Raw genomic sequence first — 57,671 nt, forward strand, 5'->3', positions numbered from 1 at the left:
ATCCCCTGAATGAATGGGAAGAGGTCGAGCGCAAGCTCAAGACCCTCTCCAGCATCAATCCGCAAGAGCGCCGTTTGCAGCGACTGCTGTTGGGACATGCAACCGAATGCGAGCTGGATGGCAATGGCCGTCTGCTGCTCAGTCAGCCACTGCGCAACCATGCGGGGCTGGACAAGAAAATCATGCTGGTGGGCCAGCTCAACAAGTTTGAGTTGTGGGATGAAGCCCGCTGGCAACAACAGGTCAATGACGACATCTTGGGTCTGCCCGGGGACGATTGGGCAAGCTCACCACGACTACAGGATTTCTCTTTATAAATGACCCAAGCCGCTGAACACATCACAGTGCTGCTGCACGAAGCCGTTGAAGGTCTGGCCATCAAGCCGGACGGTGTCTACGTCGACGGTACTTTTGGCCGTGGTGGTCATTCTCGTCTGATCCTGCAGCACCTTGGCCCCAATGGCCGCCTGATCGCCATCGACCGCGATCCCCAGGCGATCGCCGAAGCGGCCAAGATCCAGGATCCCCGTTTCGAAATCGTGCATGGTCCCTTCTCCGGCATCGCTTCCTATCTGGATGAGCGCGGTTTACTGGGCAAGGTGGATGGCTTCCTGCTGGATCTGGGGGTCTCTTCACCCCAACTGGATGATGCCGAGCGCGGCTTCAGCTTTATGAAAGATGGTCCGCTCGATATGCGGATGGATCCCACTTCCGGCCAGAGCGCCGCCGAGTGGCTGGCCAAGGCCGATGTGGATGACATCGCCTGGGTGCTGAAGACCTTCGGTGAGGAGCGTTTTGCCAAGAAGATCGCCCGCGCCATTGTGCACGACCGCGTGACCGAGCCTTATGTGCGTACCCGTCAACTGGCGGAGATGATTGCCCGGGTCAATCCGAGCAAGGAGAAGGGCAAGCATGCGGCAACCCGCAGCTTCCAGGCCATTCGCATCTATATCAACAGCGAGCTGGACGAGATCGAAACCGCGCTCAACGGTGCGCTGGAAGTGTTGGCACCGCATGGCCGTCTGTCGGTGATCAGCTTCCATTCGCTGGAAGACAGATTGGTGAAGCATTTCATCCGCAAGCACGAGAAGGGGCCGGAAGTGCCTTACGGCATTCCGCTGACCGAAGCCCAGCTCGCTGGCGGTCGCAAATTGAAGTCGGTCGGCAAGGCGCTCAAGCCTTCTGATCATGAAGTATCTGAAAACAGTCGGTCACGTAGCTCGGTGCTGCGCGTTGCCGAGCGGCTGGCGGAGTAAGCGATGAGCGAAGTGCGTGTTCATCTGGCCAAGGAGATTGTTGCCGATCTCTGGCGGCACAAGCTGCAGATTTTTCTGTCGGTCGCCGTGCTGGTGACCGCGTTTGCCGTGATCCTGGTGACCAACATGACCCGCGGTCTGACGGCCCAGCAGAACGATCTGATGGCAGAAGAGGATCGCCTCAATATCGAATGGCGCCACCTGCTGCTGGAGCAGGGCACCCTGGCTGAACATTCCCGGGTGGCGAGTCTGGCGATGGACAAGTTGCAGATGGGTCGTCCGCTGGTGACCACCGAGAAGGTAATTACCCAACCATGAAACGCAAGGCTACAGCCAAAGCTGCCAAAGCGACTGTCAAAGCGCCATCGATCTATCCGTGGCGCTTTCGCACGCTTGCGGTGTTTATCGGCATCGCGTTTGTGGGTCTGATCCTGCGTCTGGCCTGGATCCAGGTGATCAATCCGGATCGTCTGCGTCAGGAGGGGGACATGCGCTCCCTGCGAACCACCTCCACCCAGGCGGTGCGCGGTATGATCACCGATCGCAACGGCGAGCAGCTGGCGGTCTCGGTGCCGGTCGAAGCGGTCTGGGCCGATCCCAAGACCGTCCACGAATCCGGCGCCATCAATAATGAGCGAGCCTGGCTGGCGCTCTCCGCTGTGCTCAAGCTCGATATCAATACCCTCAAGCATCGCATCGCCAACCCCAGCAAGCGCTTCGTCTATCTTCAGCGTCAGGTGACCCCTGCCGTGGCGGAATATATCAAGGGGCTCAAGCTGGGTGGCATTTACCTGCGTCCCGAAGCGCGCCGCTTCTATCCGACCGGCGAGATCAGTGCCCATCTGGTGGGGGTGACCAACATCGATGGCAGCGGTATTGAAGGGATTGAGCGCAGCTACAACGAGTGGCTGACAGCCACACCCGGCGAGATGCGGGTGCGCAAGGATCGTCAGGGGCGGGTCATCGAGCGGCTTGGCCTCGTTAAAGAGGGCAAGAACGCCAACGATCTGCAGCTCAGTATCGATCAGCGGGTGCAGGCACTGGCCTACCGTGCGCTCAAGCGGGCAACCGACGAGAACAAGGCGACCTCCGGCTCCATGGTGATGCTGGATATCAAGACCGGTGAAGTGCTGGCGATGGTCAACACCCCCTCCTACAACCCGAACAACCGCGGCCAGTACCAGAGCTTCCGGGTGCGCAACCGGGTGGTGACCGATACCTACGAGCCGGGTTCTACCATCAAACCATTGATTTTGCTCAGTGCCTTGCAAGCTGGTGTGACCAGCTGGAAAGACACCATCCAGGGCGGGCCGCTCTTTATCGGGGCCAAGCAGATCAAGGACGTCAGTATCCACAAGGCGACCAACCTCTACGACATCCTGCGCTACTCCTCCAACATCGGTATGTCGCGCATCGCGCTGCGGATGCCGGCGCAGGAGATGATCAACACCCTCAGCATGTTCGGTTTCGGCATGGATACCGGCAGCGGGCTGATGGGTGAGAGCAGCGGCATGCTGCCCCAGCGCCGTCGCTGGTCCGATATCGAACGGGCGACCCTCTCGTTCGGTTATGGCCTGCGGGTCACTCCGCTGCAGCTGGCTTCCGCCTACGCCACCCTGGCCAACAAGGGCAAACGGGTGCCGCTCTCCATCGTCAAGGTGACTACGCCGCCCAAGGGTGAGCAGGTGATCGACCACAACAACGCCTCTGCCATGTTGCAGGCGCTGGAGTACGTGGTCGACAACGCCATTCCAAAAGCCAAGATCCCGGGCTATCGGGTCGGCGGCAAGAGTGGTACCGCCAAGGTCGCCGTCGCCGGTGGCTACGGCAAGGATTACATGGCTTGGTTTGCCGGTTTCGCGCCCGCCAGTGATCCCCGTTTCGTTATGGTGGTGGTGATCAACGAGCCAAAAGGCAGCGCCTATTATGGCGGCGCCGTGGCGACCCCACCGTTTGCAGAGGCCATGGGCGGGGTGCTGCAGCTCTTCAATATTCGTCCCGATGCGGTGCCGCCAGCGGTACCCACCAAACTTGCCCGTACGGAGGCTTCTCTTGTCCCGCGCACTTGATGCATTACTGCGCCCCTTCGGCATCCAGGCGCCGGCGCTCACCCTGACCGATATCCAGCTGGATAGTCGGCGGGTCGGCCCCGGCTCGCTCTTCGTGGCCATTCGTGGTCATCAGGTGGATGGCAGACGGTTTATCGAACAGGCGGTGGCTCAGGGAGCGACCGCTGTTGTGTTTGAGGAGGATGGTGAATTTATCGCGCCAGCGGTTTCCGTTCCCTGTATCGGGATGCGGGATCTGCCCGTTCACCTCTCTGCGCTCTCCGGCTATTTCTACGACCAGCCAGCAAAAAAACTGGCTCTGGTCGGGATCACCGGCACCAACGGCAAGAGCACTACCGCGTTGCTGGTCGCCAACTGGCGCACCCTGCTGGGTGGCAAAGCGGGCGTGATGGGCACCATCGGCAACGGCCTGTTTGGCAATCTGATCGAAGCGGAAAACACCACCGGTAGCGCCGTGCAGGTGCAAGCCAATCTGGCTGCGCTGCAAGTTCAGGGCGCGGATCTGGTGGCGATGGAGGTCTCCAGCCATGGTCTGGTGCAGCACCGTGTCGCCGCGCTGCCGTTTGCCGCCGCTGTCTTCACCAACCTGAGCCGGGATCACCTCGACTATCACGGCACCATGGAAGCCTATGGCGCGGCCAAGGAGCAGCTGTTGCAGCTGGTCGATGAGTCGAATGCGGTGATCAACCGTGATGACGAGTTGGGTGCCAAGTGGCTAGAAAAATACCCGGCAGCGGTGGCCTTCAGTGTGGATGGCCCGATTGAACACCATTCTGGCCGTCAGCTAACGGCGCAGCAGCTCGATTTTCACCAGCAAGGTTTTCGCGCGCAGATTAACTCCAGCTGGGGGAATGGTGTATTATCCGCCCCCTTGCTTGGGCGCTTCAACGTCAGCAATGTGCTGGCAGCGATGGGCGTGATGCTGGTGCTCGGTTACGACTTCCACGAGCTGTTGGCGACAGCGCCTCAATTGCAGCCGGTGACCGGTCGCATGGAGTGTTTCGGCGGTGGTGATACGCCGCTGGCGGTGGTCGATTACGCCCACACCCCGGATGCGCTGGAGAAGGCATTGCAGGCTCTGCGGGTGCACTGCACCGGCCAGCTCTGGTGCCTGATTGGCTGTGGTGGCGACCGCGATCGCGGCAAGCGCCCCATGATGGCAGCGATGGCCGAGCAGTATGCGGATCGCGTGATCCTGACCGACGACAATCCCCGTACCGAGGAGCCGGCCCGGATCATGGCCGACATGGTGGCGGGCCTTCGCGATCCTGCTGCGGTGCAGGTGGAGCACGACCGGGTCAAGGCGATTGCGCTGGCCATCGGTCAGGCGAGCAAACAGGACATCATCCTGGTGGCCGGTAAGGGTCACGAGGATTATCAGATCATTGGAACCGACAAGCGGCACTACAGCGACCGGGAAACCGTCGCGGCCGCCTTGCACACATTATTGGAGTCATTCAAATGATGACCCTCAGGCTTGCCGATCTGGCGCAGGTACTCGATGCCCGTCTGATTGGTGACGATGGCGAGATCACCGTCGTCAGTACCGACACCCGCACTTTGGGCGCGGGTGCCCTGTTCGTTGCCCTGCGCGGCGAGCGCTTCGATGCCCACGATTTTTGCGAGCAGGCCGTTCAGGCAGGGGCCTCTGCCCTGCTGGTAGAGCGTGAACTGCCGCTGGCTATCCCCCAGCTGGTGGTGGCCGACAGCCTCAAGGGGCTGGGCCGACTCGGCAAGCTGGTGCGCGAGCGCATCAACCCGAAAGTGCTGGCCATTACCGGCAGCTGCGGCAAGACCACGGTAAAGGAGATGGCGACCGCCATCCTGCGCCACGAAGGGGAGGTGCTGGCCACCGCTGGCAACTTCAACAACGAGGTGGGCGTGCCGCTCACCCTGCTGCGCCTCGAACCGCAGCACAAGTTTGCGGTGATGGAGCTCGGTGCCAACCATCCGGGCGAAATCGCCTGGACTACTTCACTGGCCAAACCCGATGCCGCCATCATCAACAACGTGGCGGCGGCCCATCTGGAGGGCTTCGGCTCGCTGGAAGGGGTGTTCCACGCCAAGAGCGAAATTTTTGAGGGGTTGAGCGAGGGTGGCACCGCCATCGTCAATGCCGACAACGAATTCTGGCCGAAGTGGCGGGAGCGCGGCATTCAGTGCGCTTTCTCCATCGAAGATCAGAGCCAGCCGTTCCACGCGCGCGACATGGTGCTTAACGAGCAAGGCTGCGCCGAGTTCGAGATGGTGACCCCGCAGGGCGAACTGAGCCTGACTCTGGCGATCCCGGGTCGCCACAACGTGGCCAACGCGCTGGCTGCCGCCGCGGGCTGTCTGGCCCTTGGTGCATCCCTCGCCTGTGTCAAGGCGGGGCTGGAGCAGATGGCACCGGTCAAGGGGCGTTTCTGCGTGCAGCGCTGGGGCGGTCTGACCCTGGTGGATGATACCTACAATGCCAGCGTGGAATCCGTGCTGGCGGGCATCGATACCCTGACCGCCATGGGCGGCTTCAAGGTACTGGTGTTCGGTGATATGCGGGAACTGGGTGAGGAGTCTGCCGAGCAACACGCCCGGGTTGGCCGTCATGCCCGCGAGCGCGGCCTGGATGCCGTGCTGACAGTGGGGGAACAGAGTCGTCACACCGCAGATGCCGCGGCGGGCCGACATTTCGATAACAAGGCATCGTTGTTTGAAGTGCTTGCGCAAATGATAAATACACATCAGGAAATTTCGATTCTGGTCAAGGGCGCCCGTGGCTCCCGTATGGAAGATATCGTCGAGATGGTCAAAGGCCATCAGGAGTCAGCCACATGCTAGTCTGGCTGGCTGAACTGCTCACCCCGCACTTCACCTTCTTCAACGTCTTCTCCTACCTGACGTTTCGCGCCATCCTGTCGATCATCACCGGACTGGGGGTTGCGCTCTGGATGGGGCCGCGCCTCATTCGCCGCCTGCAGATCCTGAAATTCGGTCAGGTGATCCGCAACGACGGTCCCGAGTCCCACCTCAGCAAGCGGGGTACCCCGACCATGGGTGGCCTGATGATCATTGCGGCGATTTTCACGTCTGTGCTGCTCTGGTGCCGCCTCGACAACCCCTATGTCTGGCTGGTGCTGTTCGTACTGGGTGCCTACGGCGCCATCGGCTTTGCCGACGACTACCTGAAGGTGGTGCGCAAGAATACCGACGGCCTGATCGCGCGCTGGAAGTACTTCTGGCAATCCGCGGTAGCGCTGGCGGTGGCGGTATTCCTCTATGCGACCGCGACCCATGAGGGTCAGACCCAGCTGGTGGTGCCTTTCCTCAAGGATGTGATGCCGCAGCTTGGCCTGATGTTTATCGTGCTGACCTACTTTGTCATCGTCGGTACCTCCAACGCGGTCAACCTGACCGACGGTCTCGACGGTCTGGCCATCATGCCGACTGTGATGGTGGCGGGGGGCTTTGCCCTGATCGCCTGGGCCACCGGTAACGTCAACTTTGCCAACTACCTGCATATTCCCTACGTGCCCTATACCTCCGAGCTGGTGATCGTCTGTACTGCCATCGTCGGGGCGGGTCTGGGTTTCCTCTGGTTCAACACCTATCCGGCGCAGGTCTTCATGGGGGACGTCGGTTCCCTGGCGCTGGGCGGCGCGCTCGGCACCATCGCCGTGCTGGTTCGTCAGGAGTTCCTGCTGGTGATCATGGGCGGCGTCTTCGTGATGGAGACCGTCTCGGTGATCCTGCAGGTGGGTTCATACAAGCTGCGCGGCGTGCGGATCTTCCGCATGGCGCCGATCCATCACCACTACGAGAAAAAGGGCTGGCCGGAGCCGCGCGTTATCGTGCGCTTCTGGATCATCACCCTCGTGCTGGTGCTGCTGGGTCTTGCCACCCTGAAGGTGAGGTAAGACCATGGTCATCATCATCGGATTGGGCAAAACCGGACTCTCCTGTGTCGATTACTTCCTCGGCCGTGGCGTCACGCCACTGGTGATGGATACCCGCGCCAACCCGCCCGGCAAGGATCAACTGCCGCCGGAAGTGGAGTTGATCCATGGGCTCGACGAGGCGCTGCTCAAGCAGGCGCACATGATCGTCGCGAGCCCGGGTATCGCGCTGGCGACCCCCGAACTGAAAGCCGCCGCCGAGCGTGGCGTGCAGATCATCGGGGATATCGAGCTGTTTGTCCGCGAGACCCAGACCCCGGTCATCGCCATCACCGGCTCCAACGGCAAGAGCACCGTCACTACCCTGGTGGGCGAGATGATTGCCGAGGCGGGCCTCAAGGTCGGTGTGGGTGGCAATATAGGCATCCCGGCGCTGGAGCTGCTCAAGCAGCCGATGGATCTCTGCGTGCTGGAGCTCTCCAGCTTCCAGCTCGAGACCACCTACAGCCTGCGTGCTGCCGCGTCCGTGGTGTTAAACCTCAGTGAGGATCATATGGATCGCTATCAGGGCATGGCCGACTATCGCGCCGCCAAGATGGAGATCCATCAGCACTCCAAACACATTCTGGTCAATCGCGACGATGCCCAGACCCTGCCGGATGTGGGTCAGGTGTGGCAGAGCTTCGGTCTCGACTGCAATGGCTATGGCCGTTGCCTGCTGGATGGCCGCTACTGGCTGACCCTGCACGGCGAACCGCTGCTGGCGGTGGACGAGATGAAGATCGTCGGCGCCCACAATCAGGCCAATGCGCTGGCCGCCATGGCGCTGTGCGATGCAGTTGGCATTCCCCGTGCAGCCCAGCTCACCGTGCTGCGCCGCTTCGAGGGCTTGCCCCATCGTGCCCGCTTCGTGCGCGAGGTGAACGGGGTGCGCTGGATCAACGACTCCAAGGCCACCAACGTGGGAGCCACGCTGGCTGCCGTTGCCGGTGTGCGCGAGTCGGTCAAGGGGCGCCTGTTGCTGCTGGCCGGTGGTCAGGGCAAGGGGCAGGATTTTGGCCCGATCCAGGCGCTGCTGGGCAACCAGATCGATCACATGTACTGCTTCGGTCAGGATGCCGAGGTGCTGTTGGCACTGGGCGAGCAGACCGAACGGGTGGCCGACTTGGCCGCTGCGGTCGCCAAGGCGGCAGCCGATGCCCGGCCCGGTGACTGGGTGCTGCTGGCGCCAGCCTGTGCCAGCCTCGATCAGTTCAAGTCGTTCGAGGTGCGTGGCGATCGTTTCACCGAGATGGTGCTGGCGCTATGAACGCCCTTCGCGCGGCAGCAGGTCTGTTCCAGCGCTGGTTGTTACCGGCGCGTCCTGCCGGTCTCTACGATCGGCAGCTGGTACTGCTGGCGCTCTCCCTGATGGCGGTCGGGGTGGTCATCGTGGCCTCGGCGTCGATCCCCGAGGGGATTGCGCTGGGGGATGACCCCTTCATGTTCGTGAAGCGTCACGCCCTGTTTCTGGTGATGGCGCTCGGTATCTCCTGGTTTGTGTTGCAGGTGCCGATGGCGCGCTGGCAACAGCACAACGGCCCCATGTTGCTGCTGGCGATCTTGATGCTGGTGCTGGTGCTGCTGGTGGGGCGCAACGTTAACGGTGCGGTGCGCTGGTTGCCGCTCGGCCCCTTCAACCTGCAGCCTGCCGAGTTTGGCAAGCTGGCGCTGTTTGTCTATCTGGCCGGCTATCTGGTGCGGCGCCAGAGCGAAGTACGTGAAGCCTGGATCGGCTTCTTGAAACCGCTGGCGGTGTTCGGGGTGCTGGCGGTCTTGCTGCTGTTGCAGCCGGACCTGGGTTCCACCGTGGTGATGTTTGTTACCTCGTTTGGCATGCTGTTTCTGGCCGGTGCCCGACTGGGACAGTTTTTGACCCTGATCGGCGCGGGCCTCGGCTCGGTGGTGATGCTGATCATCGTCGAGCCCTACCGGATGCGGCGGGTGACCTCCTTTATGGATCCCTGGGCCGATCCGTTCGGCAGCGGCTACCAGTTGACCCAGTCGCTGATGGCGTTTGGCCGTGGCAGCTGGTTTGGCGAAGGGCTTGGCAACTCCATCCAGAAGATGGAGTACCTGCCGGAAGCGCACACCGACTTCGTGTTTGCGATCCTCGGTGAAGAGCTGGGGTACGTCGGGGTGCTGGGCGCCCTGTTCCTGATTTTTGCGCTGGCGATCAAGGCGCTCAAGCTGGGGCATCGCGCGCTGGTGGCAGAGCGGCTCTATGACGGCTATCTGGCCATCGGCATCGGCATCTGGTTCAGCTTCCAGACCTTCGTCAACGTTGGCGCGGCCAGCGGCATGATGCCGACCAAGGGCTTGACCCTGCCGCTGGTCAGTTACGGTGGTTCCAGTCTCATCATCATGGCGGTGGCGGTGAGCATGTTGATTCGAATCGATTTTGAGTTGCGTCAGGCGACAGCCCAGGCGCGCGTGCGGGAGGTTTAGTGAGCAAGACTCTGTTGGTGATGGCAGGTGGTACCGGTGGGCATGTGTTCCCCGGTCTGGCCGTGGCCGATCGCCTGAAGGCCCAGGGCTGGACTGTCCACTGGCTCGGCACTGCCGACCGGATGGAGGCGGAGCTGGTGCCCGCCCACGGTTATCCCATCTCCTTCATCGATATTCAGGGGGTGCGTGGCAACGGCATCAAGCGACTGCTGGTGGCGCCCTATCGCATCGTCAAATCGATTCTGCAGGCGCGTCAGGTGCTCAAGACCGTTCGCCCTGACGTGGTGCTCGGCATGGGCGGTTTTGCCTCTGGCCCGGGTGGCGTGGCGGCCTGGTTCTCCGGCATCCCGTTGTTGCTCCATGAGCAAAATGCCGCTGCAGGCATGACCAACAAGCTGCTGGCCCGTATCGCCAGGCGGGTGCTGATGGCATTTCCGGGCGCCTTCGCGCCGAGCCGTCGTACCGCCGTGGTCGGTAATCCGGTGCGTCCTGAAGTGGTCGCCCTGCCGGATCCGCAACTGCGCAGTGGAGCCGAGCCGCTGCATCTGCTGATCGTCGGTGGCAGTCTGGGGGCCCGGGTGCTCAACGAGCAGGTGCCTGCTGCGGTGGCGGCTGCCGGTGTGCCCATTGAAGTGCGTCACCAGTGTGGCAAGGGCAATGCAGAGACTGTGTCTGCTGCCTATGCCCAGCACGGCATCAATGCCGAGGTGAGCGAATTTATCAAGGATATGGCCAGTGCCTACGCCTGGGCCGACCTGGTGGTCTGCCGTGCCGGTGCCCTGACCGTTTCCGAAGTGGCTGCCGCCGGTGTGGCTGCCATTTTCGTGCCGCTGCCCCATGCGGTGGATGATCACCAGACCCGTAACGCCCTGACCCTGGTCGACGGTGGTGCGGCCGAGTTTCTGCCCCAGTCCGAGCTGAATACTGCATCACTGGCGGCGCGGCTGACCTGGCTGGCTGGTCGCAGGGAGACCCTGTTTAACATGGCGAAAGCGGCTCGTCGCGTCGCCATTACCGATGCGGCCGAGCGGGTTGCCGATGAGTGCAAACAGCTCGCAACCGGGCAGAGTGGTAAAGATTGATGAGCAAGGTTGCAGCGGTGACACCGTGCAGCCTTGTACCTGTATGTATTGATGCCGCCGTGCAGCAGCGCTTTGACGGCACATGGCCTGCGGCAGACTAAAGAGACGATTATGACCAAGGTTGAACTGGCAAAACTGCGTACTGTGATCCCCGAAATGCGCCGCGTGCGTCGCATCCACTTTATCGGCATCGGTGGTGCCGGTATGGGCGGGATCGCCGAAGTGCTTGCCAACGAAGGGTATCAGGTAACGGGTTCTGATCTGGCTCGCAACGCCGTGACCGAACGGTTGGCCGGACTGGGCGCTCACATCTTCGTCGGTCACAGTGCCGAACACGTCGAGGGTGCCAGCGTGGTGGTGGTCTCTACCGCCATCAAGCAGGACAACCCTGAGCTGCTGGCCGCCCGCGAATTGCGGATCCCGGTGGTGCGCCGCGCCGAGATGCTGGCCGAGCTGATGCGTTTCCGTCACGGTATCGCCATCGCCGGTACCCACGGCAAGACCACCACCACCAGTCTGGTGGCGAGCATCTATGCCGAAGCTGACCGCGACCCGACCTTTGTCATCGGTGGCCTGCTTAACAGCGCCGGCACCAATGCCCGCCTGGGCAGCAGCCGCTATCTGATTGCCGAGGCGGACGAGAGCGACGCCTCTTTCCTGCATCTGCAGCCGATGGTCTCTATCGTGACCAACATCGAAGCGGATCACATGGATACCTACGGCGGTGACTTCTCCAAGCTGAAGGCCACCTTCATCGAGTTTCTGCACAATCTGCCCTTCTACGGACTGGCGGTGGTCTGCATCGATGATCCGGTGATCCGTGGCATGTTGCCCGAGATTGCCCGCCCGACCCTGACCTACGGTCTCTCTGACGATGCTGATGTGCAGGTGCTGGATTTTGTCCAGACCACCAACCACAGCTGTTTCCGGGTTCGCCGCAAAGAGGCGGGTGAACTGCAGGTCACCCTCAATTTGCCGGGGATTCACAACGCAATGAATGCCGCAGCGGCGATAGCTGTCGCGACTGAGGACGGTGTCAGCGATGAGGCCATCATCCGTGCGCTGGCCAAATTTGAGGGGGTCGGCCGTCGCTTCCAGCAGTATGGCGAGTTTGAGACCGGCCGCGGCAAGGCGATGCTGGTGGACGATTACGGTCACCACCCGAGTGAAGTGAAGGTCACCATCAACGCCGCCCGTGCCGGTTGGCCCGAGAAGCGTCTGGTGATGGTGTTCCAGCCGCACCGTTATACCCGCACCCGCGACCTCTACGAGGACTTCGCCGATGTGCTCTCCAAGGTAGACGTGCTGGTGATGCTGGAGGTTTATGCTGCCGGTGAGGAACCGATCCCGGGCGCAGATGGACGAGCACTGTGCCGCTCCATTCGCTCGCGCGGCAACCTTGAACCCATCTTCGTCGCCACGCCAGATGACGTGCCAGCCGTGCTGGCCGACCTGATTGGCGAGGGGGATTTGGTGCTGACTCAAGGCGCCGGGAACGTCGGGGCGCTTGCCCGTCGTCTCGGAGATATGAAATTGAGCATAGATAGCATGAAATCTGGCGCCTGAGGGCCCAATGAGTATTTTGACCGCCAAGCCGGGGCCTATATAATGGCGAACCGGTCTGTCAAAAGGCCGGATTAGCGCGTTACACGGGGAACGATCGGGTGGAGGCAAGGGCACAGGGGCGCACCAAGGGTGGCTTCATCGCAGGCGTAGTGTTTTTCCTGCTGGTGATATGGGGCTGCTACCGGACGGCGCTGGACGTTAAAGGTTGGCTGACAGATGCCAACCGGTTGCCCATGAGCGAGCTGTTGCTGCAGGGGCAACACCAGTATTTGCAAACCGAAGAGCTGCGGATGGCCGTGCTGGATGGCGCCGAGCTGCGCAACTTCTTCGAATTGGACGTCAACGAATTGCAGGCACGGCTCAATGCCCTGCCATGGGTAGCTCAGGTCTCGGTACGAAAGAAGTGGCCGAACAAGATCAAGATCTACCTCACGGAACAAGATGTGGCGGCGCGCTGGAATGGCAACCGCTTCGTCAACACCAGGGGCACGGTATTCAGTGCCCCGGATCGGGTCAAGACGCCGCTGTTGCAGCTGTCAGGGCCGGATGACCAGGCCGCCCGGGTGTTGAAAGAGAGTCGGCAGTACGAGTCGCAACTGGCTGCCAAGGGATACAAGTTGCTGGGGGTGAATCTGACCCCACGCCATGCCTGGGAACTGACCCTGGATGGCAATATCAAGCTGTTCCTGGGACGCAATGACATTGCGCTCCGGTTGCAGCGGTTTATCGATGCCTTCCCGGTCATCGAACCCCGTGCGCAAGTTGCCTACGTGGATCTTCGATACGACACCGGAATGGCAGTTGGCTGGAAGAAGAGCGAAGAGAAAGTGCATGACCAACACCGCAGATAGGAATTTGATTGTCGGACTGGATATCGGCACAACCAAGGTGGCGGTTCTGGTCGGGGAAGTATTGCCGGACGGTGAACTCAACGTCATCGGTATGGGCAGTCACGCTTCCCGCGGAATGGAGAAGGGCGGGGTCAATGACCTCGACTCCGTGGTCAAGTCACTGCGCCGCGCGGTGGAAGAGGCCGAGATGATGGCCGACTGCCAGATCAGCTCGGTTTATCTGGGTTTGTCCGGCAAGCATATTGACTGCCGCAATGAGACCGGTATGGTGCCCATCTCCGATGAAGAGGTGACCCAGGAGGATGTGGACAACGTGATCCACACCGCCAAGTCGGTTCGCCTCTCCGACGAGTTGCGGGTGCTGCATGTGCTGCCTCAGGAGTTTGCCATCGATTATCAGGAAGGGATCAAGAATCCGGTTGGCCTCTCCGGTGTGCGGATGGCGGCCAAGGTTCACCTGATCACCTGCCACAACGACATGGCCCGCAACATTGAGAAATGTGTGGAGAAGGTCGGCTTGCGGGTGGATCAACTGATCTTCTCCGCGCTGGCCTCCAGCTATGCCGTGTTGACCGAAGACGAGAAAGAGCTGGGTGTCTGCGTAGTGGACATCGGTGGCGGTACCATGGACATGTCGCTGTTTACCGGCGGTGCCCTGCGCCACACCAAGGTGATCCCGTACGCTGGCAGCACGGTGACCAGCGATATCGCCTACGCCTTCGGCACGCCGCCGCTCGACGCAGAAGCGATCAAGGTGCGCTACGGTTGCGCCCTCGGCCGTCTGGTCAGTAAGGAAGACAATATTGAAGTACCCAGTGTCGGCGGTCGTCCGGCGCGCAGCCTGCAACGGCAGACACTGGCTGAAGTGATTGAGCCCCGTTACACCGAGTTGCTCTCCATGGTGAATGATGAGCTGGTGCGGGTACAGAGCGAGTTGAAAGCGCAGGGGGTCAAGCATCAGCTGGCAGCCGGTGTGGTCTTGACCGGCGGCGCTGCCCAGATTGAAGGCATTGTGGAGTGTGCAGAGCAGATCTTCCAGAGCCAGGTCCGGGTGGGAGAGCCCATGAACATACGTGGTTTGAGTGATTACGTGCAGGCACCGGTGTACTCGACTGCGGTCGGGTTGCTGCAATATGGCCGCACCCATCAAGCCACAGGTAGCAACAAAGAATATGCCGCCAAGGCAAGCGTCGGTGGCCTGGTCAAACGGGTTAGCAACTGGCTGCGTGGCGAGTTCTAAGAATTTTGCTGAGTCAGGCAAATAAAGCGGAGAGACAACATGTTTGAATTTATGGATAGCCACACTGACGAAGCCGTCATTAAAGTGATCGGTGTAGGTGGCGGCGGCGGTAACGCTGTCGAGCACATGGTTCGTCAAAATATTGAGGGTGTTGAGTTCATTACCGTCAACACCGACGCCCAGGCACTGCGTAACTCCAGCGCCAACACTACCCTGCAGATCGGCGGTGGCATCACCAAGGGTCTGGGTGCCGGAGCCAATCCGGAAGTGGGTCGTGATGCGGCCATGGAAGATCGCGAAGCGCTGCGTGAGCTGCTGACCGGTTCCGACATGGTGTTCATCGCTGCCGGTATGGGCGGTGGTACCGGTACCGGTGCTGCGCCGATCGTGGCCGAAGTGGCGCGCGAGATGGGCATCCTGACCGTTGCCGTGGTCACCAAGCCGTTCTCCTTTGAAGGGAAGAAGCGGATGGGCTTCGCCGCGCACGGTATCGAAGAGCTCTCCAAAAACGTCGACTCCCTGATCACCATCCCCAACGACAAGTTGCTGAAGGTGCTGGGTCGCGGTATCTCCCTGCTGGACGCCTTCAAGGCGGCCAACGATGTACTGCTTGGCGCGGTACAGGGCATTGCCGAGCTGATCACCCGTCCGGGCTTGATCAACGTCGACTTCGCGGACGTGCGTACCGTGATGCGTGAAATGGGGACCGCCATGATGGGTACCGGTTCCGCCTCCGGTGATGACCGTGCCGAAGAAGCGGCCGAGAAAGCCATCTCCAGCCCGCTGCTGGAAGACGTGGATCTGGCCGGTGCCCGTGGCATCCTGGTCAACATCACAGCCGGTATGGACATGACCATCGAAGAGTTCGAAACCGTGGGTAACGCGGTCAAGGCCTTTGCTTCCGAGAACGCTACCGTTGTTGTGGGTACCGTAATCGACCCGGAAATGCACGACGAACTGCGTGTGACCGTGGTTGCGACCGGTATCGGTGCCGAGCGCAAGCCGGACATCACTCTGGTCAAGAGCAGCCAGGTGCAAGAGCGCCCGGTACGTCAGCCGCTGGTCAGCGACATGATGCAAGGCCGTGTGATGGACGAAGCCCCGGCCAAGGTGGTCAACGCCGAGCCGCAAGCTCGTCGCGAACCGGATTACCTGGATATTCCGGCGTTCCTGCGCAAGCAAGCTGACTAAGCCTCTTATGGCTCTTGTTTGTTTGTTGTTCAAGGAATGTGCTAAGATGGCCTGCCAACGACCATCTGGTCCGGATTTTAAGCTGTTTAGGGTACACCCATGATTAGACAAAGAACCTTGAAAACGAGTGTACAGGCGACTGGTGTCGGCCTGCATTCGGGCCGGAAAGTCACCATGACGTTCCGTCCGGCGCCTGTGAACACAGGGATCGTTTACTTGCGTACCGACCTGAATCCTGTGGTGGAGCTGCCAGCCAATGCCGATCAGGTGCGCGATACCGTGCTCTGTACCGCTCTGGTTAACGAAGCCGGCGTGCGGGTCTCTACCATTGAGCACCTCTCTGCCGCGCTGGCCGGGATGGGGATCGACAACCTCTATGTCGAGGTTGACGCGCCCGAGATCCCGGTGATGGACGGCAGTGCGCATCCCTTTATCTACCTGCTGCAGGAAGTCGGGATCCGTGAGCAGAATGCTGCGAAGCAGTTTGTGCGGATCAAGAAGAGCATCCGGGTTGAAGACGGTGACAAGTGGGCGGAATTCCACCCCTATCGCAACGGCTTCAAGATGGATCTCGAAATCGATTTCCAGCATCCGGTCTTTGAAGGGCGCAATCAGCGTTGTGTACTGGACTTCTCCGGTGCCTCCTTCGTGAAAGAGATCAGCCGTGCCCGTACCTTCGGGTTCATGCGTGATATCGAGTACCTGCGTTCCCAGAACCTGGCGCTGGGCGGAAGCCTGGAAAACGCCGTGGTACTGGACGACTATCGGGTACTGAACGAAGACGGTTTGCGTTATGAGGACGAGTTCGTCAAGCACAAGATGCTGGATGCGATCGGTGACCTCTATATGTGTAACCGCAGCATCATCGGTGAGTTCCGTGCCTACAAGACCGGACATGCCCTGAACAACAAGCTGCTGCGTGCCTTGCTGGCCGAGCAGGAGGCTTGGGAACTGGTGACCTTCGAAGGTGAGGGCGACAAAGCGCCAATCGCTTACTACGATAACGGTCTGGTTCTGGCCTGATAGCTGTGCAACGGAACGTCGGTCCTCTCTCCGCACCGACGTTCCGTCATTTGTTTACTCCATCCTTTAATACCGATTATCTCCCGGTTTTATTTCCCGTGCAGGCTCCTGGCCGCACCTGACCGAGCAGACTTAGTTCTATGAGCATTACCCTGATCCTCCACGGCAAGCAGCGACGCAAGTTGCACCTGCCCAAACAACGTCTGGCCTGGGTCGGCGGTATTCTCTTCTCCCTGTTGGCTCTAGGTGGTGGTTGGCTCTGGCAGAGCTGGCACCAGAAAATGGAGGCGCTGGAAGTGGCGCTTGCCGTTGCCGAACAACAGTCCGTCGACCAGAGTGGCGACGAAGCCCGTGAACAGTTGGCAATGCTGGCTGCTCAGGTGGGCACCATGCAGGGCCAGCTTGGCCGTCTCAATGCCCTCGGTGAACGATTGACCGAGCAGGCCGATCTCGATCCCGACGAGTTCAATTTCAAAGAGCTGCCCCCGATGGGCGGCCCTTCTTATGATGAAGATCTGGAAGTGAGCCTCAACGAGCTGCAAGCCTCGATGAAACACCTCAGCCAGCAGCTCAGCAGCCGCGAAGAGCAGCTGTCGGTACTTGAATCTTTCATCATGAATCACCATATCACCGATGCCGGTTTTATTTCCGGCACGCCAGTCAAACAGGAGCGAGTTTGGGTCTCGTCCGGGTTTGGTGGACGGGTCGACCCGTTCAACGGGCGTGCCAAGATGCACAAAGGGGTCGATTTCCGTGGCAAACCCGGAACCCCGATTCTGGCCACCGGGCCCGGCATTGTCAGCTGGGCGGGCCGTCATCCGGAATTTGGCAATATGGTGGAGATTAATCACGGCAATGGCCTGGTCACCCGCTATGCCCACAACTCCAGGTTGCTGGTCGAGGTGGGCACCCTGGTTGATCAGGGTCAGAAGATTGCCTTGATGGGACGTACCGGTCGTGCGACCGGGGTCCATCTGCATTACGAAGTGTTGAAAGACGGTCGTCAGGTCAACCCCGCACGCTTTCTCAGTGCCAGCCGGGGTTAGGTTTTTTTCTTCAGTTCCAGTGACGGAACGCTTTTATAACCAGAAATAGTTGGTACCCATGATTAGCACACTGCTTACCAAGATTATCGGCAGCCGGAACGACAGAACGCTCAAGGCTTTGCGCAAAATTGTAAAACAGATCAATGCCATGGAGCCGCAGTTCGAGGCTCTGTCCGATGCCGAGTTGCAGGCCAAAACGGCCGAATATCGTCAGCGTATCGAGCAGGGTGAGACCCTGGAGCAGCTGCTGCCGGAAGCGTTTGCGACCGTGCGTGAAGCCTCCAAGCGGGTGTTCGGCATGCGTCACTTCGACGTGCAGCTGATCGGCGGCATGGTGCTGAACTCCAACCGCATCGCGGAAATGAAGACCGGTGAAGGTAAAACCCTGACCGCAACTCTGCCAGCTTACCTGAACGCACTGAGTGGCCGTGGTGTGCACGTGGTAACGGTGAACGACTACCTGGCCAAGCGTGATGCGGAAGCGAACCGTCCGCTGTTCGCCTTCCTTGGCATGACCGTTGATTGCAACGTGCCCGGCATGGATGCGTCCCAGAAGCGTGACGCCTACGCTGCCGACATCACCTACGGTACCAACAACGAATTCGGTTTTGACTACCTGCGCGACAACATGGCGTTCTCGCCGGAGCAGCGCGTCCAACGTCCGCTCAACTACGCGCTGGTGGATGAGGTGGACTCGGTGCTTATCGATGAAGCCCGTACCCCGCTGATCATCTCCGGCCCGGCCGAAGATAGCTCAGAGCTCTATATTCGCGTCAACAAGCTGATCCCGCTGCTGGTCAAGCAGGACAAGGAAGACACCGAAGAGTACACCGGCGACGGTCACTACACGGTGGACGAGAAGAACCGTCAGGCACTGCTGACTGAAAACGGCCAGATCTTCGTGGAAGAGCTGCTCAAGAAAGAGGGGCTGCTGGATGAGAACGACTCGCTGTTCTCCGCTTCCAACATCAGCCTGTTGCACCACGTCAATGCGGGTCTGCGTGCTCACACCCTGTTCGAGCGCAACGTGGACTACATCGTCCAGAAAGACGAGATCGTCATCGTCGACGAGCACACCGGCCGTACCATGCCGGGTCGTCGCTGGTCCGATGGTCTGCATCAGGCTGTTGAAGCGAAGGAAGGGGTGAAGATCCAGAACGAGAACCAGACGCTGGCATCCATCACCTTCCAGAACTACTTCCGTCTCTACAACAAGCTGGCGGGCATGACCGGTACTGCAGATACCGAAGCCTTTGAATTCCAGCAGATTTATGGCCTGGACACCGTGGTTATCCCGACCAACAAGCCGATGGTGCGCAAGGACATGGGCGATCTGGTCTACCTGACCGCCAACGAGAAGTATGCCGCTATCGTCGAAGATATCCGTGGTTGTGTTTCCCGTGGTCAGCCGGTGCTGGTGGGTACCGTCTCCATCGAGAACTCCGAGCTGCTCTCCGGCATCCTGACCAAGGAGAACATTCCGCACAAGGTGCTGAACGCCAAGTTCCACGCCATGGAAGCTGAGATCGTCGCTCAGGCTGGCCAGATTGGTGCGGTCACCATCGCCACCAACATGGCCGGTCGTGGTACCGACATCGTGCTGGGTGGCAACTGGCAGGCAGAGATTGCCAAGCTGGAAAATCCGACCAGCGAGCAGATTGCCGAGCTGAAAGCCGCCTGGCAGGTGCGTCACGATGAAGTGCTGGCCGCCGGTGGTCTGCACATTATCGGTACCGAGCGTCACGAATCCCGTCGTATCGACAACCAGCTGCGCGGCCGTTCCGGTCGTCAGGGTGACCCGGGCTCCTCCCGTTTCTACCTCTCCATGGAAGATACCCTGATGCGGATCTTCGCCTCCGACCGCGTGACCGGCATGATGAAGAAGCTGGGCATGGAAGAGGGCGAAGCCATCGAGCACCCGTGGGTCACCAAGGCGATCGAAAACGCCCAGCGCAAGGTGGAAGGTCGCAACTTCGACATCCGCAAGAGCTTGCTGGAGTTTGATGACGTTGCCAACGACCAGCGCAAGGTGGTCTACGAGCAGCGCAACGAGCTGCTGGATACCAACGACATCTCCGAGACCATTCACGTCATCCGTGACGATGTGTACGGCGCAGTGATCGACGAGTACATCCCGCCCCAGTCTCTGGAAGAGATGTGGGACGTGCCGGGTCTGGAAGCGCGCCTGAAGGCTGACTTCGCGCTGGATCTGCCGCTGCAACAGTGGCTGGCGGAAGATGACAAGCTGTATGAAGAGAAGCTGCGCGAGCGCATTCTGGATGAAGCCACCAAGCTCTATGCCCACAAGGAAGAGCTGGTTGGCAAAGAGGTGCTGCGCAACTTCGAGAAAGCGGTGATGCTGCAAACTCTGGATGGTCTGTGGAAAGAGCATCTGGCGGCCATGGATCACCTGCGTCAGGGCATCCATCTGCGCGGTTACGCCCAGAAGAACCCCAAGCAGGAGTACAAGCGCGAATCCTTCGATCTGTTCACCCAGATGCTGGAAACCCTCAAGCGCGACGTGGTCAGCATCCTGAGCCGTGTTCAGGTTCAGGAGCGCGATGTGGAAGCGATGGAAGAGCAGCAGCGCCAGCAGGCGGAAGCCGCTCCACGTACCTACACCCATGCCGCCGCAGAGAGCCAGCTGGCCGATGAAGAGGCCGCAGGCGAAGAGGGTCACACCACCTTCGTGCGCGATGAGCAGAAGATCGGCCGCAACGATCCCTGCCCGTGCGGTTCCGGCAAGAAGTACAAGCATTGCCACGGTCAGTTGACCTGATCGACGCAATGCCATGACAAGGCGGGCCCGGTGCCCGCCTTGTTTTTGTCAGAGGGTGGCAAAGTCACAGTGGTGGCGCTACTTGACCAAGGGTTATCAGATATCAGGCATCATCGGCCGCTCACCCAGCCGGAGGTTGGGCGCATCGAGCGGTCCGGTCAGGCATAGAGTGCAAAGGTAACAAGATGGAACAGAAAAAGCGGATCTGGGTGGCGGTTGGCGTCATCGAGAATGAACGGGGCGATATCTTCATCGCCAGACGCTCCTCCGATCGCCATCAGGGGGATCGCTGGGAGTTTCCCGGTGGCAAGGTAGAGTCGGGCGAGGATCTGCTCACCGCGCTGGATCGGGAGCTGTGGGAAGAGATCGGTATCCGGGTTCAAGATTGTGCTCCCTTCATGGAGTTGCAGCACGACTACCCCGAGAAGCAGGTCTTGCTGGATATCTGGAAGGTGACCCGTTTCAGCGGCGAACCGTTCGGCAAGGAGGGGCAGGAGTGTCTGTGGGTGCCGGTGGCAGAGCTGCACAACTACCACTTCCCCGATGCCAATGGCCCGATTGTGGCGCGGCTACAGGGTCTGCTGGCGTGAGCCGATAGCAACCAACAAGCATGAAAAAAGGGCCCGTCGGCCCTTTTTCATTTTAAAGAGGTGAGTGACCACTGGCTTATAGCCACTGATCGCCCTCTTCCGGCTCCGGCAGCAGATCCGGGTTGATCTCCCCCGGGATGCGCTTCTCTTCATCGGCCCATTCGCCGAGATCGATCAGCTGGCAGCGCTTGCTGCAGAAGGGGCGAAACGGACTCTGCGGGCCCCACTCCAGCTCGGTTTGGCAAGTCGGGCATTTGACCTTGGTGACCATCAGGATGTCTCCTTAACAGCAGGCAAGCTGGAATGTCACATCGCCAATCGGCTGTTCTGCGGTGGGCAGAAAGCGCAGGGCGAAGCGGTTCTTGTGGCCGCTCAGGGTCGGGTAGCAGAACAGGTTGCCCGGCAGCTTGATGCGGATAAGCTCGGCGCTCTCGGCGGTGTCCTGGAAGAAACCGTTACTGGCAACCTGCTCACTGAAACTGCCTGACTCGCGCCACAGGCGCAGCAACAGGGTGATGGCATTCATCAGCAGGTTGATGTCGCTCAGCCAGCCCTGCATCTGCTGGTGACGGGTGATGGCCGGGGTTCCGAGCCAGTGGTGCAGCTGTGGCACATCGAAGGCACACAGGCCACCGGGGATGGAGAAACGCTGGCGGATCGAGCCGAGCAGGCGGTCCTCTTTCAGGCGGGCACCCGGGCGTGGCGAGTTGAGCAGGTTGCGGGAGAGCTGGCTGCTCTCTTGCTGCATCTGCTTGATCTGCTCCAGATCGACATCGGGCAGGCTGGCCCAGTGGCTCAGACGCTGGCCGAGACGCTCCAGATCCTTGATGAGGTCGGCGCGCAGGTCACCACGCTCCAGCAACTCCTGCAGATCGAACAGCCCCTTGAAGAAGGCGATATGTGCCCAGGATTGTTCACTCTCCAGATTGTCGCGGATCTGGGAAAACAGGGACTCCAGACGAAGATAGGTCCGGCTTTTTTCATTGAGGGGGAAATCGTAAATCATGCCTAATCCTGGCCAGCCATAAACCGGCCTAGTGTACTCACACTTGGCGGGCTTGTTGAGAGGCAATTGCCAGATATGTCTCGTGCAGCGCCAAAATCCGCGTTTTAATCGCCATTTCGCTGCCATTGTGGTTTTCGATGACATCATCCGCCGCGGCAAGGCGCTCCGACCGGCTCGCCTGGGCGGCGATGATGGCCTTGGCTTGCTCGGCCGATACCCCATCCCGACGGCAGGTACGCTCAATCTGGGTGGCTTCATCCACATCGATCACCAGCACCCGATTGGCGAGGCCGGTGAGTTTGTTCTCCACCAGCAGCGGCACCACCAGCAGGCAGTAAGGTGAGCGGGCTGCGGCACACTGGCGCAGCATTTCGCTGCGAATAAGTGGGTGGAGCAGGGCATTGAGCCACTCTTTGGCCCGTGGGTCGCTGAAGACCTGCTCGCGCAGGGCGCGACGATCGAGTTGACCGCTCGGATCAATCACATCCGGGCCAAACTGGTCGGCGATGGCGGCAAGGGCCGGGGTGCCCGGCTCGACCACTTCGCGGGCGATCACATCGGCATCCACCACCTCGATACCCAGCGCGGCAAACTGATTGGCAATAGTGGTTTTGCCGCTGCCGATACCACCTGTGATAGCAACTACATACATGGGGGCCTCTTGCTCAAAGCAGGGTAGAGAGATACCAGCGGGTGATGGTATCGCCCCACAACAGGGCGATCCAGCCCGCGATAGCGAGGTAGGGGCCGAAGGGGATGGGCTTGCCCTGATGGTGTTTGTGCAAGGCGATCAGGCTGATGCCGATCACAGCGCCGACCAGGGATGAGAGCAGCAGAATAATGGGCAGCGCCTGCCAACCGAGCCAGGCGCCGAGGGCTGCCAGCAGCTTGAAGTCGCCATAGCCCATCCCCTCCTTGCCTGTGAGCAACTTGAAGGCCCAGTAGAGGCTCCAGAGCACCAGATAGCCCGCCATGGCGCCAATCACGGCATCAGCCAGCGGCACGAAACCACCTGCCAGATTGAACAGCAGCCCGCCCCACAGCAGTGGCAAGGTGAGCTGGTCTGGCAACAACATCTTGTCGAGATCGATAAAGGTGAGGGCAACCAGTATCCAGGTGAGCAGCAGGGCGGCCAGCGTGCTCCATCCTGGTGTAATCACCATAGCAACAGCTACCGAGAGCAGGGCGGTCAGCAGTTCCACCAGCGGATAGCGGGCCGAGATCGGTGCCTGACAGTCGCGGCAACGCCCTTTGAGCCAGAGCCAGCTCAGCAGCGGGATGTTCTCCAGCGCAGTGATGGCGTGACCACAGTGAGGGCATGCGGAGCGCGGAACCATCAGGTTGTAGCGCTCTGGCGCAGTGGCCTCCTCATCGGGGGCGAAGTAGCTGCGATACTCGGCCTGCCACTCCCGCTCCAGCATGATGGGCAGGCGATGGATCACGACGTTGAGGAAGCTGCCGATCATCAGGGAGAAGAGAAAAACCAGCGAGAAGTAGAGCCAGGGCAAGCCGTGAGCCAGCTCGAGAAGAAGTGTCATAACCAACCGTCAGTCATTAAATGAGGGGGAGGGCATGGCGGTGGTGCCATGCCCTGATGAATCAGCCTACCACGTCGCCAAGCTTGAAGATGGGCAGGTACATGGCGATAACCATGCCGCCGACCAGCACCCCGAGTACCACCATGATGAGGGGTTCCAGCAGGCTGGTGAGGCCATCGACCAGATCATCCACCTCCTGTTCGAAAATGGTGGCGACCTTGGAGAGCATATCATCGATGGCACCGGACTCCTCACCGATCATCACCATCTGGATCACCATGTCGGGGAAGAGATCGACGGTGCGCATCGCCACGTTGATCTGCATACCTGCCACCACCTCGTTGCGGATGGCCATTACCGCGGTGCGATAGACATAGTTGCCGGAGGCCCCAGCAGCCGAAATCAGCGCATCCACCAGCGGGATACCAGCGGAGAAGGTGGTCGACAGAGTGCGGGCAAAGCGGGCCATCGCCGCCTTGTGCAGGATCATCCCGACCACCGGAATGGTGAGTACAAACTTGTCGGTGTTGTCTCTTACCTTCTGGGAGGCGCGCCAAGCCCGTACATAGAGGAAGATGCCAAGGGCCGTGCCGCCAAAGAAGACATACCACCAGTTCTGCATAAAGCGGGAGATGCCGATGACAAACTGGGTGAACACCGGCAGCTCGGCGCCGAAGCTTTTGAAGATATCCTCGAACTGCGGAATGACGAATAGCAGCAGGATGGAGGTCACCACGATGGCCACCAGAATGACCATGGTGGGGTAGAACATCGCCTTCTTGATCTTCGACTTGAGCGCCTCCGACTTTTCCCGATAGGTGGCGATGCGGTCGTAGATGGTCTCCAGCGCACCGGATTGCTCACCGGCTTCCACCAGATCGCAGTAGAGATCGTCAAAGTAGCGGGGATGACGGCGCAGCGCCTCCGACATGGGGGTGCCGGTCTCCACATCGGCGGCAATCTGCCCCATCAGCTCGCGCATCGAGGCTTTCTCGTGGCTGCGGGCGATGATCTGCAGGCTCTGCACCAGTGGTACGCCAGCGGAAAGCATGGTGGTGATCTGGCGGGAGACGATGGCGATATCCATCGGTTTGATCTTGGCGCCGCCCTTGGAGAAGAGCCCCTGGGACTTCTTGGCCACCTTGGTGACGTTGACCCCCTGCTTGCGCAGCTCGGCCTTGACAGTGTTGATGCTGTCGGCCTGTAGCTCGCCGGAGACCTTCTGCCCCTTGCGGTTTACCCCGTGCCAGCGGAAGGCGAAGACTTTTTTGGGGGCATTGTTCTTCTTGGTTAGGGTTGCCATCTTTGCATCCTGCAATTGGGTCGGGCGCCAGCCCTTATGACACAAACGTCCGATTACGCCACGCTAATCGAACCTACGCACCGAGTGTTAGCGGCGACTGTTTCGCCACGCGAATTAGTTGGTGGTGACCCGGTTGACCTCGGCCAGACTTGTGACCCCGAGTCGGGCCTTCTCCAGCCCCGAGGTACGCAGGGTACGCATCCCCTCTTTTTGGGCAATCGCCGCGATTTGCAGCGAGTTGGCCCCCTGCATGATCAATTTGGCGATGTTCTCCGACATCAGCATGATCTCGTAGATGCCGACTCGCCCCTTGTAGCCGCCGGAACACTCCTTGCAACCGACCGGTTTGAACAGTCGCAAGCCGGCCGCCAGCTGTTGCGGGGTAAAGCCCAGCTCCAGTAGTTCGGCTTCCGGCACCACCTCCGGCGCCTTGCAGTGGTCGCACAGTTTACGGGCCAGCCGCTGGGCCATGATCAGGGTCACCGAGGAGGCGATGTTGAAGGCCGGCACCCCCATGTTCATCATCCGGGTCAAGGTCTCGGCGGCGGAGTTGGTGTGCAGGGTGGAGAGCACCAGGTGCCCGGTCTGTGCTGCCTTGATGGCGATTTCGGCGGTTTCGAGATCACGGATCTCCCCCACCATCACCACATCCGGGTCTTGCCGCAAGAAGGAGCGCAGGGCGCTGGCGAAGGTGAGCCCCGCCTTGGGATTGACCTGCACCTGATTGACGCCGGGCAGGTTGATCTCTACCGGATCTTCGGCGGTTGAGATGTTCACCTCGGTGGTATTGAGAATATTGAGGCCGGTATAGAGCGAGACGGTTTTACCCGAGCCGGTGGGGCCGGTCACCAAGATCATCCCCTGCGGCTTGGAGAGGGCGCGCAGGTATTGCGCCTTCTGCCGGTCATCAAAGCCGAGTTGTTCGATATTGAGCCGCGCCGCCGAGGAGTCGAGCAGACGGATCACGATCTTCTCCCCCCACATGGTGGGCAGGGTGTTGACCCGCATATCCATCGACTTGTTGCGCGACAGCTTCAGCTTGATGCGGCCATCCTGCGGCAGCCGCCGCTCGGCGATATCGAGCCGCGCCATCACCTTAAGGCGGGCGGAGAAGCGGTTGGAGAGATTGACCGGCGGTGTGGCAATTTCATGCAGAATGCCATCGATGCGAAAGCGAACCCGATACTTGAACTCATAGGGCTCGAAGTGCAGGTCGGAGGCGCCGCGCTTGATGGCATCCATCAGGATTTTGTTGATGTACTTGACGATGGGGGCATCGTCATCGGCGGTATTGACGCTCTCGTCCAACCGACTGTTCTCGTCGGAGACCTCGAGATCCGAAATCTCGGATTCGTCGATATCCTCCATGCCGAGGGCGTCGCTCTCGTTCTCCAGCAGCTTGGCTATGGCGGCGGTGAGCTTGTTCTCCTCTACCAGCAGTGCCTCGGTATGGAGCCCGAAGCTGAAGCCGAAATCCTCCAGTGCCGACACATTGGTCGGATCCGACATGGCGATATAGAGGGTGTGGCCCTGGGTGTAGATGGGCAGGACGTGGTGCTTGTCGATCAGCTTTTGATTGAGGAACTTCTGCGGGATCTCGGCCAAATCGAAGGCGGCAAGATCCAGCAGAGGTACCCCATACTCCAGCTCGCAGAAATCGGCGAGCGCCTTGCTGTCGAGGATCTCGTTCTCTATCAGAAATGTCACAAAGGGTTTGCGCTGGGCCTTGGCCTGGCTCAGATAGCGCTGGGAGTCCTCTTCACTGATCAATGAAGAGGCGGCCAGGCTTAACGCCAGGCCGCTATTAGGGCTAGAGGTCATTGGGTACTAGCAGCGCTCTGCCGGGGTGCAGACAGTCGTCCATGTGACTTTGCCTGAGTCCAGCAGCTTGCCTTGTAATTCTACTTTTTCACCCACAGTCAGAAGTGAGGCGGCCCCTGTTTCAACTGTTGCCTTGATTACAATTTCATCATTACCGGTGCCACCCTCAGTTGTAATTGAGATGAAGTTATTCGAAGCTGAACTAGCGGCCGCGATATTGGTTGGTACGCCATTGCTACCGCCAACACACTTAGTCTTAAAATTGGTCGTGTTTGCCTTTGCTTGTCCGCAAATTTCAACAGCTGTTTTTGCTGAACCGGTAGCCATGACAACTTCCGTAAAAGCTGCTTTTTTGGTGTAGTTCTGGTATGCCGGCAGTGCTACCGCCGCCAAAATGGCCACGATTGCGACCACGATCATCAGTTCAATAAGGGTAAAACCCGATTGTTTCTTCATTTCGCTCTTCATGGAAAATATCCTTTTATCCTTGGTTCCTGGGAAGTGTCGGTGGAAAATCATCCGCACGTCAGTATCTTATCCGAGCTGTCAGGGGTGGCAACAGAGATTGCTGCCTTTGTTAACCACTTTCATGTCATTTACCAAAAACTTGATGCGAGTCATAAAATAAGTGGCCTCTTATGACTCTTTGTTACGGGTGAAAGCGGGTCCGTCATTACACTCCTTTGCTGAGGGATCCTGCATAAAGAAAAGGCGCCCATGGCGCCTTTTGCAAGTTGTTTATCCGGTTAGGTCGAGTAATTGCTCAGGCCTGCGGGGTGAATCTCACTGCTGGATAAAGCGCATGGAGAGATCGAGCGCCCGTACATGCTTGGTCAGCGCCCCGACAGAGATAAAATCGACGCCGGTGGCGGCAAACTCGGCCAAGGTGTCCAGCGTCACATTGCCGGAGACTTCGAGCTTGGCGCGGCCCTGATTGATGGTGACCGCTTCCCGCATCATGGTCACGTCGAAGTTGTCCAGCATCACGATATCGGCCTTTGCCGCCAGCGCCTGTTCCAGCTCTGCCAGCGTTTCGACTTCTACCTCTACCGGTTTGCCCGGATTGAGATGACGAGCCTCGCTAATTGCCTCGGCAATGCCGCCACAGGCGAGGATATGGTTCTCCTTGATGAGGTAAGCGTCGTAGAGGCCGATGCGGTGATTCTTGCCGCCGCCACAGGTGACTGCGTACTTCTGGGCGGTGCGAAGCCCCGGTATGGTCTTGCGAGTGTCGAGCAGGCGGCAGTCAGTGCCTTCCAGTTCAGCCACATAGCGAGCGGTGAGGGTGGCGACGCCGGATAGGGTCTGGACAAAGTTCAGGGCATTGCGCTCGCCGGTCAGCAGCAGGCGGGCAGGGCCATGGAGGCGGAACAGCTCCTGATTGGGGGAGAGCACTTCCCCATCCTGTACCTTCCACTCCACCTTCACGTCGCCGCCGAGCTGGGCGAAGACTTCATCCACCCAGGGCTGACCACAGAACACACCGGCCTCACGGGTGATGACCCGGGCGCAGGCCATCCGGTCGGCCGGGATCAGCTGGGCGGTGATATCGGCGCTGGCGTCCGGTTGGTCCAGCGTGGTGAGGGCATCGCCCAGATCTTCGAGTAGTGCGGCGCGCACGGCGCGGCTGACATCCTGTTGAAACATGCCTTATTCCTGCAAGGGTCTGAGCAGCAGTTGCCGCTCCTTTTGAACCAGCTCCAGCCGACCGAGGGCGTTCATGCCAACCAGCACTTCTTCACCGTCTGCCGCCGGATTGATAAAGATGGCCAGATCGTACAAGGTCAATGGCCCCATCGCCAGCGTTTCGATGGTGCCGTTGCCGACCCGGATCTGCCCCGCGGCGGTATTGACCTGGCTGCTGCCATAAGCGGTTAGGCCGAGGCGCTCGGCAACCTGCTGCGGGATGGTGATACGGGTGGCGCCGGTATCGAGCAGCAGTTGCACCGGCTGGCCGTTGATGGCACCCTCCAGACGATAGTGGCCGCTCTGGTCGGCTCGCAGCAACAGCTCGCCGCTGGCGGTGACGCTTGGTTGGTTGCGGGAGTGAAAATAGAGGGTCAGCAGGCCCATCAAAGAGAGCCAGGCCAGTAACCACATCCAGCGTGCCGTGTGCTGCATACCCCATCCATATCGAGCGGAAGATGACTCAGCCTAACATACCATTTCCCTTTGATTCAGTGAGTTGGTGTCGGGTTGCCTATCAGGTATCTTCGTTGTCTCGCCATTTATCAGCCAACTCGAGTAGCCGATGACTCAACTCGCTTCGCAACCTTGTTTCTCTATCGATGCCGCTGGCTGGTGCCAGCAGGCGCGCCGGGTGCCCTCTCCCCATCACAACGAGCGGGCCGTGCCGGATGATATCTCCCTGCTGGTGGTGCATGGCATCAGCCTGCCGCCGGGGGAGTTTGGCGGTCCCTTTATCGACGATCTCTTTATGGGACGACTCGACCCGGAGGCTCACCCCTATTTTGCCGGTATCCATCAGCTGCGGGTCTCGGCCCACTGCCTGATCCGCCGTGATGGCGAGCTGGTGCAGTATGTGCCGTTCGGCGAGCGTGCCTGGCATGCGGGAGTATCGAGCTGGCTGGGAAGGGAGGCATGCAATGACTTCTCCATTGGCATCGAGCTGGAAGGGACCGACGAAACCCCCTATACCGAGGCTCAATACCGGGCGCTGGCGGGGCTCACCCGAGCCATATCGGAGCGCTATCCGTCGATTACCCACGAAAAAATTGTCGGCCATTGCGATATCGCGCCAGGGCGCAAGACGGATCCCGGAGCCAGTTTTCAGTGGGATTACTACCGGCAATTACTAAACAGCTAAAGTAAATATTCAAATTTAGTTTGGATTTTAAAATCAATGGCTTGCCTATCTGGCAGGCCATTTTTGTCTCTGGTTGCGCAAATGTTATTTGTGAGCGAGGTCAAGAATATTGGTCAGACCATTTTCTATGAGCTAAATCATGTTTGCCCTGTTTTACCCCTTAAGTGGTGGGGGTGATTCTTGACTCAGATCATCTTTTGGGTGGACTTTTCAAAAGGGCTCTGCTAATTTTCGCCCCATCCATGAAATTGGTAATACCAATTTAACAAAGTAGCCCCATGCCCTATCGCAAGATTACGCAACCCAAGTTGGCCGACTCCATTGTCGCCGAGCTGGAACAGATGATTCTGGAAGGCAGCCTGCAACCGGGGCAGAAATTGCCTCCCGAGCGGGAACTCGCCATCCAGTTTCAGGTATCGCGCCCCTCCTTGCGCGAAGCCATCCAGCGACTGGAAGCGCGCGGATTGCTTTATCGCCGTCAGGGCGGCGGCACTTATGTGCAGAATGCCCTGAGCAAGGGGATGGCCGATCCTCTGTTCGAACTGCTCAGTACCCACCCGGAAGCCCAGTATGACCTGCTGGAGTTTCGCCACGCGCTGGAAGGCATCTGTGCCTACTACGCGGCCTTGCGGGGAACCGGGTCTGATTTCGAGCGCATTCGTCAGGTGCAAACCACCATCGAAGAGGCGGGCCAGCTGGGCTCGCTGGTGGCCGAGTCGGCAGCCGTGACCCAGTTCTATCTGGCGGTGGCCGAGGCCTCCCACAACGTGGTGCTGCTGCACCTGCTGCGGGCCATGAGCCCGATGCTCGAACAGAACATTCTGCAGAATAACGAGATTTTGAATCGCCGCCCGGGAGTGGTAGCCAAGATACGTCGCCATCGCGCGAATCTGATCGAGGCTATTCTTTCGGGGGCTCCGGAGCGGGCCAGAACAGCTTGTCATGAGCATCTGGCCTTTATCGAGGACACCTTGTTGGATATGCAGAGGGAAGACAGCCGGATCCAGCGATCCATGCGTCGGATCCGTCAGCAGGAAAACTAATCCCACAAGGCTTTATTGTCGAATGCTTGCGCCCTTCGCCGTGCAATGCCGTGCAATCACAACAACATAGGAACCAGCCATGTCTGATATCCTGAAGAACGATGTGGACCCGATAGAAACGCTGGAGTGGCTTGCCTCTCTGGAATCCCTGCTGCGTGAAGAGGGTCCGCAACGCGCTCAGTTCATCCTTGAACAGTTGGCCGAGAAAGCCCGCGTAAGCGGTGTGGACGTGGCTGCCAAGGCAAATCGCGATTACATCAACACCATCCCGTCCAGCGACGAGCCGGACTACCCGGGTGACCTGGAGATGGAACGCCGCATTCGCGCCATCATCCGCTGGAACGCCATGATGATCGTGCTGCGCGCGTCCAAGAAAGACCTGGACCTGGGTGGTCACATGTCTTCCTTCGCTTCTTCTGCGACCATCTATGATGTCTGCTTCAACCACTTCTTCCGTGCTCGCAACGAGAAGGATGGTGGTGACCTGGTTTACTTCCAGGGTCACATCTCCCCGGGCATCTATGCTCGTGCCTTTGCTGAAGGTCGTCTGACCGAAGAGCAGCTGGACAACTTCCGTCAGGAAGTGGACGGCAAGGGTATCCCTTCCTATCCGCACCCGAAACTGATGCCGGACTTCTGGCAGTTCCCGACCGTCTCCATGGGTCTGGGCCCCATCGCCGCCATCTATCAGGCTCGCTTCCTGAAGTACCTGACCGACCGTGGCATCAAGGATTGCTCCGAGCAGACCGTTTACGCCTTCCTGGGTGACGGCGAGATGGACGAGCCGGAAGCCAAGGGTGCCCTGACCGTTGCCGTGCGTGAAAAGCTCGACAACCTGGTGTTCGTGGTCAACTGCAACCTGCAGCGTCTGGATGGTCCGGTTGTCGGTAACGGCAAGGTCATCAACGAGCTGGAAGGCCTGTTCGCTGGCGCCGGCTGGGATGTCACCAAGGTCATCTGGGGTCGCAAGTGGGATGAGCTGCTGAAGAAAGACACCTCCGGCAAGCTGATCCAGCTGATGAACGAGACCGTGGACGGTGACTACCAGACCATGAAGTCCCGCGACGGTGGCTACATCCGCGAGCACTTCTTCAACCGTTATCCGGAAACTGCCGCGCTGGTCAAAGATATGACCGACGAGGAAATTTTCGCCCTGAACCGCGGTGGTCACGATCCTCGCAAACTGTTCGCTGCGTTCAACAAGGCGACCCAGACCAAGGGCAAGCCGACCGTTATTCTGGCCAAGACCATCAAGGGTTACGGCATGGGTGAAGCGGCTGAAGGCAAGAACATCGCTCACCAGGTCAAGAAGATGGAGCTGGACTCCGTGCGTCACCTGCGTGACCGCTTCAACCTGCCGGTGGCCGACGAGCAGCTGGCCGATCTGCCTTACCTGAAGATCGAAGCCGGTTCTGCCGAGCACAAATACCTGCACGACCGTCGCGCCGCCCTGAAAGGCTATCTGCCGACCCGTCTGCGCGAAAGCACCACCAAGCTGGAAATCCCGGCACTGGATGCCTTCGGTCCGCTGCTGGGTGAGCAGGCGCGCGAAATCTCCACCACCATGGCGTTCGTGCGTTCCCTGAACGTGATGCTGAAAGACAAGTCCATCGGCAAGCGCATCGTTCCGATCCTCGCTGACGAAGCCCGTACCTTCGGTATGGAAGGTCTGTTCCGCCAGATCGGTATCTACAGCCCGCACGGTCAGCAGTACACCCCGCAAGACCGCGACATCGTCTCCTACTACAAGGAAGACAAGCAGGGTCAGGTTCTGCAAGACGGTATCAACGAGCTGGGCGCCATGTCCTCCTGGCTGGCTGCTGCGACCTCTTACAGCACCAACGACTGCCCGATGATCCCGTTCTACATCTACTACTCCATGTTCGGCTTCCAGCGGATCGGCGACATGGCGTGGGCAGCCGGTGACCAGCAAGCCCGTGGCTTCCTGCTGGGTGCGACCTCCGGTCGTACTACCCTGAACGGCGAAGGTCTGCAGCACGAAGATGGTCACAGCCACATCCTGGCGAACACCATCCCGAACTGCATCTCCTACGACCCGTCCTACGCCTATGAAGTGGCGGTGATCGTACAGGACGGCCTGCGCCGCATGTACGGTGAGAACCCGGAGAACGTGTTCTACTACATCACCACTCTGAACGAAAACTACGCCATGCCGGCCATGCCGGAAGGCGCCGAGGAAGGCATCCGCAAGGGTATCTACAAGCTGGAATCCGTAGCCGGTGCCAAGGCGAAAGTTCAGCTGCTGGGTTGTGGTTCCATCCTGGGTCACGTGCGTACTGCCGCCCAGATCCTGGCCAGCGAGTACGGCATCGGTTCCGATGTGTTCAGCGTCACCTCCTTCAACGAGCTGGCCCGTGACGGTCAGGACGCGGATCGCTGGAACATGCTGCACCCGACCTCTGAGGCGCGTGTTCCCTACATCGCTCAGGTACTGGGTTCCGAAGCCACCATCGCTGCGACCGACTACATGAAGTCCTTCGCCGATCAGGTTCGCGCCTTCGTTCCGACCGAGAACTACCGTGTGCTGGGTACCGATGGTTACGGCCGTTCCGACAGCCGTGCCAACCTGCGTCGTCACTTCGAAGTGAACGAATTCTACGTGGTGGTTGCTGCCCTGACCGAACTGGCCAAGCGCGGCGAAATTGACAAGCAGGTTGTGGCCGACGCCATTGCCAAGTACGGCATCGATGCCGACAAGGTCAACCCGCTGTACGCGTAAGAGGATCAAGTGTCGTGCCGGGACTCGCTGCCCGGCACGACCTTGCAAAGGTTAACGCGAGAGACGCGTGACAGCAGTCGGTCACGCGGATGCACGCAAGAGGATAAAGCACAATGTCCAAACAGATTATGGTGCCGGATATCGGCGCCGATGAAGTTGAAGTCACCGAGATCATGGTGGCCGTGGGTGACAAGGTCGAGCTGGACCAGTCCATCATCGCGGTAGAAGGCGACAAGGCCTCCATGGAAGTACCGGCCCCGTCTGCCGGTATCGTCAAAGAGATCCTGATCAAGGTGGGCGACAAGGTTGCCACCGGTTCCCAGATCATGATCTTCGAAGCCGAAGGCGCTGCTGCTCCTGCAGAAGTGGCCGCTCCTGTTGCTGCTGCTCCGGCCGCCGCACCTGCCGCTGCCGTGCGCAAAGATGTGCACGTGCCTGACATCGGTGACGACGAAGTGGACGTGACTGAAATCATGGTTGCCGTGGGCGACATGGTAGAAGCTGACCAGTCCATCATTGCCGTGGAAGGTGACAAGGCCTCCATGGAAGTACCGGCACCGTTCGCAGGCCGCGTAGTCGAGATCAAGGTGGCCGCTGGTGCCAAGGTCTCTACCGGCTCTCTGGTGATGGTGTTTGAAGTGGCTGGCGCTGCGTCTGCTGCTGTTGCTGCTCCGGCCCAGGCCGCAGCTCCCGTGGCTGCTGCCCCGGTTGCCGCTGCTGCCAAAGAGGTCAACGTACCGGATATCGGTGGTGACGAAGTGGAAGTCACCGAGATCATGGTTGCCGTGGGTGACAAGGTTGAAGCCGATCAGTCCCTGATCGCCGTGGAAGGTGACAAGGCCTCCATGGAAGTGCCTGCGCCGTTCGCCGGTGTGGTCAAAGAGATCAAGGTGAAGGCGGGTGACAAGGTCTCCACCGGTTCCCTGATCATGGTCTTCGAAGTGGCTGGCGCTGCTCCTGCCGCCGCGCCGGTTGCACAAGCTGCCGCTCCGGTTGCTGCAGCCCCTGTTGCCGCTGCTCCGGCTCCGGTTGCCCAGGCTGCTGCCGCTGCGACCGATTTCGTTGCCAACGACGCTTACGTGCACGCTTCCCCGGCAGTACGCCGTCTGGCGCGCGAGTTCGGCGTCAATCTGGCCAAGGTGAAAGCCTCCGGTCGCAAGGGCCGCATCGTCAAAGAAGACGTGCAAGCCTACGTGAAGGATGCCATCAAGCGCGCCGAGTCTGCTCCGGCTGCTGGCACCGGTACTGGCAACGGCATGAGCGTGCTGGCGTGGCCGAAGGTCGATTTCAGCAAGTTCGGTGATGTGGAAGAGGTCGATCTGACCCGCATCCAGAAGATCTCCGGTCCGAACCTGCACCGCAACTGGGTCATGATCCCCCATGTCACCCAGTTCGACGAAGCCGATACCACCGAGCTGGAAGCGTTCCGCAAAGAGCAGAACGCGATGCTCGAGAAGCAGAAGTCGGACGTGAAGATCACCCCGCTGGTGTTCATCCTGAAAGCTGCCGCCAAGGCGCTGGAAGCTCACCCGCGCTTCTGCAGCTCCCTGTCCGAAGATGGCAGCAAGCTGATCATGAAGAAGTACATCCACATCGGTGTGGCGGTGGATACCCCCAACGGTCTGGTTGTGCCCGTAGTGCGCGATGTTAACAAGAAGGGCATCATGGAGCTGTCTCGCGATCTGGCCGAGATCTCCAAGAAGGCTCGTGCCGGCAAGCTGACCGCTGCCGACATGCAGGGCGGTTGCTTCACCATCTCCAGTCTGGGTGGCATCGGCGGTACCAGCTTTACCCCGATCGTCAACGCGCCGGAAGTGGCCATCCTCGGTGTCTCCAAGTCCGAGATGAAGCCGAAGTGGAACGGCAAAGAGTTCGCGCCGCGCCTGATGCTGCCGCTGGCTCTGAGCTACGACCACCGCGTGATCGATGGTGCCGATGGGGCTCGCTTCATCACCACCATGAACGGCGTGCTGTCCGACATTCGTCGACTGGTCCTGTAAGTGAGAGGGCGGGCCCAGAGCCTGCCCTTTTTACTTCTCATTTCATTAACATGATCGTAAACTTGCCCCGTTTTTTCACGGCTGCAGCCGCCTTGTTTTACAACGAAAAGAAGGCATAAGACTGCGCTGTCCGGGGATATAAGAACGACAAAGAGGTCATGATGAGTAAAGAAATCAAAACCCAGGTCGTAGTACTGGGTGCTGGCCCTGCCGGTTATTCCGCTGCTTTCCGTGCAGCCGATCTGGGTCTGGATACTATTATCGTCGAGCGTTACTCCACCCTGGGTGGCGTCTGCCTGAACGTGGGCTGCATCCCCTCCAAGGCGCTGCTGCACGTTGCCAAAGTGATTGAAGAAGCCAAGGCGCTGGCCGAGCACGGCATCGTCTTCGGCGAACCCAAGACCGACATCGACAAGATCCGTCTGTGGAAAGAGAAGGTTATCAACCAGCTGACCGGCGGTCTGGCTGGCATGGCCAAGATGCGTAAAGTTCAGGTTGTTAACGGCTTCGGTAAATTTACCGGCCCGAACACCCTGGAAGTGACCGACGACGAGGGCAAGACCACCGTTACCTTCGACAACGCCATCATCGCCGCCGGTTCCCGTCCGGTGAAGCTGCCGTTTATCCCCCACGATGACCCGCGCGTATGGGACTCTACCGATGCGCTGGAGCTGACAACCGTTCCCGGCAAACTGCTGGTTATCGGTGGCGGCATCATCGGGCTGGAGATGGGTACCGTTTACTCCTCTCTGGGTTCCGAGATCGACGTGGTGGAATTTGCCGACCAGCTGGTTCCGGCTGCCGACAAAGACATCGTCAAGATCTACACCAAGCGTGTGGCCAAGAAATTCAACATCATGCTGGAGACCAAGGTCACCGCAGTTGAAGCCCGTGAAGACGGCCTGTACGTCTCCTACGAAGGCAAGCACGCCCCGGCCGAGCCGGTTCGTTACGACAACGTGCTGGTTGCCGTAGGTCGTGTGCCAAACGGCAAGATGCTGGATGCCGAGAAGGCTGGCGTTGCCGTGACCGAGCGCGGTTTCATCGAGGTGGACAAGCAGCTGCGTACCAACGTGGCGCACATCCACGCCATCGGTGACATCGTGGGTCAGCCGATGCTGGCGCACAAAGGTGTTCACGAAGGTCACGTTGCCGCCGAAGTGATCGCGGGCAAGAAGCACTACTTCGACCCGAAAGTGATCCCGTCCATCGCCTACACCGAGCCAGAGATGGCATGGGTCGGTCTGACCGAGAAAGAGGCCAAGCAACAAGGTCTGAACTTCGAAGTCGCCACCTTCCCGTGGGCTGCTTCCGGTCGCGCCATCGCTTCCGACTGTTCTGACGGCATGACCAAGCTGATCTTCGACAAGGAGAGCGGCCGCGTCATCGGTGGTGCCATCGTGGGTACCAACGGCGGTGAACTGCTGGGTGAAATCGGTCTGGCCATCGAGATGGGTGCTGACGCCGAAGATATCGCGCTGACCATCCACGCTCACCCGACTCTGCACGAGTCTGTGGGTCTGGCTGCCGAAGTGTTCGAAGGCTCCATCACCGACCTGCCGAACGCCAAGGCCAAGAAGAAAAAGTAATTTTCTTCCCCGCTTGGATAAAAAAGCCGCTCGAATGAGCGGCTTTTTGCTATCTGGCCTTCTGAGCCCGGTTAGCAGCGCCCCTTCTTGGCCTGCCCCGGCGGGCAGAAGGTGCCATAGCCACCACTGCCGTCACTGACCCGGATCCGGGTATCGTCCACGCTGACATCCGCCCCGTGTACCCGTACCGGCCCGCTGCTGCAGGCGCTGAGCACGCCCCCCAGCAATATCATTACGATCAGCTTGCCCATAACTCCTCCTCATATTTCCCTGATTATGAGGCATTTCGAGAGCCGCATAACGGCGTTTGAATGGCCGTGCGTCACCGTTTGCCGTGGCTATGACAGAGGGCGCCGCAGCGCCCTCTGGTGAGTCTTCATAAGTGGGATGACAGACTACAGACGGAAGTTGCCGACCAGCTTGTCGAGTTGACCGGAGAGCTGCTGCAGGCTGCGACTGGACTCGGTCAGCTGGTGGGCGATATCGGCGGTCTCCATGGTGAGCTGGTTGATATCTTCCACGTTGCGGTTGATCTCGCCGACCACGCTCGACTGCTCCTCGGTAGCGGTGGCGACCTGGATGTTCATGTCGTTGATCTGGGTGATGTGGGCGGTGATCTGGCCGAGGGCGGCGTTGGCCTCGTCAGCCTGGTTCACCACCTCCAGACTCTGGTTGCGCCCCTGCGCCATGGCGCTGACTGCGCGGGCACTCTGCTCCTGCAAGCGGTTGATCATCCCCTGAATTTCGGCGGTCGAGGCGGCTGAGCGGTTGGCCAGATTGCGCACCTCATCCGCCACCACGGCGAAGCCGCGACCCTGTTCACCGGCGCGAGCGGCCTCGATAGCGGCGTTCAGTGCCAGCAGGTTGGTCTGCTCCGAGATGCTGCGGATGGTTTCGAGGATGCTGCCGATGGAGTCGGTCTGGCTTGCCAGCGACTCGATGACCCCGGCCACCTGCTCAATCTCGCCGGAGAGGCCGACGATGCCGTGGCGCGCCTGCGCCACCACCACAGCCCCCGCATCGGCCTGATCGTTGGCCTGTCGGGCAACTTCGGCTGCCAGCGAAGCGTTACCGGCGATCTCGCTCACCGTGGCACCCATCTCGTGGATGGCGGTAGCCACCTGCACGGTGCGGTCACGCTGGGCGGTACAGTTGTGCTGGGTCAGTTGCGCCTTGTTGGCCACCTCGTTGGCGGTGTCGGCGAGCTGGCGGGAGTTCTCTGCCACCTGTTCGATGGAGCCGTGGATCTTGGCGACGAAGTTGTTGAAGCCGGTGGCGACCTGACTCAGTTCGTCACGCCCCTCCACCTTGAGGCGCTGGGTGAGATCCCCATCGCCGCTGCCCAGCTCCTTGAACAGGCGAGCCAGCTCGTTGAGCGGACGACTGACCGAGCCAGCCAGCAGCATCCCCATCAGTCCCATGGCCAGCGCAATCACCAGCGAGATCATCAGGATCTCGTTGCGGGTCTGATCCAGCTCGGCATAGATCTCGGCTTGCGGCACCTGGGCCACCAGATACCAGTCGAGCAACGGGATATAGCTGCTGGCCAGTACCATAGGCTCGCCATTGACTTCGGCGTTGATAACGGCAAAGGGGCGTTTGGCCAGCAGGCTGCCGGTATCACCGCTGGCGATGCCGCCCAGCGTATCGCGTTCGATGCGGTTGGCCTCGGGGTGCAGCTTCACCTTGCCGCTGCCATCGACCATGAAGACGATGCCGCTCTCTTCCAGCCGGAAGTTGGCGACCATGGTCACCATGGTATCGAGGGATTTGGCAAAGCCCGCCAGCCCGCGACCGTTGAGCTGCTGGAAGTTGACGAACAGCTTCACCTCGCCGTTGCTCTCGCGGAAGATGCTGAGGGTCATCTCCTTCTGGCTCTTGGTGTAGTCATAGAACCAGGCATCCTGCGTCGGGGTCAGGTTGCGCAGGAAGCCATCCTGGTTGTAGTAGGCGGCGCTCTGGCGATCGGCGAAGGAGGCGGTCACCAGACCATACTGGTTGGCCACATCCTTGAGCTGGTTGATGAGGATCGGCTCCTGTTCTTTGGGCATGCCCCGATCCACCCAGTCGAGAATGAAGCGGTCGGTGGCCAGTTGACGGGCTGCCTGGGCGATACCGTGGAGATCCTGCTCGATCTCCTTGCTGATCCGTTGGGTCAGGTTGGGCAGCTCCTGTTCGAACATCCGGTTTTCAATCAGCTGCTGGGCCGAGCGTTGACTGAAGTAGCCCACCAGCAGGCAGGAGACGACCACCGCCAGGGTGACCGTAGCCAGTATTTTCTGTTTAAGCGTGAGGGTTGCCAGCATAAAGGTGCTCAAAAGGTTGAGGATTGACGACTCTCATATTAGCGGCAGCGCAGCCCCGCCCATGAGGCTGGTGACCCTTTATTTGCAGATTACGTTTGCGCTCACAGCGGCGGTGGCTCGCTCCTCCGGCGTGCAGGCCATTCGGGATGCGGATTGCCGGTTGCGCTAACTGCCCGGCCCCTTATAGTAGAGGCCATCCTTGGTGACTGACCCTCTGAATAATATGGAAAATATGATGCGCAGCTTAGGTGCGGGATGGACCCGTCTGCTTTTGGTGATGCTGGCGGCCTGCCCGCTGCTGGCCATGGCGGCAGCAGGGGATCGCCCGAAAATTGCGGTGGTGCTCAGCGGCGGCGGCGCCAAGGGGGCGGCCCATATCGGCATTCTCAAGGTGCTGGAGCAGAAACGGATCCCGGTCGACATCATCGTCGGTACCAGCATGGGCTCCTATGTGGCGGGGATGTACGCCATGGGGCTCAGTGCCGAGGAGGTGGAGCGCATGACGCTCGCCATCGACTGGAACAAGGGGTATCAGGACAAGGTCGGTCGTGACGAGCTGTCGCTGCGCAAGAAGCAGCAGAACGAGCAGTATCAGCTGCGCACCGACATCGGGGTGAATGGCGACACCACCCAACTACCGGACGGTTTCTTCCAGGGCCAATCCATGGCCAGCCTGCTGCGGGGGGCCACCTCCAACCTGCCGGTTCAGGCGAGTTTCGACGATCTGCCGATCCCCTACCGCGCCATGGCGACCGACATGGAGACGGTGACGCCTTTCGTGCTGGCTCACGGTAGTCTGGCCAAGGCGATGCAGGCTTCCATGTCGATCCCCGGCGCGCTCAAGCCGGTGGAGTGGGAGGGCCACATCCTGGCGGATGGCGGCAGCGTCAACAACATGCCGGTGGATGTCGCCAAGGCGATGGGGGCCGACGTGGTGATCGCGGTGGATATCAGCGCCAAGTTGCGCACCCGTGAATCCCTCAAGTCAGGGTTGGCCATGATTGATCAACTCACTACCTATATGACCCAGGTCGGCACCGACAAGCAGAAGGCGCTGATGGGGCCCAAAGATATTCTGCTCGCCCCCGAGTTTGGCGATATGGGGATCGCTGACTTTACCCGGATGCCGGAGGGGATCAAGTTGGGTGAGGCGGCGGCGGACAAGGCGTCGCTGCAACTCGACCGGTTGTCGCTCACCAAGGCGCAGTACAACGCCTATCGCAACCAGAAGCTGAGCCGCCGTGCCGAGCGCAGCGGTCAGCCCGCCTACTTCATCGACAAGGTGGAGATCATCAACAAGTCGCGCCTCTCCGACGAGACGGTGCGCGCCATGCTGAAAGTGCGGCCGGACAAGATCCAGACCAACGAGAGCCTGGAGGCGGGTATTCGCCGGCTCTATGCGCTGGAGTCCTTCGACCGCATCACCTATGAGGTGGAGGAGCGCGACGGGGAGAACGTGCTGGTGGTGGATGCCAGCGAGAAGAACTGGGGGCCGGGCTACCTCAACTTTCAGTTCGGCTTCTCCGACGACTTCGAGAACACCTCCAACTACAACGTTGGCATGTCCTATACCCTCACCAACGTCAATGACTGGGGAGCCGAGTGGTTGACCGAGGCGTCGCTTGGCACGGCCAAGCATATCAAGACCGACTTCTATACCCCGCTGGAACCCTCCCAGACCTTCTATGGCGAGGCGAGCCTGGCCTATGACCAGACCCAGAGAAGCCTCTTCAACCCGGATCCGGACGATCCGTTGTTCACCTATCTCGATGCCGAGTACTCCTTCTTCAGCGCCGATCTGGCGGTAGGCTGGAATCGTCAGCCCTGGAGTCGCCTGTCGATGGGGCTGGAAGGGCAGACAGGCAGTATCGAGATCAAAAACGTCAAAGAGTTGCAAGGGGATGCCACGGCATGGGGGCCCTATGCCCGCTTCGAACACGACACCCTGGACAGCAGCTATTTCCCCTACCAGGGGGTCAAATGGGATGTAAAGATGGGCTACTCCCACGTCAATCTGGATGGGGATGGCTTCCAGGCCTCCCGTAGCGAGGGGTGGAACTATCGTCTCTCCATGGTCAAACCCTGGTCCTGGGACAGACACAGTCTCAACCTGATCCTCGATGGTGGTGGCTCGGGCAGTGAAGAGAGCATTCCGCTCTATATCCAGGATCTGGGTGGGCTGTTCCACCTCTCCGGTTTCCAGCGCTACCAGCTGAGCGGTCGTTATAGCCTGTTTGGCGGCCTGCGCTACATCTATCGGGTGGCAGACAACGACTTCGGCGCCCTCAAGGTGCCGCTCTATCTCGGTGGATCTCTGGAGCAGGGCGGCGTCTGGAACAAGGGGGCGGATATTAGTCTGGAGAGCTCGTTTACCGCCGGTTCTGTGTATGTCGGGGTGGAGAGCTTCCTCGGCCCGGTGTTCCTCGGCTACGGCATGGCGGAGGGGGGCAATGACGTCTTCTATCTGCAATTGGGCAGTACGTTCGAATAATGCCGAATTGATGCCAATTTGTTAACTCTGGTTGGTGCTGGCCAATTAATTTTCAAAAAATACCAGTATGTTTAATTGGTTACGATTTTGTGGTGAATAAGTAAACAGGGTTTGGATTTTAATTAGTCGTTAAAACTTATATAGTGGGGAGCACCCTACGGGGTGTCCCGCAAGGACGATCGCCGCGAGCCTGGGCGAACCCCAAAAAAAGACCAAAGAGGAATTAGTCGTGCTTGAAACATACCGTAAACACGTCGCAGAACGTGCCGCCGAGGGCGTGGTTGCCAAACCTCTGGATGCAGAGCAGGTCGCCGCCCTGGTCGAACTGCTCAAGAACCCGCCCGCTGGTGAAGAAGATTTTCTGAAAGAGCTGTTGTCCTCCCGTATTCCCCCCGGTGTTGATGAAGCGGCCTATGTCAAAGCCGGTTTCCTCACCGCAGTCGCCAAGGGCGAAGCCCACTCTCCCATCCTGACCGCCGCGCAAGCCGTTGAACTGCTGGGCACCATGCAGGGTGGTTACAACATTCAGCCGCTGATCGACCTGCTGGACGATGCGACTTTGGCCCCGCTTGCCGCCAAGGGGCTCTCCCACACCCTGCTGATGTTTGACTCCTTCCACGATGTGGAAGAGAAGGCCAAGGCGGGCAATGCCCACGCCAAGCAGGTGATGCAATCCTGGGCTGATGCCGAGTGGTTCCTCTCGCGCCCGGAGCTGGCCGAGAAGATCACCGTCACCGTGTTCAAGGTGACCGGCGAAACCAACACCGACGACCTATCTCCGGCGCCGGATGCCTGGTCCCGCCCGGATATTCCGCTGCACGCTCTGGCGATGCTGAAAAACGCCCGCCCCGGCATTACCCCCGACAAGGATGGCGCCGTCGGCCCCATCAAGACCATCGATGCCCTGAAAGAGAAGGGCTTCCCGCTGGCCTATGTGGGTGACGTGGTCGGTACCGGCTCTTCCCGTAAATCCGCCACCAACTCGGTGCTGTGGTTTATGGGCGATGACATTCCGTTTGTGCCGAACAAGCGCGCAGGCGGTGTCTGTCTGGGTGGCAAGATTGCCCCGATCTTCTTCAACACCATGGAAGATGCCGGCGCCCTGCCCATTGAAGTAGATGTCTCCAAGCTGGAGATGGGCGATGTGATCGACATCTACCCGTTTGCCGGCAAGATCTGCAAGCACGGTACCGAGCAGGTGCTGGCGCAGTTTGAACTGAAAACCGACGTGCTGATCGACGAAGTGCGCGCCGGTGGCCGTATCCCGCTGATCATCGGTCGCGGCCTGACCGACAAGGCCCGCGAGGCGCTGGGTCTGCCGTTCTCCACCGTATTCCGTCGCCCGCAGCCGGTGGCCGATACTGGCAAAGGCTTCACCCTGGCCCAGAAGATGGTGGGCAAGGCGTGCGGCGTGCAGGGCATTCGCCCCGGTACCTACTGCGAGCCCAAGATGACCACGGTCGGCTCTCAGGACACCACGGGCCCGATGACCCGCGACGAGCTCAAAGATCTGGCCTGCCTCGGCTTCTCCGCCGACCTGACCATGCAGTCCTTCTGCCACACCGCGGCCTATCCGAAGCCCATCGACGTGCAGACTCACCACACCTTGCCGGACTTCATCATGAACCGCGGCGGTGTGAGCTTGCGTCCGGGTGACGGCGTCATCCACTCCTGGCTGAACCGCATGCTGCTGCCGGATACCGTGGGTACCGGTGGTGACTCCCACACCCGTTTCCCCATCGGTATCTCCTTCCCGGCGGGCTCCGGTCTGGTGGCTTTCGCCGCCGCAACCGGCGTGATGCCGCTGGACATGCCGGAATCTGTGCTGGTGCGCTTCAAGGGCGAGCTGCAACCGGGCATCACCCTGCGTGATCTGGTTCATGCCATCCCCTACGCCGCCATTCAGAAAGGGCTGCTGACCGTCGAGAAAGCGGGCAAGAAGAACATCTTCTCCGGCCGCATCCTCGAGATTGAAGGTCTGCCGACCCTGAAGGTGGAGCAGGCGTTCGAGCTGGCTGATGCCAGCGCCGAGCGTTCCGCGGCCGGTTGCACCATCAAGCTGGATAAAGAGCCGATCATCGAGTATCTGAAGTCCAACATCGTGATGCTGAAATGGATGCTCTCCGAAGGCTACGGCGACGTGCGCACCATTACCCGTCGTATCAAGGGGATGGAAGAGTGGCTGGCTAACCCGACCCTGCTGGAAGCGGACAAGGATGCCGAGTACGCCGAAATCATCGAGATCGATCTGGCCTCCATCAAGGAGCCGATCCTCTGTGCGCCGAACGATCCGGACGATGCCCGTCTGCTGAGCGACGTGGCTGGCGACAAGATAGACGAGGTGTTCATCGGTTCCTGCATGACCAACATCGGCCACTTCCGCGCAGCCGGCAAACTGCTCGAGAAGTATCAGGGTGAGCTGCCGACCCGCATGTGGATCGCGCCGCCCACCAAGATGGACAAGGATCAGCTGACCGAAGAGGGCTACTACGGCATTTTTGGTCGCGTCGGTGCCCGCATCGAGATCCCGGGTTGTTCTCTCTGCATGGGTAACCAGGCGCGGGTTGCGGAAGGGGCCTCGGTGGTCTCTACCTCCACCCGTAACTTCCCGAACCGTCTGGGTAAAGGTGCCAACGTCTACCTGGCCTCTGCAGAGCTGGCTGCGGTGGCCGCCATCCTCGGCAAGATCCCGACCGTGGCAGAGTACCTGCAATACGCCAAGGCGCTCGATGCCACCGCGGCAGATACTTACCGCTACCTCAACTTCAACGAGATCGCCTCCTACACCAAGAAGGCCGATGCAGTGATCCTGCAGCAGGCCGTCTGAGTGAATGGATGACAGGGCCCTTCAGGGGCTCTGTGTCAGCCAATAAAAATGCCGCGTTGTTACGCGGCATTTTTCATTTATGCGGACGGTTAGAGTCGGGTCATTGCCTCTCTCTTGTCGCCTGTCATGACAAAGTGCAACTCCCCTCCGGCCCTGATCTCGCTGTGCTCAAAGGTGAGATCCCCCGATAGTGGTTTGCCGTTGATGGTCACAGATTTCACATACTTGTTGTGAGGGCTGTTGTTGTCTGCGGTGATCCTGAAGAGCCCATCTTTCACTGCAATCGTCACCTCGTCGAACAGTGGGCGGCCGATGCTGTAGTGCGGGGAGGCAGGAGTCACCTGATAGAACCCCATGGCCGACATGATGTACCAGGCAGACATTTGTCCCACGTCTTCGTTGCCAATAAGGCCTGTTGGCTTGGTGGTGTAAAACTCGTTCATGATCCGATCCAGATACTCCTGCGTTTTCCACGGTTCATCGGTCATGTTGTAGAGGTAGGGGATATGGTGGGAGGGTTCATTGCCATGCATGTATTGACCGATGTAGCCGGTCAGGTCAGGCAGCGCTTCACCGCTATTGGATGAGCGTGCGTTGAACAGTTCATCGAGATCCTCGCGAAGACCCTTTTCTCCACCCACTTCCGCCTTGAGCCACTTGAATGCGTGCAGCGGCTGGAATTTCCATTGCCAGCTGTTGCCCTCGGTGTAGGCAAACTCGTCCACATAGTAGGGATCAAATGGCAGTAGCGGGCAGACGCGCATCTCGACGCTGGTACCATCCGGCTTGTTGACCATTTCCAGCTTGCAGTCAGGAGAGTTCTCATCAACGGGTTGATTGAACTGGCTGGCCGGGCGATGCGGGTTCCAGCTGTCAGGGTGGTTTTTGGGGCGGAAGAAGCCGGTTTTGGCATCCCAATGGTTCAGGTAGTTGTCCGAGCGTTTGAGAAACTCCTGCTGAACCTTGTTGTTGCCGGCCATACGGGCGATTTCCGAGAGTGCCCAGTCGCCGTAAGCAAACTCCAGAGTATAGGAGGTGGAATTCCAGTATCCCCAATGCACATAGCCGTTCTGCTCGTATACCTCGAGCTGGGCAATGCTGGCCGCGCCTATGTTCTGATCTTCGGTCCAGTCCGGGAACTCCTCTTTCTTGTGATAGCGGGCGGTATACTCGGCGGCTTCCAGAGCCTCCTGGGCATCGACATTCATCCCCTTGACCATGGCATCCGCAATGATGGAGATGGCAGGAAAGCCAATCATGGTGCCGGTGTAATGGCCGTGCAGCTCCCACTTGGGCAAAATGCCACCATCCTTGTACTTGCGGATCAGGTCGTTGACATACTCCTCGGCTTTACGAGGGTTGATGATGGTTTGCAGCGGATGCTGTGCCCGGAAAGTGTCCCACATGGAGTAGACGGAGTAGTTGGGGATGGCTCCGGCATCCTTGATCTCCTGAGTGCGCATTGCACGGTACTTGCCATCCACATCCTGGAAAATCATCGGGGCAATCTGGGAGTGGTACATGGCGGTGTAGAAAATCTCTTTTTGATCCCGGGTTCCGCCGCTTATCTGTACCTTTGCGAGCTCGTTTTGCCACGCTTGCTGGTTTTGGGCGACCAGATTATCAAAGCCCCAGCCAGGCACCTCGGTTTCCAGGTTTTTTTGTGCCCCTTCTACTCCGGTTGGGGAGATCCCGACCTTCAGTTCGAGCGGTTGTTCACTGGGACTGAAAGTCAGATAGGCGATGGTTTTAGTTCCCCTGAATGCATCCTGTTTCAAGGTCGCTTCGGTTGTTACGTCATCGACAACGACGCTGGCCTTGACCACTGGCTGGCTGAATTTTGCGTAGAAATAGATGTGCTGGTTGTTGGCCCAGCCATCCGAACTGCGCTTGCCGCGAATGGTATATTCATCGATAAACTCGATATCGCCAATAGTGGTGCGATTGCCCCAGCTCTTATTCAGTGTGTGATCAAGGTCGAGTTTAATTGAGGGCGTGCTGCCTTTGGGGAAGGTATATTTATGATATCCGACCCGAGCTGACGTTGTTAACTCTGCCTTGATTTTTCCGTTGTTAAGAATGACCGAGTAGTAGCCCGCCTCAGCTTGCTCATTGGATTTATCAAACGTGTTGTAAGTAGTGTTATTTTTATCGGTAAACGGCAAAACGAGAATATCACCGAGATCGGTGATGCCAGTGCCTGACAAATGGGTATGAGAGAAGCCATAAACTGGAATATCCGATAGCTTGCCATGGTCAAAATAACCTGCGGCAGAGCCCCAACCCTCCATCTCTGTATCTGGGGATAGCTGCACTAGTCCACCCGGGTAGACGGCTCCAGGGAAGGTGTGGCCATCAGCACCGGTACCGATAAATGGGTTTATATACTGGATGAGTGATTTATCAGGTGTCGGACGAGCGTTGTCAGAACTGGTGGTCGAATCACTGTCACAGCCAGATAGTGCTATGGTGAGCGCGATGACCAGTGGCGTTAGTTTACTTTTCATGACCTGACTCCTTGGCAAGGTTATGTCATTTATGATTGTGCAATATCTTTCTTCGCCAATATTTGGCAAGAATGGGTGGGATTATTGATAGGTATTTATATGTCTGCAGGTGAAGTTAATCAGTGGCAAACATAATTATTTGCAGCTGCTTATTTTGGTGAGTTGATAATAATAGAGTGTTGATTGAGCGCGTAGGTTAATTTTGTTGCATTTACTGGATTATTATGACGGTCATCCAGTTGTGTGAATTTGATCACCTGTACTACCAAGGAAGGGCTCTTCCAACATTATTTTAAACTATCAGGGTTAACCGCTCTGGCCTGTAGTCAATCTCTTCACAAGGGGCTATTGGGAGAAGGAATTGCAGGATGAGAAGGGTTTGAGGTGGAATTGATCCGTTCGGGGCTGTTTGCTGCATGAATCATCCCTGAGTACACCTTATAGTTCGTTTTATAAACGCTTTGCGTTATGTTGTCTGGTTATGACCGGTCGCGAAGAAATAGTGCTCCGCTATCGGTGTGAGATGACTTCTTTTCTCTTTGGCTTGTGCGGGCTGGCCCGACGAATTGCGGCGTGGTTCTTTATGTTTTTGTTCAGGATCGATCTTTCCCGAACCCGGTTACGCTTCGGCTGCGCCTTGCTGGTCTTCGTCCTGCCACTGCTGGCGGGCGGCTGGATCATCCACAGCAACTATATGCAGGATCTGAAAGCGGATTCCAGCGCCTCGGCCCACAAGGCCAGAACCCTGCTGGAGGCGATGCTGGATCATGCGGAGCAGGCCAATCGCTCGGTATTGCCACTGGTCAATGCCCCCTGTGACGAAAACCTGCTGGTATTGCGCAAAAAGGTGGCTATCGAACCCTTTCTGCGTTCGGTCAATCTGGTGCGCGATGGCATCATCAGCTGTACCTCCCTGTTCGGCGCGGTGAGTGATGCCGATGACATGTCGCTCTATACCGGCAACAAGCTGTTGCTGATGAGTGGCAATCGGGTGCGGCAGAATCACCCGTTGATAGTGGTGCGAACCGAACAGGGCAGGAATGCTGCATTGAGCGCCATCGACAGCACCCAGCTCAGCTTCATGCTCTCTCTGAGTGGCAAGTCCAGTGCCCTCTATCTGCAGGTGGGGTCAGCCTGGCTCGACGCGTCGGGTCGCTATCTCAATGAAGCGCCCACCCTGCATCGCAGAACCAGTCTCGCCCTCGGCTCATTCCATTATCCTTTCACCATTCACGCCGGTTATGCCATGCCGGTCTACTGGAAGTCGCTGTGGGACGCCAGGCATCAGGCGCTGCTGTGGTTGGCCGCAACCTCTACGCTGCTGGCCTGGCTGGTGTGGTGGGTGCTGGGGCGCCCCGGTTCGCCAACGGATGAGCTGCGACGCGCCTTGCGAGCCAAGGAGTTTGTTCCCTATCTGCAGCCGCTGATTGCCAGCCACGATGGCAAGATGATGGGGGCAGAGGTGCTGATGCGCTGGCAACATGCCAATGAAGGGGTGATCCGGCCCGACCTCTTTATCCCGCAAGCGGAAGAGTCGGGACTGATCGTTCCCATGACCACCCATATCATGAAGCTGGTAGCTACACGGTTGAATCGGGTTCAGGCGCAGTTGCCCGATGGCTTTCATATCAGCTTCAACATCAGCGCGGCCCATTGCCACGATTTTGCCCTGTTGGCCGAGTGCCGCACCTTCCTCGGCCACTTTGCGCCGGGCAAGGTAGTTCTGGTGCTGGAGCTGACCGAGCGGGAGCTGCTGATGTCCGATCCCCAGACTCTCTCCCTGTTTCGCCAGCTGGACGAGATGGGGGTCAAACTGGCCATCGACGACTTCGGCACCGGCCACTCCAGCCTGGCTTACCTGCAGCAGTTTCATGTGGATTACCTCAAGATCGACAAATCCTTTATCGCCCGCATCGGTACCGAGTCGCTCTCGGAGCATATCGTGGACAACGTGATCGACCTGGCGACCCGACTCGGACTGGCGCTGGTGGCGGAAGGGGTGGAGACCGAACGTCAGGCTGACTACCTCAGGGCCAAGGGGGTCGATTATCTGCAGGGCTACCTGTTTGCCCGCCCGATGCCGCTGCGCCAGTTTTGCGAGGAGCTGCTGGCGCAGGAGGCCTCGCCAGTCGAGGGGCGGCTTGAGCCAGCCTGAATCCGCCTTGCCACTGTAGCCGCATAGCGACCTGTGCCGCCGCAACTTGTCCTGTTATCAAGCCCCGGCAAGCGCAGGGGCTTTTTTGTGTAGCCAAAAACCAAGGGTCAGGCAGAGAAACCGCCATCAATAGTCAGGCTGGCGCCGGTGATATAGCCCGCTTCGGGCCCTGCCAGATAGGCGACGAAGCTGGCAATCTCCTCATCCTTGCCGTAACGGGCCAGCGCTATCATCCCCTTGAGCTGCGCCGCCGATTCCCCGTCAGCCGGGTTCATATCGGTATCGACCGGGCCTGGCTGCACGTTGTTCACTGTGATGCCACGCGGGCCCAGATCCCGTGCCATGCCCTTGGTCAAGCCGACCAGTGCCGATTTGCTCATGGCGTAGACAGCCCCTCCCGCCATGGGGATGCGGTCAGCGTTGGTGCTGCCGATGTTGATGATGCGCCCCCCATTGCCCATATGATGGGCCGCCTCTTGGCAGGCCACAAACACGCTGCGGATGTTGACCGCCAGGGTGCGATCGAGATCGTCCAGGGTCATCTCTTCAATGTTGCCCCATACCAGCACCCCGGCGTTGTTGACCAGGATGTCCAGTCGACCAAAGGTAGTGACGGTTTGGCGGATGGCGTGCTGAACGGCCACGGCATCTGCGCTGTCGGCCCGGATGGCCAGCGCTTTGCCGCCAGCGGCTGTGATGGTCGCGACTATCTCCTCTGCCTTGCTGGTCGAGGAAACGTAGGTGAAGGCCACGGCGGCACCGTCGCGAGCGAGGCGTTTTACAATGGTGGCGCCGATGCCGCGCGAACCACCTTGTACGAAGGCAACTTGTCCACTGAGGGGTTTAACGGTCAACATCTGGTCTCTCCTGTCTGGTGATAAAACAACGTCTGAGCGAGTCGGGAACTAAGGCTCTCTGGGTCACCCCAAGCCAGGGATGGCGTTGAATGAACCTGTTTACAGTGTGATTGATTCCTTGGGATTGATTAAGTAGCTATTATTCCAATCTCTATTTCCCTCAAGGACCGAGTCGATGGCAGAGCAGGACCCTTTTCTGAGCGTCAGACACTTTGTCGCCGTGGCGCAGGCGGGCAGTTTTACCGCCGCCGCATTGGCGCTGGGGCTGACCGGTTCGGCGTTGAGCAAGAGCATAGTGCGGCTGGAGGCGCGACTGGGGGTCAAGCTGTTGCACAGAACAACCCGTCGGGTGAGCCTGACCCTGGAGGGGGAGGCATATCTGGCCAGCTGTCTCCAGGCCATCCAGGTGCTGGAGGAGACGGAACAGAGCTTTGCATCAGGAAAACAGAGCCCGTCGGGGCGCGTGCGCATCGATCTGCCCGCTGCGTTTGGCCGCAGGCATGTGCTGCCGATCCTGCTGGAACTGGCGGGCAAGCATCCACAGCTGGATCTGTCGGTGAGCTTCAACGAGCGCAAGGTTGATCTCATTGAGGCCAACATCGATCTGGTGGTGCGGATTGGCGCGCTGGAAGATCAGGCCGATCTCGTTGCTCGCCGCCTGGGGGAGCAGCAGCTGGTCATCTGCGGGGCGCCCGCCTATCTGGCACGGCGTGGGGTTCCCCTTACCCCGGATGAGTTGTCACGGCACGACTGCATCATCGACTGGCGCTCTGGACATCGTCATAGCTGGCTGCTCCGCAACGGGGCGGGGAAAATGGAAGATTACGATATCCCGGTACGCTACGAGATGGGGGATGGCGAAGCCGTACGAGCAGCGGCGCTGGCTGGTCTTGGGCTGGTTCAGGTACCGACCTGGCTGGTCAGGGAGCAGCTGGACTCGGGAGCGCTGGTCTGTGTGCTTCATGACCAGTCTGGTGGCGAGATGCCGATCAATGTTATCTGGGCCAGGAGTCAGCACATGCCGCTCAAGGTGCGTATCGTGGTCGATGCCTTGTTGCTGGCGGCGCAAGCGCGTGGCAGTGGTTTTCGGGCCCGCTGAATCTGTGTCGTCACTGTCCAGCGGCCACACGCGAGGCAGGGACGCGGGTTGGGCCCGAGAGGTGTCGTGACCTATTTGCTCAGGGATTGCAGCCAGTTCGCCAGCTTTTCATGGGGGCTGCCGGGAATGGGCGGCGCGGGGGCGAGCAGGTGATAGCCGGTGCCATCCGGGATGAATCCTAGCGGGGCGGCCAGCAGGCCGGCGGCGACATCGTCGCACACCAGCCGGTAGGGGCCGATGGCGATGCCAAGGCCCGCCACGGCGGCCTGCAGGCTGAAGTAAAAGTGTTCGAAGGTCTGGGTCGGCGCCTCATCGCTTGCACTCAGTCCGGCCTGTTCCAGCCAGCTTTGCCAGGCGGCGGGACGGGTCTTGGTGTGCAGGCGGGGGGCAGAGGGGCGCAGCGCTGGCAGCCCTCCTTGTGGCTCGAAAAACTGCGCCACCTTGCCCGGCTGACAGACTGGCCCGGTCTGCTCCTCAAACAGCAGCTGGCTGTAAAGGTCATCAGGCCAGTGAAAGTCGTTGCGCCGAATGGCGAGGTCTATGCCGTTGCCAAAGCTGAGGGCGCCACCGCCCGCCATCAGATGCACGTCCAGCTCGGGGTGCAGGGCTTGAAAGGCGGGCCAGCGCGGGATCAGCCAGCGCATCAGCAGGGTGGGTTCGCAGGAGATGACCAGCGACTGGGGGCGACTTTGTTGGCGCAGTGACTGTGCTGTCTGGCGGATGCCACCTAAACCCTCTCTGACAGCCTGATAGAGCTGCTCGCCCGCCTCGGTCAGAAAAACCCTGCGCTGGCGGCGTTCGAACAGCATGACCCCCAGATCCTCTTCAAGCAGGCGTACAGCACGGCTGACGGCACCGTGGGTGAGGTGCAGCTCATCGGCGGCGCGGCTGAAGTGCTCGGTGCGGGCCGCCACCTCGAAACAGCGCAGTGCCGTCAGGGAGGGGAGGGAGAGGTCTTTCTGTGACTTATTATCACCATTCATGTCAGAAGTTATCGTTCGTTATTGGTGTTTATGCCAAATAAAATAGCCGATATCTCTCTACATCAGGACTCTTTTTCATGACCGAACTGTTAGCCGTAGTGGCCATTACCTTCTTTGCTGTCATCAGCCCGGGGCCCGATTTTGCCATGGTGTCGCGCAACAGCCTGCTGCTCTCCCGTCGCACCGGCGTGCTGACGGCGCTCGGCATTGCAGCCGGGGTCTGTGTTCATGTGACCTACACCCTGCTCGGGGTGGGCCTGCTGATCCAGCAGTCGCTCTGGTTGTTCAACCTCATCAAGCTGGCGGGGGCCGCCTACCTGATCTTCCTCGGCATCAAAATGCTGCGCGCCAAACCGACGACAGATGAGGTGCTGGTCGCTCAGCCAGCCCTCTCCAGCCTGGGGGCGCTGCGCACCGGTTTTCTGACCAATGTGCTCAACCCCAAGACCACCATCTTCATCGTCAGCCTGTTTATGCAGGTGGTGCAGCCGCAGACGTCGCTGGCGGTTCAGCTCGGTTATGGCGCCTTCATCGTGCTGGCCCACGCCGTCTGGTTCAGCGCAGTGGCGATCTTCTTCTCCACCGACTCGGTGCGGGGTCGGCTGTTGGCGGTGCGCCACTGGATCGATCGGGTGTTTGGCGGGCTGCTGGTAGGATTCGGCATGCTGCTGGCACTGACCCAGCAGACGCGTTGAAGCTCGGGGAGAGACCTTCTCCCCTATTCCCCCTCTAGTGCAGGGGCTTGTTTTCTATGCCTTGTGGCTCGCTTTTCGGTAGAATCAGCGCTCATTTTGACGTCAGTAAAAGATGAGGCGCGGTATGACGGTTCAGTTCCAGGCATTTCACAGCATCAAGGCGATCGGTAATCGGGAGGTGCTGTTCAACTGGTCGAGAACCAATCCCCTCGGGGCGCTGGATCAGGTGTGGCGCCCGAAAAGCCGCGACCAGTTGCAAGCGCTGCTGCGGGAACACCCCGAGCGCAAGCTGCGCCTTATCGGCTCCGGCCTCTCTTTTGAACCCATTCACAGCGTCTATGCCGAGGGCAGTCAGGCGCTGCTGGTGGACTTGCACCACCTGCGCGGCCAGCTGGCGAAAACTGCCGATACCGTCACCTATCAGGCGGGGACGCCGCTCGACATCGTCTACGGCGATCTTATCGCCATGGAGCGGATGTTGCCCGCATCCCCCGGCGTTATCGGTATCCAGACTCTGGGCGGTGCCCTCAGCACCGGCACCCACGGTCAGGGACTGCACCAGTCAGCCCTGTGCGATGCGGTGGAGGCCCTGACGGTGATGCTGGCCAGCGGCGAGATTATTCGGGTGGATCGCACTGACCCGCGCTTCGGCGCCTTCGTGATGGGGATGGGGATGCTCGGCATCCTGCTCGACGTCACCTTGCGTACCGTGCCGAATCGCATCATGCGTTGCACCAAGTTCACCACCGATTACCCCTTCCTCCTGGAGCACAACGAGCGGCTCAACCGCGAGCATGGCTTCGTGAAGAGCTGGTGGTTTGCCTGGACCGGCGAGAGCCACATCTGGCTGGTGGATCCCGCCTCCGATGACGAGGTGGCCCGCTACCGTGCTGGCGGCAGCGAGCCGCTGCTGCTGGATGGCGATATCGACGCCCGCATGAACGCCACCATTGATGCCACCCTGCAGAAGATGGCGAAAGATACCAAGGATGAGGCGCTGGCCGGCGAGCACTTCGAGACGGTGCGTCGCTTCAAGGATGCCTCCGATCTGGTGGGCAACGTCTACCAGATCCTCTGCAAGGGGATCCCGGCGCCCCAGATCAACTGCGAAGTAGCGGTGCCGCTGCATCGCATGAATGAGGCGCTGGAGACCCTGCAGGCGTGGCAACAGGCCAACCCGGGCGTGTTGCACTACCCCTTTATCCTGCGCTGTACCGGCCCTTCCGAGGCCTGGCTCAGCGCCGCTTATGGCCAGTCAGTCTGCTGGATCGGTTTTCTGGTCTATCTGGCGGCGGATGGCACTTTTGTCAACGGTTCCATGGAGCAGATGCGCGAGCTGCAGCAACTGCTGGCACCGCTTGGCGGCATCCCCCATTTCGGCAAACATCTGGCGATGGATCTCTACGACTTCCCGGCCCTGCTGCCGCGCTGGAACAACTTCGTGGCGTTGAAAGCCGAGCTCGACCCCCATGGCCGCTTTGAAAACCGCTGGCTAAGCGACCTGTTTGCCAACCGGTAAGGACTCGACATGACCGATATGCAAGACACTCGTATCCCCGTGACCCTGCTGACCGGCTTTCTCGGCAGCGGCAAGACCACCTTGCTCAACCACTGGGTCAAGCAGCCCGAGCTCGGCGAGTGCGCCGTGCTGATCAACGAGTTCGGCTCGGTGGGGCTGGATCACCATCTGGTGCAGCAGGTGGATGAGCAGGTGATGCTGCTCGACTCCGGCTGCATCTGCTGCTCGGTACAGGGCTCTCTGGTGGAGGCGTTGCAGGGGCTGTTTATGAAGGCCATCCAGCGCAAAATCAAACCGTTCAAGCGGCTGATTATCGAGACCACAGGTCTGGCAGATCCGGCCCCCGTGCTATTTACCCTGCGCGAAGAGGGCTTTATCGCCCAGCGCTACCGCTTCGATGGCACCGTCACCGTGGTGGATGCCGGTCATATCGAGCAGCAGTTGGCTGCCCAGTATGAGGCGGTGAAACAAGTGGCTCTGGCGGATCTGCTGGTGGTGAGCAAGGGGGATCTGGTGGATGGCGAACAGCTGGTGCGGGTCGAAGCCCAGCTGGCGGCCCTCAATCCGGCGGCCCCGATCCAGCAGGTGACCAATGGCGAACTGTCGCCAGCGGTGCTGGAGAAGCTCGGCGCCTACAACGAAGCGGCCGGGCGCGATGTGCGTCAGCTGCTGGCCTGGCTGCGCACCGAATCCCCCAAGCAGGGGCTGGCGTCACCGATGCAACCGAAGATGCAACCATTTGCCGCCAAGGTGGGCACTGCGGCGCCGACCCACTTCGAGCATGGCAACATCGAGAGTTTCTCTTTGCGCATCGGCGAGCCGCTCAAGCCCTCTCGCCTGTTGGCCGCCATCGATGCGGTGCAGGCGCAATATGGCGATGCCCTGCTGCGGCTCAAGGGGATCTTGCAGCTGGAAGGGGAGAGTCAGCCGGTGGTGATCCACGGCGTCCACGGCCAGCTCTATCCGTTGCAGGCGCTGGGCGACTGGCCGGAGGGCAAGGCTCAGTCCCGGCTGGTGTTTATCGTGAAAAGTCAGGACAAGGCGGGGATAGAGCAACTCTTTATGGAGACCCTCAGGGCTCCCGAGCCCACTCTGGAAGAGCGGCTCAAAGCCATGCTCGGCCAGCCGGACGCCTGACATGCTGATATGACCCGCTTTCGTGCGGGTCATTTTTTATCTGAAGAGGAGGTAGCAGCTCATGCCAGATAGCACAAACATGGTGACTCCCGCCCAGCGCAAGTGGCTGCCCCTGCTGGCGGCGGTCGGTTTCTTTATGCAGGCGCTGGATGGCACCATCCTCAACACCGCCCTGCCCAGCATGGCCGAGACATTGGGGGAGAGCCCGCTGCAGATGCAGTCGGTGATCATCGCCTACATGCTGACGGTGGCGTTGCTGATCCCGGCCTCCGGCTGGCTGGCTGATAGATTCGGCACCCGCCGCATCTATCTGGCCGCCATCTCGCTCTTTACCCTCGGCTCGCTCGCCTGCGCCGCCTCCAATTCGCTCTCCATGCTGGTGGCCGCCCGGGTGCTTCAGGGGATTGGCGGTGCGCTGCTGATGCCGGTGGGGCGGTTGGCGGTGCTGCGGGTCTATGACAAGCATGAGCTGCTGCGGGTGATGTCGTTTGTTACCATCCCTGGGCTGCTCGGTCCGTTGATGGGGCCGGCGCTCGGTGGCTGGCTGGTGGAAGTGGCGAGCTGGCACTGGGTGTTTCTCATCAACCTGCCGGTGGGGTTGCTCGGTTTTATCGCCAGCTGGCACTTTATGCCGGAGCTGCGGCAGCAGACCGCCCGGTTCGACTGGCAGGGCTTTGTGATGTTCAGCGTCGGCATGGTGCTGGTGTCGGTCGGTTTGCAGGGGCTGGGGGAGCACAGCATCTCCACTGGTTGGGCGCTGTTTGCACTGATCTTCGGCTTGGCGGCGATGGCGAGCTACTGGCTCTATGCCGCCAATGCACAGCAGCCGCTCTTTAGCCTGAACCTGTTCAAGACCACCACCTTTGCCATCGGCATCTGGGGCAACCTGTTTGCCCGCCTCGGCAGCGGTGCCATGCCGTTCCTCACCCCGCTCTTTCTGCAACTGGGGCTCGGCTTCTCCCCGAGCAAGGCGGGGATGACCATGATCCCGACGGTGCTGGGCGCCATGCTGACCAAGACGCTGGTGAACAAACTCATTCCCAGAGTGGGTTATCGCCGGATCCTGATTGGCAACACCCTGCTGCTCGGCGCCATGATCGCCAGCTTCTACTTTATCGACAACCAGCTTCCCTATGGCGTGCTGCTGGGCTGGCTGGCGATCTTTGGCGCCATCAACTCGCTGCAGTTCTCCGCCATGAACACTCTCACGCTGCAAGATCTCAGCCCGACCCTGGCCAGCAGCGGCAACGGCCTGCTCTCGGTGGTGATGCAGCTCTCCATGAGCTTGGGGGTGGCGATTGCCGCCAGCCTGCTCGGGCTCTTCTCGGCGGGTACCTCAGCGGCCAACGGCCAGTGGCTGGCCGGGTTCCACCTTACCTACCTCTGTGTCGGGCTGCTCTCCATGCTGGCGGCGCTGATCTTCGCCCAGCTGGCGCGCGATGGGGCTACGCCGTCGGCGAGGGCAGATAGCTGACCTCGCAGGGGAGCTGCGCCAGTACCTCGGCCAGATGCTCGGTCGCCAGCAGAAAGGTCTGCTCCGGGTGGCCCGGAGTCCAGGTGAAGGCGGTGTGGTTGAGCAGTTGCGGATCCACCAGTAGCGGAATATCGGCACGGGGCAGGAAGGGGCAGACCGCTCCCGGCAGGCAGCCAATCTCCGCCTGCATCTCTTCGGCGGTGCAGATGGAGGGCTTGGCACCGAGTGCGGCCTTGACCGCCTTGTTGTCGAGCCGTCCCTCCCTGTGGGTCAGCAGCAGGGCGAAGCGGCCATCCTTGAACTTGAGAAACAGGGTCTTGCTGAACTCCGCCTGCCAGCCGAGGCGGGCTTTGACCTTTTCGTCGGTGGCGTAGTCGAGGATGGGCTCATGTTCGAAGCGCTGGTGGGGCAGTTCGGTCAACAGCTGGCAGTTGAAATGGTGAATGGTATCGAGTTGCATGGGGTTCTCCTGTCGTGGGCGCTATCCTGCCACTCTCGCAGGGTCAGGCCCTCTTATCCGCTATAAACGACAAGGGCGCCGTGAGGCGCCCTTGTCGATCAGTGATGCTGCAATTCGCACGCTTCCCAGTGAAAGGGAATGGGGCACAGCTGCTGTGAGGCCTTGTCATAGGCCTGCCAAAGCTCGCCCATGGTGCGACCATCGATGGGGTGGCACAGGGTGGGGGCCAGCTCGGCCAGCGG

Annotated in this window: 47 protein-coding genes (2 of these 47 cut by a window edge); 31 read left to right on the forward strand and 16 right to left on the reverse strand. The window is 59.8% G+C overall.

The genetic code is table 11. From position 1 onward, the window contains the following. From mraZ to mutT, 18 genes are all read left to right on the forward strand, one after another. Positions 1-317: the 3' portion of a division/cell wall cluster transcriptional repressor MraZ gene (gene mraZ / locus PG888_RS00550; protein ID WP_139709664.1), read on the forward strand. The gene continues 142 nt to the left of window position 1, outside the view; 317 of the gene's 459 nt are visible here — the last part of the coding sequence; the start codon falls outside the window, past its left edge; it ends in the stop codon at positions 315-317. Beyond that, positions 318-1,256 (forward strand): 16S rRNA (cytosine(1402)-N(4))-methyltransferase RsmH, encoded by a 939-nt coding sequence (rsmH, locus tag PG888_RS00555; RefSeq protein WP_005336168.1) that lies wholly within the window; start codon positions 318-320, stop codon positions 1,254-1,256. Positions 1,257-1,259: 3 nt separating this feature from the next. Next, a complete protein-coding gene (gene ftsL / locus PG888_RS00560; protein ID WP_042058665.1) occupies positions 1,260-1,574 on the forward strand; it encodes a cell division protein FtsL in 315 nt (104 codons plus the stop codon). Continuing rightward, positions 1,571-3,325: a penicillin-binding transpeptidase domain-containing protein gene (locus PG888_RS00565; RefSeq protein ID WP_042058666.1), complete on the forward strand. Its 1,755-nt coding sequence runs from the start codon at positions 1,571-1,573 to the stop codon at positions 3,323-3,325. Before ftsL ends, PG888_RS00565 begins: the two co-directional genes overlap by 4 nt. Continuing rightward, positions 3,258-4,790, forward strand: a complete 1,533-nt coding sequence (gene murE / locus PG888_RS00570; protein WP_270692515.1) for a UDP-N-acetylmuramoyl-L-alanyl-D-glutamate--2,6-diaminopimelate ligase — start codon at positions 3,258-3,260, stop codon at positions 4,788-4,790. Before PG888_RS00565 ends, murE begins: the two co-directional genes overlap by 68 nt. Next, positions 4,787-6,142: a UDP-N-acetylmuramoyl-tripeptide--D-alanyl-D-alanine ligase gene (locus PG888_RS00575; protein WP_270692514.1), complete on the forward strand. Its 1,356-nt coding sequence runs from the start codon at positions 4,787-4,789 to the stop codon at positions 6,140-6,142. The genes murE and PG888_RS00575 overlap by 4 nt, the downstream gene beginning before the upstream one ends. After that, complete coding sequence (gene mraY, locus PG888_RS00580) at positions 6,136-7,218, forward strand: phospho-N-acetylmuramoyl-pentapeptide-transferase (RefSeq protein WP_005355120.1); 1,083 nt, start codon at positions 6,136-6,138, stop codon at positions 7,216-7,218. Before PG888_RS00575 ends, mraY begins: the two co-directional genes overlap by 7 nt. Before the next feature lie 4 nt (positions 7,219-7,222). Continuing rightward, on the forward strand, positions 7,223-8,506 hold the full coding sequence (gene murD, locus PG888_RS00585) for a UDP-N-acetylmuramoyl-L-alanine--D-glutamate ligase (RefSeq protein WP_139406675.1): 1,284 nt from the start codon (positions 7,223-7,225) through the stop codon (positions 8,504-8,506). After that, the gene (gene ftsW / locus PG888_RS00590; RefSeq protein WP_042058675.1) at positions 8,503-9,684 is read left to right on the forward strand and encodes a cell division protein FtsW; all 1,182 of its coding nucleotides are present in this window, start codon (positions 8,503-8,505) and stop codon (positions 9,682-9,684) included. The genes murD and ftsW overlap by 4 nt, the downstream gene beginning before the upstream one ends. Beyond that, the gene (gene murG / locus PG888_RS00595; RefSeq protein ID WP_139406676.1) at positions 9,684-10,766 is read left to right on the forward strand and encodes an undecaprenyldiphospho-muramoylpentapeptide beta-N-acetylglucosaminyltransferase; all 1,083 of its coding nucleotides are present in this window, start codon (positions 9,684-9,686) and stop codon (positions 10,764-10,766) included. The genes ftsW and murG overlap by 1 nt, the downstream gene beginning before the upstream one ends. Before the next feature lie 111 nt (positions 10,767-10,877). Next, positions 10,878-12,332, forward strand: a complete 1,455-nt coding sequence (gene murC / locus PG888_RS00600; RefSeq protein ID WP_270692513.1) for a UDP-N-acetylmuramate--L-alanine ligase — start codon at positions 10,878-10,880, stop codon at positions 12,330-12,332. A gap of 98 nt (positions 12,333-12,430) precedes the next feature. Next, a complete protein-coding gene (locus PG888_RS00605) occupies positions 12,431-13,183 on the forward strand; it encodes a cell division protein FtsQ/DivIB (RefSeq protein WP_042655677.1) in 753 nt (250 codons plus the stop codon). Beyond that, positions 13,164-14,423, forward strand: a complete 1,260-nt coding sequence (ftsA, locus tag PG888_RS00610; RefSeq protein WP_005336148.1) for a cell division protein FtsA — start codon at positions 13,164-13,166, stop codon at positions 14,421-14,423. Before PG888_RS00605 ends, ftsA begins: the two co-directional genes overlap by 20 nt. 39 nt (positions 14,424-14,462) lie before the next feature. Continuing rightward, positions 14,463-15,614, forward strand: a complete 1,152-nt coding sequence (gene ftsZ / locus PG888_RS00615; protein ID WP_005336147.1) for a cell division protein FtsZ — start codon at positions 14,463-14,465, stop codon at positions 15,612-15,614. 99 nt (positions 15,615-15,713) lie between these two features. After that, positions 15,714-16,637, forward strand: a complete 924-nt coding sequence (gene lpxC / locus PG888_RS00620) for a UDP-3-O-acyl-N-acetylglucosamine deacetylase (RefSeq protein WP_005336146.1) — start codon at positions 15,714-15,716, stop codon at positions 16,635-16,637. A 140-nt stretch (positions 16,638-16,777) separates the two neighbouring features. After that, complete coding sequence (locus PG888_RS00625; RefSeq protein WP_042058684.1) at positions 16,778-17,683, forward strand: M23 family metallopeptidase; 906 nt, start codon at positions 16,778-16,780, stop codon at positions 17,681-17,683. 58 nt (positions 17,684-17,741) lie between these two features. Continuing rightward, the gene (gene secA / locus PG888_RS00630) at positions 17,742-20,462 is read left to right on the forward strand and encodes a preprotein translocase subunit SecA (RefSeq protein WP_042655678.1); all 2,721 of its coding nucleotides are present in this window, start codon (positions 17,742-17,744) and stop codon (positions 20,460-20,462) included. A 185-nt stretch (positions 20,463-20,647) separates the two neighbouring features. Continuing rightward, positions 20,648-21,052: an 8-oxo-dGTP diphosphatase MutT gene (gene mutT / locus PG888_RS00635; protein ID WP_270692511.1), complete on the forward strand. Its 405-nt coding sequence runs from the start codon at positions 20,648-20,650 to the stop codon at positions 21,050-21,052. Between the two features lie 76 nt (positions 21,053-21,128). Here mutT and yacG read toward each other — a convergent pair whose 3' ends face one another. From yacG to PG888_RS00680, 9 genes are all read right to left on the reverse strand, one after another. Next, positions 21,129-21,323, reverse strand: a complete 195-nt coding sequence (gene yacG, locus PG888_RS00640) for a DNA gyrase inhibitor YacG (RefSeq protein ID WP_033138127.1) — start codon at positions 21,321-21,323, stop codon at positions 21,129-21,131. Positions 21,324-21,335: 12 nt separating this feature from the next. Then, entirely contained in the window at positions 21,336-22,058 is a 723-nt protein-coding gene (gene zapD, locus PG888_RS00645) for a cell division protein ZapD (protein WP_042058692.1), read from the reverse strand. Between the two features lie 37 nt (positions 22,059-22,095). After that, positions 22,096-22,710: a dephospho-CoA kinase gene (coaE, locus tag PG888_RS00650; protein WP_270692510.1), complete on the reverse strand. Its 615-nt coding sequence runs from the start codon at positions 22,708-22,710 to the stop codon at positions 22,096-22,098. A gap of 13 nt (positions 22,711-22,723) precedes the next feature. Further along, positions 22,724-23,596 carry a prepilin peptidase gene (locus PG888_RS00655; protein ID WP_270692509.1) on the reverse strand — a complete coding sequence of 291 codons (873 nt, stop codon included), beginning with the start codon at positions 23,594-23,596 and terminating at the stop codon, positions 22,724-22,726. A 61-nt stretch (positions 23,597-23,657) separates the two neighbouring features. After that, complete coding sequence (locus PG888_RS00660) at positions 23,658-24,899, reverse strand: type II secretion system F family protein (RefSeq protein WP_234662611.1); 1,242 nt, start codon at positions 24,897-24,899, stop codon at positions 23,658-23,660. A 114-nt stretch (positions 24,900-25,013) separates the two neighbouring features. Then, positions 25,014-26,720: a PilB family type IVa pilus assembly ATPase TapB gene (tapB, locus tag PG888_RS00665; RefSeq protein ID WP_270692507.1), complete on the reverse strand. Its 1,707-nt coding sequence runs from the start codon at positions 26,718-26,720 to the stop codon at positions 25,014-25,016. A gap of 6 nt (positions 26,721-26,726) precedes the next feature. Next, a complete protein-coding gene (locus PG888_RS00670) occupies positions 26,727-27,176 on the reverse strand; it encodes a pilin (RefSeq protein WP_270692584.1) in 450 nt (149 codons plus the stop codon). A gap of 327 nt (positions 27,177-27,503) precedes the next feature. Then, positions 27,504-28,367, reverse strand: a complete 864-nt coding sequence (gene nadC, locus PG888_RS00675) for a carboxylating nicotinate-nucleotide diphosphorylase (RefSeq protein ID WP_270692506.1) — start codon at positions 28,365-28,367, stop codon at positions 27,504-27,506. 3 nt (positions 28,368-28,370) lie between these two features. Next, complete coding sequence (locus PG888_RS00680) at positions 28,371-28,841, reverse strand: retropepsin-like aspartic protease family protein (protein ID WP_270692505.1); 471 nt, start codon at positions 28,839-28,841, stop codon at positions 28,371-28,373. Positions 28,842-28,971: 130 nt separating this feature from the next. Between PG888_RS00680 and ampD the strand changes: the two genes are divergently transcribed. The 5 genes from ampD to lpdA all read left to right on the forward strand — a co-directional run bounded on the left by ampD (position 28,972) and on the right by lpdA (position 36,919). Beyond that, complete coding sequence (gene ampD / locus PG888_RS00685; RefSeq protein WP_270692504.1) at positions 28,972-29,547, forward strand: 1,6-anhydro-N-acetylmuramyl-L-alanine amidase AmpD; 576 nt, start codon at positions 28,972-28,974, stop codon at positions 29,545-29,547. 278 nt (positions 29,548-29,825) lie between these two features. Then, positions 29,826-30,590: a pyruvate dehydrogenase complex transcriptional repressor PdhR gene (gene pdhR / locus PG888_RS00690; RefSeq protein WP_270692503.1), complete on the forward strand. Its 765-nt coding sequence runs from the start codon at positions 29,826-29,828 to the stop codon at positions 30,588-30,590. A 79-nt stretch (positions 30,591-30,669) separates the two neighbouring features. Beyond that, entirely contained in the window at positions 30,670-33,330 is a 2,661-nt protein-coding gene (aceE, locus tag PG888_RS00695; protein WP_042655688.1) for a pyruvate dehydrogenase (acetyl-transferring), homodimeric type, read from the forward strand. A gap of 113 nt (positions 33,331-33,443) precedes the next feature. Further along, the gene (gene aceF / locus PG888_RS00700; protein ID WP_270692502.1) at positions 33,444-35,330 is read left to right on the forward strand and encodes a pyruvate dehydrogenase complex dihydrolipoyllysine-residue acetyltransferase; all 1,887 of its coding nucleotides are present in this window, start codon (positions 33,444-33,446) and stop codon (positions 35,328-35,330) included. A 161-nt stretch (positions 35,331-35,491) separates the two neighbouring features. After that, positions 35,492-36,919, forward strand: coding sequence for a dihydrolipoyl dehydrogenase (gene lpdA / locus PG888_RS00705; RefSeq protein ID WP_270692501.1), 1,428 nt, complete (start codon positions 35,492-35,494; stop codon positions 36,917-36,919). Positions 36,920-36,990: 71 nt separating this feature from the next. Here lpdA and PG888_RS00710 read toward each other — a convergent pair whose 3' ends face one another. After that, positions 36,991-37,170 (reverse strand): hypothetical protein, encoded by a 180-nt coding sequence (locus tag PG888_RS00710; protein ID WP_042655691.1) that lies wholly within the window; start codon positions 37,168-37,170, stop codon positions 36,991-36,993. A gap of 144 nt (positions 37,171-37,314) precedes the next feature. Then, positions 37,315-39,225, reverse strand: a complete 1,911-nt coding sequence (locus PG888_RS00715; protein WP_139406705.1) for a methyl-accepting chemotaxis protein — start codon at positions 39,223-39,225, stop codon at positions 37,315-37,317. A gap of 235 nt (positions 39,226-39,460) precedes the next feature. On the opposite strand from PG888_RS00715, the gene PG888_RS00720 reads away from it, so the two are divergent. Both PG888_RS00720 and acnB read left to right on the forward strand, forming a co-directional pair. Next, on the forward strand, positions 39,461-41,716 hold the full coding sequence (locus PG888_RS00720) for a patatin-like phospholipase family protein (protein WP_270692499.1): 2,256 nt from the start codon (positions 39,461-39,463) through the stop codon (positions 41,714-41,716). 229 nt (positions 41,717-41,945) lie between these two features. Beyond that, the gene (acnB, locus tag PG888_RS00725; protein ID WP_270692496.1) at positions 41,946-44,543 is read left to right on the forward strand and encodes a bifunctional aconitate hydratase 2/2-methylisocitrate dehydratase; all 2,598 of its coding nucleotides are present in this window, start codon (positions 41,946-41,948) and stop codon (positions 44,541-44,543) included. Positions 44,544-44,632: 89 nt separating this feature from the next. Here the strand turns inward: acnB and PG888_RS00730 are convergent, their stop codons facing one another. Then, positions 44,633-47,050: a GH92 family glycosyl hydrolase gene (locus PG888_RS00730; protein WP_111806496.1), complete on the reverse strand. Its 2,418-nt coding sequence runs from the start codon at positions 47,048-47,050 to the stop codon at positions 44,633-44,635. Positions 47,051-47,633: 583 nt separating this feature from the next. On the opposite strand from PG888_RS00730, the gene PG888_RS00735 reads away from it, so the two are divergent. Continuing rightward, positions 47,634-49,205 (forward strand): EAL domain-containing protein, encoded by a 1,572-nt coding sequence (locus PG888_RS00735; protein ID WP_270692494.1) that lies wholly within the window; start codon positions 47,634-47,636, stop codon positions 49,203-49,205. A 107-nt stretch (positions 49,206-49,312) separates the two neighbouring features. Here the strand turns inward: PG888_RS00735 and PG888_RS00740 are convergent, their stop codons facing one another. Beyond that, complete coding sequence (locus PG888_RS00740; RefSeq protein ID WP_182938378.1) at positions 49,313-50,062, reverse strand: 3-oxoacyl-ACP reductase family protein; 750 nt, start codon at positions 50,060-50,062, stop codon at positions 49,313-49,315. Positions 50,063-50,237: 175 nt separating this feature from the next. On the opposite strand from PG888_RS00740, the gene PG888_RS00745 reads away from it, so the two are divergent. Next, on the forward strand, positions 50,238-51,161 hold the full coding sequence (locus tag PG888_RS00745) for a LysR family transcriptional regulator (protein ID WP_182938377.1): 924 nt from the start codon (positions 50,238-50,240) through the stop codon (positions 51,159-51,161). A gap of 71 nt (positions 51,162-51,232) precedes the next feature. Here PG888_RS00745 and PG888_RS00750 read toward each other — a convergent pair whose 3' ends face one another. Next, the gene (locus PG888_RS00750) at positions 51,233-52,144 is read right to left on the reverse strand and encodes a LysR family transcriptional regulator (RefSeq protein WP_182938376.1); all 912 of its coding nucleotides are present in this window, start codon (positions 52,142-52,144) and stop codon (positions 51,233-51,235) included. A gap of 77 nt (positions 52,145-52,221) precedes the next feature. On the opposite strand from PG888_RS00750, the gene PG888_RS00755 reads away from it, so the two are divergent. The 4 genes from PG888_RS00755 to mdtD all read left to right on the forward strand — a co-directional run bounded on the left by PG888_RS00755 (position 52,222) and on the right by mdtD (position 56,969). Then, positions 52,222-52,839, forward strand: coding sequence for a LysE family translocator (locus PG888_RS00755; RefSeq protein WP_042058740.1), 618 nt, complete (start codon positions 52,222-52,224; stop codon positions 52,837-52,839). 124 nt (positions 52,840-52,963) lie between these two features. Next, positions 52,964-54,358: a D-arabinono-1,4-lactone oxidase gene (locus PG888_RS00760; protein ID WP_270692489.1), complete on the forward strand. Its 1,395-nt coding sequence runs from the start codon at positions 52,964-52,966 to the stop codon at positions 54,356-54,358. Positions 54,359-54,367: 9 nt separating this feature from the next. After that, on the forward strand, positions 54,368-55,495 hold the full coding sequence (locus PG888_RS00765; protein WP_270692488.1) for a CobW family GTP-binding protein: 1,128 nt from the start codon (positions 54,368-54,370) through the stop codon (positions 55,493-55,495). Positions 55,496-55,556: 61 nt separating this feature from the next. Beyond that, complete coding sequence (mdtD, locus tag PG888_RS00770; RefSeq protein WP_270692486.1) at positions 55,557-56,969, forward strand: multidrug transporter subunit MdtD; 1,413 nt, start codon at positions 55,557-55,559, stop codon at positions 56,967-56,969. On the opposite strand, the gene PG888_RS00775 is transcribed toward mdtD, so the two are convergent. Further along, a complete protein-coding gene (locus PG888_RS00775) occupies positions 56,941-57,429 on the reverse strand; it encodes a YbaK/EbsC family protein (protein ID WP_270692484.1) in 489 nt (162 codons plus the stop codon). The two genes, mdtD and PG888_RS00775, sit on opposite strands and share 29 nt — an antisense overlap. Positions 57,430-57,527: 98 nt before the next feature. Beyond that, on the reverse strand, positions 57,528-57,671 hold the final stretch of the coding sequence (gene folK / locus PG888_RS00780; RefSeq protein ID WP_182938371.1) for a 2-amino-4-hydroxy-6-hydroxymethyldihydropteridine diphosphokinase. It continues 366 nt past the right edge of the window; the window shows 144 of its 510 coding nt (coding positions 367-510); its start codon lies off the right edge, out of view; its stop codon occupies positions 57,528-57,530.

It is taken from the genome of Aeromonas sp. QDB23 (genome assembly GCF_027707745.1).
GTDB classification, from domain to species: Bacteria; Pseudomonadota; Gammaproteobacteria; order Enterobacterales; family Aeromonadaceae; genus Aeromonas; species Aeromonas allosaccharophila.

Bases quoted from the DNA above. Each gene is read 5' to 3' on its own strand.
- rsmH (WP_005336168.1), top strand. From the start codon at position 318: ATGACCCAAGCCGCTGAACACATCACAGTGCTGCTGCACGAAGCCGTT.
- ftsL (WP_042058665.1), top strand. From the start codon at position 1,260: ATGAGCGAAGTGCGTGTTCATCTGGCCAAGGAGATTGTTGCCGATCTC.
- PG888_RS00565 (WP_042058666.1), top strand. From the start codon at position 1,571: ATGAAACGCAAGGCTACAGCCAAAGCTGCCAAAGCGACTGTCAAAGCG.
- murE (WP_270692515.1), top strand. From the start codon at position 3,258: ATGCGGTGCCGCCAGCGGTACCCACCAAACTTGCCCGTACGGAGGCTT.
- PG888_RS00575 (WP_270692514.1), top strand. From the start codon at position 4,787: ATGATGACCCTCAGGCTTGCCGATCTGGCGCAGGTACTCGATGCCCGT.
- mraY (WP_005355120.1), top strand. From the start codon at position 6,136: ATGCTAGTCTGGCTGGCTGAACTGCTCACCCCGCACTTCACCTTCTTC.
- murD (WP_139406675.1), top strand. From the start codon at position 7,223: ATGGTCATCATCATCGGATTGGGCAAAACCGGACTCTCCTGTGTCGAT.
- ftsW (WP_042058675.1), top strand. From the start codon at position 8,503: ATGAACGCCCTTCGCGCGGCAGCAGGTCTGTTCCAGCGCTGGTTGTTA.
- murC (WP_270692513.1), top strand. From the start codon at position 10,878: ATGACCAAGGTTGAACTGGCAAAACTGCGTACTGTGATCCCCGAAATG.
- ftsA (WP_005336148.1), top strand. From the start codon at position 13,164: ATGACCAACACCGCAGATAGGAATTTGATTGTCGGACTGGATATCGGC.
- ftsZ (WP_005336147.1), top strand. From the start codon at position 14,463: ATGTTTGAATTTATGGATAGCCACACTGACGAAGCCGTCATTAAAGTG.
- lpxC (WP_005336146.1), top strand. From the start codon at position 15,714: ATGATTAGACAAAGAACCTTGAAAACGAGTGTACAGGCGACTGGTGTC.
- PG888_RS00625 (WP_042058684.1), top strand. From the start codon at position 16,778: ATGAGCATTACCCTGATCCTCCACGGCAAGCAGCGACGCAAGTTGCAC.
- secA (WP_042655678.1), top strand. From the start codon at position 17,742: ATGATTAGCACACTGCTTACCAAGATTATCGGCAGCCGGAACGACAGA.
- mutT (WP_270692511.1), top strand. From the start codon at position 20,648: ATGGAACAGAAAAAGCGGATCTGGGTGGCGGTTGGCGTCATCGAGAAT.
- yacG (WP_033138127.1), bottom strand. From the start codon at position 21,323: ATGGTCACCAAGGTCAAATGCCCGACTTGCCAAACCGAGCTGGAGTGG.
- zapD (WP_042058692.1), bottom strand. From the start codon at position 22,058: ATGATTTACGATTTCCCCCTCAATGAAAAAAGCCGGACCTATCTTCGT.
- coaE (WP_270692510.1), bottom strand. From the start codon at position 22,710: ATGTATGTAGTTGCTATCACAGGTGGTATCGGCAGCGGCAAAACCACT.
- PG888_RS00655 (WP_270692509.1), bottom strand. From the start codon at position 23,596: ATGACACTTCTTCTCGAGCTGGCTCACGGCTTGCCCTGGCTCTACTTC.
- PG888_RS00660 (WP_234662611.1), bottom strand. From the start codon at position 24,899: ATGGCAACCCTAACCAAGAAGAACAATGCCCCCAAAAAAGTCTTCGCC.
- tapB (WP_270692507.1), bottom strand. From the start codon at position 26,720: ATGACCTCTAGCCCTAATAGCGGCCTGGCGTTAAGCCTGGCCGCCTCT.
- PG888_RS00670 (WP_270692584.1), bottom strand. From the start codon at position 27,176: ATGAAGAAACAATCGGGTTTTACCCTTATTGAACTGATGATCGTGGTC.
- nadC (WP_270692506.1), bottom strand. From the start codon at position 28,367: ATGTTTCAACAGGATGTCAGCCGCGCCGTGCGCGCCGCACTACTCGAA.
- PG888_RS00680 (WP_270692505.1), bottom strand. From the start codon at position 28,841: ATGCAGCACACGGCACGCTGGATGTGGTTACTGGCCTGGCTCTCTTTG.
- ampD (WP_270692504.1), top strand. From the start codon at position 28,972: ATGACTCAACTCGCTTCGCAACCTTGTTTCTCTATCGATGCCGCTGGC.
- pdhR (WP_270692503.1), top strand. From the start codon at position 29,826: ATGCCCTATCGCAAGATTACGCAACCCAAGTTGGCCGACTCCATTGTC.
- aceE (WP_042655688.1), top strand. From the start codon at position 30,670: ATGTCTGATATCCTGAAGAACGATGTGGACCCGATAGAAACGCTGGAG.
- aceF (WP_270692502.1), top strand. From the start codon at position 33,444: ATGTCCAAACAGATTATGGTGCCGGATATCGGCGCCGATGAAGTTGAA.
- lpdA (WP_270692501.1), top strand. From the start codon at position 35,492: ATGAGTAAAGAAATCAAAACCCAGGTCGTAGTACTGGGTGCTGGCCCT.
- PG888_RS00710 (WP_042655691.1), bottom strand. From the start codon at position 37,170: ATGGGCAAGCTGATCGTAATGATATTGCTGGGGGGCGTGCTCAGCGCC.
- PG888_RS00715 (WP_139406705.1), bottom strand. From the start codon at position 39,225: ATGCTGGCAACCCTCACGCTTAAACAGAAAATACTGGCTACGGTCACC.
- PG888_RS00720 (WP_270692499.1), top strand. From the start codon at position 39,461: ATGCGCAGCTTAGGTGCGGGATGGACCCGTCTGCTTTTGGTGATGCTG.
- PG888_RS00730 (WP_111806496.1), bottom strand. From the start codon at position 47,050: ATGAAAAGTAAACTAACGCCACTGGTCATCGCGCTCACCATAGCACTA.
- PG888_RS00735 (WP_270692494.1), top strand. From the start codon at position 47,634: ATGTTTTTGTTCAGGATCGATCTTTCCCGAACCCGGTTACGCTTCGGC.
- PG888_RS00740 (WP_182938378.1), bottom strand. From the start codon at position 50,062: ATGTTGACCGTTAAACCCCTCAGTGGACAAGTTGCCTTCGTACAAGGT.
- PG888_RS00745 (WP_182938377.1), top strand. From the start codon at position 50,238: ATGGCAGAGCAGGACCCTTTTCTGAGCGTCAGACACTTTGTCGCCGTG.
- PG888_RS00750 (WP_182938376.1), bottom strand. From the start codon at position 52,144: ATGAATGGTGATAATAAGTCACAGAAAGACCTCTCCCTCCCCTCCCTG.
- PG888_RS00755 (WP_042058740.1), top strand. From the start codon at position 52,222: ATGACCGAACTGTTAGCCGTAGTGGCCATTACCTTCTTTGCTGTCATC.
- PG888_RS00760 (WP_270692489.1), top strand. From the start codon at position 52,964: ATGACGGTTCAGTTCCAGGCATTTCACAGCATCAAGGCGATCGGTAAT.
- PG888_RS00765 (WP_270692488.1), top strand. From the start codon at position 54,368: ATGACCGATATGCAAGACACTCGTATCCCCGTGACCCTGCTGACCGGC.
- mdtD (WP_270692486.1), top strand. From the start codon at position 55,557: ATGCCAGATAGCACAAACATGGTGACTCCCGCCCAGCGCAAGTGGCTG.
- PG888_RS00775 (WP_270692484.1), bottom strand. From the start codon at position 57,429: ATGCAACTCGATACCATTCACCATTTCAACTGCCAGCTGTTGACCGAA.